The organism is Nonomuraea cavernae (assembly GCF_040655715.1).
Taxonomy (GTDB): Bacteria; Actinomycetota; Actinomycetes; order Streptosporangiales; family Streptosporangiaceae; genus Nonomuraea; species Nonomuraea cavernae_A.
Genome location: NZ_JBFAKL010000018.1, coordinates 1 through 56,776 on the forward strand (window position 1 = coordinate 1; position 56,776 = coordinate 56,776).

General features: G+C 71.6%; 53 protein-coding genes (1 of these 53 cut by a window edge). 37 read left to right on the plus strand and 16 right to left on the minus strand.

The features are described 5' to 3' along the window. The first annotated feature begins 214 nt into the window (after nt 1-214). Both AB0I38_RS24815 and AB0I38_RS24820 read left to right on the plus strand, forming a co-directional pair. Nucleotides 215-1,561: a S1 family peptidase gene (locus tag AB0I38_RS24815; RefSeq protein ID WP_358471936.1), complete on the plus strand. Its 1,347-nt coding sequence runs from the start codon at nt 215-217 to the stop codon at nt 1,559-1,561. Between the two features lie 137 nt (nt 1,562-1,698). Next, nucleotides 1,699-2,223 (plus strand): hypothetical protein, encoded by a 525-nt coding sequence (locus AB0I38_RS24820; protein WP_358471938.1) that lies wholly within the window; start codon nt 1,699-1,701, stop codon nt 2,221-2,223. Between the two features lie 566 nt (nt 2,224-2,789). Here AB0I38_RS24820 and AB0I38_RS24825 read toward each other — a convergent pair. From AB0I38_RS24825 to AB0I38_RS24835, 3 genes are all read right to left on the minus strand, one after another. Continuing rightward, nucleotides 2,790-3,557, minus strand: a complete 768-nt coding sequence (locus tag AB0I38_RS24825) for an SAM-dependent methyltransferase (protein ID WP_358471940.1) — start codon at nt 3,555-3,557, stop codon at nt 2,790-2,792. A gap of 199 nt (nt 3,558-3,756) precedes the next feature. Beyond that, a complete protein-coding gene (locus AB0I38_RS24830) occupies nt 3,757-4,542 on the minus strand; it encodes a ribosome hibernation promotion factor (RefSeq protein ID WP_358471942.1) in 786 nt (261 codons plus the stop codon). A gap of 167 nt (nt 4,543-4,709) precedes the next feature. Beyond that, nucleotides 4,710-5,783 carry an acyl-CoA dehydrogenase family protein gene (locus AB0I38_RS24835; RefSeq protein ID WP_358471944.1) on the minus strand — a complete coding sequence of 358 codons (1,074 nt, stop codon included), beginning with the start codon at nt 5,781-5,783 and terminating at the stop codon, nt 4,710-4,712. A gap of 63 nt (nt 5,784-5,846) precedes the next feature. On the opposite strand from AB0I38_RS24835, the gene AB0I38_RS24840 reads away from it, so the two are divergent. Then, a complete protein-coding gene (locus AB0I38_RS24840; protein ID WP_358471946.1) occupies nt 5,847-7,025 on the plus strand; it encodes an acyl-CoA dehydrogenase family protein in 1,179 nt (392 codons plus the stop codon). Nucleotides 7,026-7,038: 13 nt separating this feature from the next. Further along, nucleotides 7,039-7,938: an LLM class F420-dependent oxidoreductase gene (locus tag AB0I38_RS24845; RefSeq protein WP_358471947.1), complete on the plus strand. Its 900-nt coding sequence runs from the start codon at nt 7,039-7,041 to the stop codon at nt 7,936-7,938. Nucleotides 7,939-8,046: 108 nt separating this feature from the next. On the opposite strand, the gene AB0I38_RS24850 is transcribed toward AB0I38_RS24845, so the two are convergent. Together AB0I38_RS24850 and AB0I38_RS24855 are read right to left on the minus strand one after the other, a co-directional pair. Continuing rightward, a complete protein-coding gene (locus AB0I38_RS24850; RefSeq protein ID WP_358471949.1) occupies nt 8,047-8,541 on the minus strand; it encodes a nuclear transport factor 2 family protein in 495 nt (164 codons plus the stop codon). After that, complete coding sequence (locus AB0I38_RS24855; RefSeq protein WP_358471951.1) at nt 8,538-9,536, minus strand: LLM class F420-dependent oxidoreductase; 999 nt, start codon at nt 9,534-9,536, stop codon at nt 8,538-8,540. Before AB0I38_RS24855 ends, AB0I38_RS24850 begins: the two co-directional genes overlap by 4 nt. A gap of 193 nt (nt 9,537-9,729) precedes the next feature. Here AB0I38_RS24855 and AB0I38_RS24860 point away from each other — a divergent pair, with 193 nt between their 5' ends. Next, on the plus strand, nt 9,730-10,620 hold the full coding sequence (locus AB0I38_RS24860) for an IclR family transcriptional regulator (protein ID WP_358471953.1): 891 nt from the start codon (nt 9,730-9,732) through the stop codon (nt 10,618-10,620). A 13-nt stretch (nt 10,621-10,633) separates the two neighbouring features. On the opposite strand, the gene AB0I38_RS24865 is transcribed toward AB0I38_RS24860, so the two are convergent. Continuing rightward, nucleotides 10,634-11,212 (minus strand): flavin reductase family protein, encoded by a 579-nt coding sequence (locus AB0I38_RS24865; protein WP_358471954.1) that lies wholly within the window; start codon nt 11,210-11,212, stop codon nt 10,634-10,636. 217 nt (nt 11,213-11,429) lie between these two features. On the opposite strand from AB0I38_RS24865, the gene AB0I38_RS24870 reads away from it, so the two are divergent. The 9 genes from AB0I38_RS24870 (at nt 11,430) to AB0I38_RS24910 (ending at nt 20,431) form a co-directional block, all read left to right on the plus strand. Beyond that, complete coding sequence (locus tag AB0I38_RS24870) at nt 11,430-12,302, plus strand: alpha/beta fold hydrolase (RefSeq protein ID WP_358471956.1); 873 nt, start codon at nt 11,430-11,432, stop codon at nt 12,300-12,302. Further along, nucleotides 12,299-13,984: an FAD-binding protein gene (locus AB0I38_RS24875; RefSeq protein WP_358471958.1), complete on the plus strand. Its 1,686-nt coding sequence runs from the start codon at nt 12,299-12,301 to the stop codon at nt 13,982-13,984. Before AB0I38_RS24870 ends, AB0I38_RS24875 begins: the two co-directional genes overlap by 4 nt. Nucleotides 13,985-14,004: 20 nt before the next feature. After that, nucleotides 14,005-15,033: a ferredoxin--NADP reductase gene (locus AB0I38_RS24880; protein WP_358471960.1), complete on the plus strand. Its 1,029-nt coding sequence runs from the start codon at nt 14,005-14,007 to the stop codon at nt 15,031-15,033. 59 nt (nt 15,034-15,092) lie between these two features. Beyond that, on the plus strand, nt 15,093-15,923 hold the full coding sequence (locus AB0I38_RS24885; RefSeq protein WP_358471962.1) for a 2-keto-4-pentenoate hydratase: 831 nt from the start codon (nt 15,093-15,095) through the stop codon (nt 15,921-15,923). Between the two features lie 54 nt (nt 15,924-15,977). Then, nucleotides 15,978-16,880, plus strand: coding sequence for an acetaldehyde dehydrogenase (acetylating) (locus tag AB0I38_RS24890; protein WP_358471964.1), 903 nt, complete (start codon nt 15,978-15,980; stop codon nt 16,878-16,880). 16 nt (nt 16,881-16,896) lie between these two features. Beyond that, the gene (dmpG, locus tag AB0I38_RS24895; protein ID WP_358471965.1) at nt 16,897-17,919 is read left to right on the plus strand and encodes a 4-hydroxy-2-oxovalerate aldolase; all 1,023 of its coding nucleotides are present in this window, start codon (nt 16,897-16,899) and stop codon (nt 17,917-17,919) included. An 8-nt stretch (nt 17,920-17,927) separates the two neighbouring features. Further along, a complete protein-coding gene (locus AB0I38_RS24900) occupies nt 17,928-19,112 on the plus strand; it encodes an acyl-CoA dehydrogenase family protein (protein ID WP_358471967.1) in 1,185 nt (394 codons plus the stop codon). A 39-nt stretch (nt 19,113-19,151) separates the two neighbouring features. Then, the gene (locus AB0I38_RS24905) at nt 19,152-19,979 is read left to right on the plus strand and encodes a M55 family metallopeptidase (RefSeq protein ID WP_358471969.1); all 828 of its coding nucleotides are present in this window, start codon (nt 19,152-19,154) and stop codon (nt 19,977-19,979) included. A gap of 164 nt (nt 19,980-20,143) precedes the next feature. Then, complete coding sequence (locus tag AB0I38_RS24910) at nt 20,144-20,431, plus strand: hypothetical protein (protein ID WP_358471971.1); 288 nt, start codon at nt 20,144-20,146, stop codon at nt 20,429-20,431. A 69-nt stretch (nt 20,432-20,500) separates the two neighbouring features. Here the strand turns inward: AB0I38_RS24910 and AB0I38_RS24915 are convergent, their stop codons facing one another. Next, entirely contained in the window at nt 20,501-21,403 is a 903-nt protein-coding gene (locus AB0I38_RS24915; protein ID WP_358471973.1) for a helix-turn-helix transcriptional regulator, read from the minus strand. A 258-nt stretch (nt 21,404-21,661) separates the two neighbouring features. Here AB0I38_RS24915 and AB0I38_RS24920 point away from each other — a divergent pair, with 258 nt between their 5' ends. Further along, nucleotides 21,662-21,982, plus strand: a complete 321-nt coding sequence (locus AB0I38_RS24920; protein WP_358471975.1) for an Atu4866 domain-containing protein — start codon at nt 21,662-21,664, stop codon at nt 21,980-21,982. A gap of 78 nt (nt 21,983-22,060) precedes the next feature. Here the strand turns inward: AB0I38_RS24920 and AB0I38_RS24925 are convergent, their stop codons facing one another. Further along, the gene (locus AB0I38_RS24925; RefSeq protein WP_358471976.1) at nt 22,061-22,639 is read right to left on the minus strand and encodes a helix-turn-helix domain-containing protein; all 579 of its coding nucleotides are present in this window, start codon (nt 22,637-22,639) and stop codon (nt 22,061-22,063) included. A gap of 260 nt (nt 22,640-22,899) precedes the next feature. Between AB0I38_RS24925 and AB0I38_RS24930 the strand changes: the two genes are divergently transcribed. Beyond that, the gene (locus AB0I38_RS24930; RefSeq protein WP_436838779.1) at nt 22,900-23,409 is read left to right on the plus strand and encodes a DinB family protein; all 510 of its coding nucleotides are present in this window, start codon (nt 22,900-22,902) and stop codon (nt 23,407-23,409) included. Nucleotides 23,410-23,425: 16 nt separating this feature from the next. Here the strand turns inward: AB0I38_RS24930 and AB0I38_RS24935 are convergent, their stop codons facing one another. Further along, the gene (locus AB0I38_RS24935; protein WP_358471980.1) at nt 23,426-24,229 is read right to left on the minus strand and encodes an SDR family NAD(P)-dependent oxidoreductase; all 804 of its coding nucleotides are present in this window, start codon (nt 24,227-24,229) and stop codon (nt 23,426-23,428) included. Between the two features lie 274 nt (nt 24,230-24,503). Here AB0I38_RS24935 and bphC point away from each other — a divergent pair, with 274 nt between their 5' ends. Together bphC and AB0I38_RS24945 are read left to right on the plus strand one after the other, a co-directional pair. Next, entirely contained in the window at nt 24,504-25,433 is a 930-nt protein-coding gene (bphC, locus tag AB0I38_RS24940; protein ID WP_358471982.1) for a biphenyl-2,3-diol 1,2-dioxygenase, read from the plus strand. A gap of 43 nt (nt 25,434-25,476) precedes the next feature. Further along, nucleotides 25,477-26,955, plus strand: coding sequence for an FAD-dependent oxidoreductase (locus AB0I38_RS24945; RefSeq protein WP_358471984.1), 1,479 nt, complete (start codon nt 25,477-25,479; stop codon nt 26,953-26,955). A 128-nt stretch (nt 26,956-27,083) separates the two neighbouring features. Here the strand turns inward: AB0I38_RS24945 and AB0I38_RS24950 are convergent, their stop codons facing one another. The 3 genes from AB0I38_RS24950 to AB0I38_RS24960 are packed head-to-tail and all read right to left on the minus strand — an operon-like array spanning nt 27,084 to nt 29,319. Beyond that, a complete protein-coding gene (locus AB0I38_RS24950; RefSeq protein WP_358471986.1) occupies nt 27,084-27,878 on the minus strand; it encodes an SDR family NAD(P)-dependent oxidoreductase in 795 nt (264 codons plus the stop codon). Beyond that, nucleotides 27,875-28,168 carry a ferredoxin gene (locus tag AB0I38_RS24955; RefSeq protein WP_358471988.1) on the minus strand — a complete coding sequence of 98 codons (294 nt, stop codon included), beginning with the start codon at nt 28,166-28,168 and terminating at the stop codon, nt 27,875-27,877. The genes AB0I38_RS24950 and AB0I38_RS24955 overlap by 4 nt, the downstream gene beginning before the upstream one ends. After that, nucleotides 28,165-29,319, minus strand: a complete 1,155-nt coding sequence (locus AB0I38_RS24960) for a Rieske 2Fe-2S domain-containing protein (RefSeq protein ID WP_358471990.1) — start codon at nt 29,317-29,319, stop codon at nt 28,165-28,167. Before AB0I38_RS24960 ends, AB0I38_RS24955 begins: the two co-directional genes overlap by 4 nt. A 172-nt stretch (nt 29,320-29,491) precedes the next feature. On the opposite strand from AB0I38_RS24960, the gene hsaA reads away from it, so the two are divergent. Next, the gene (gene hsaA / locus AB0I38_RS24965) at nt 29,492-30,658 is read left to right on the plus strand and encodes a 3-hydroxy-9,10-secoandrosta-1,3,5(10)-triene-9,17-dione monooxygenase oxygenase subunit (RefSeq protein ID WP_358471992.1); all 1,167 of its coding nucleotides are present in this window, start codon (nt 29,492-29,494) and stop codon (nt 30,656-30,658) included. A gap of 99 nt (nt 30,659-30,757) precedes the next feature. Here the strand turns inward: hsaA and AB0I38_RS24970 are convergent, their stop codons facing one another. Beyond that, nucleotides 30,758-32,026, minus strand: a complete 1,269-nt coding sequence (locus AB0I38_RS24970; protein WP_358471994.1) for an alpha/beta hydrolase family protein — start codon at nt 32,024-32,026, stop codon at nt 30,758-30,760. Next, complete coding sequence (locus AB0I38_RS24975) at nt 32,023-33,582, minus strand: FAD-dependent oxidoreductase (protein ID WP_358471996.1); 1,560 nt, start codon at nt 33,580-33,582, stop codon at nt 32,023-32,025. The genes AB0I38_RS24970 and AB0I38_RS24975 overlap by 4 nt, the downstream gene beginning before the upstream one ends. Before the next feature lie 157 nt (nt 33,583-33,739). Here AB0I38_RS24975 and AB0I38_RS24980 point away from each other — a divergent pair, with 157 nt between their 5' ends. From AB0I38_RS24980 to AB0I38_RS24990, 3 genes are all read left to right on the plus strand, one after another. Beyond that, complete coding sequence (locus AB0I38_RS24980) at nt 33,740-34,363, plus strand: TetR family transcriptional regulator (protein WP_358471998.1); 624 nt, start codon at nt 33,740-33,742, stop codon at nt 34,361-34,363. 188 nt (nt 34,364-34,551) lie between these two features. Then, the gene (locus AB0I38_RS24985; RefSeq protein ID WP_358472000.1) at nt 34,552-35,298 is read left to right on the plus strand and encodes an SDR family NAD(P)-dependent oxidoreductase; all 747 of its coding nucleotides are present in this window, start codon (nt 34,552-34,554) and stop codon (nt 35,296-35,298) included. Nucleotides 35,299-35,379: 81 nt separating this feature from the next. Beyond that, nucleotides 35,380-36,156, plus strand: a complete 777-nt coding sequence (locus AB0I38_RS24990; protein WP_358472002.1) for an SDR family oxidoreductase — start codon at nt 35,380-35,382, stop codon at nt 36,154-36,156. A 142-nt stretch (nt 36,157-36,298) separates the two neighbouring features. Here the strand turns inward: AB0I38_RS24990 and AB0I38_RS24995 are convergent, their stop codons facing one another. Continuing rightward, nucleotides 36,299-37,216: a 3-oxoacyl-ACP reductase gene (locus AB0I38_RS24995; RefSeq protein WP_358472004.1), complete on the minus strand. Its 918-nt coding sequence runs from the start codon at nt 37,214-37,216 to the stop codon at nt 36,299-36,301. A gap of 244 nt (nt 37,217-37,460) precedes the next feature. On the opposite strand from AB0I38_RS24995, the gene AB0I38_RS25000 reads away from it, so the two are divergent. Genes AB0I38_RS25000 through AB0I38_RS25010 form a run of 3 tightly spaced genes read left to right on the plus strand, consistent with a single transcriptional unit; the run spans nt 37,461 to nt 41,634 of the window. Further along, on the plus strand, nt 37,461-38,621 hold the full coding sequence (locus AB0I38_RS25000; RefSeq protein ID WP_358472006.1) for a steroid 3-ketoacyl-CoA thiolase: 1,161 nt from the start codon (nt 37,461-37,463) through the stop codon (nt 38,619-38,621). 5 nt (nt 38,622-38,626) lie between these two features. Further along, nucleotides 38,627-41,005: an acyl-CoA dehydrogenase gene (locus tag AB0I38_RS25005; protein ID WP_358472007.1), complete on the plus strand. Its 2,379-nt coding sequence runs from the start codon at nt 38,627-38,629 to the stop codon at nt 41,003-41,005. Nucleotides 41,006-41,013: 8 nt separating this feature from the next. Further along, nucleotides 41,014-41,634, plus strand: coding sequence for a PaaI family thioesterase (locus tag AB0I38_RS25010; protein ID WP_358472009.1), 621 nt, complete (start codon nt 41,014-41,016; stop codon nt 41,632-41,634). Between the two features lie 97 nt (nt 41,635-41,731). On the opposite strand, the gene AB0I38_RS25015 is transcribed toward AB0I38_RS25010, so the two are convergent. Next, on the minus strand, nt 41,732-43,345 hold the full coding sequence (locus tag AB0I38_RS25015) for a class I adenylate-forming enzyme family protein (protein ID WP_358472011.1): 1,614 nt from the start codon (nt 43,343-43,345) through the stop codon (nt 41,732-41,734). A 279-nt stretch (nt 43,346-43,624) separates the two neighbouring features. Here AB0I38_RS25015 and AB0I38_RS25020 point away from each other — a divergent pair, with 279 nt between their 5' ends. The 12 genes from AB0I38_RS25020 to AB0I38_RS25075 all read left to right on the plus strand — a co-directional run. Next, on the plus strand, nt 43,625-44,386 hold the full coding sequence (locus AB0I38_RS25020; protein ID WP_358472013.1) for an SDR family NAD(P)-dependent oxidoreductase: 762 nt from the start codon (nt 43,625-43,627) through the stop codon (nt 44,384-44,386). A 57-nt stretch (nt 44,387-44,443) separates the two neighbouring features. Further along, nucleotides 44,444-45,847: an ABC transporter substrate-binding protein gene (locus AB0I38_RS25025; RefSeq protein ID WP_358472014.1), complete on the plus strand. Its 1,404-nt coding sequence runs from the start codon at nt 44,444-44,446 to the stop codon at nt 45,845-45,847. A 73-nt stretch (nt 45,848-45,920) separates the two neighbouring features. Next, on the plus strand, nt 45,921-48,206 hold the full coding sequence (locus AB0I38_RS25030) for an ABC transporter permease (RefSeq protein WP_358472016.1): 2,286 nt from the start codon (nt 45,921-45,923) through the stop codon (nt 48,204-48,206). Further along, on the plus strand, nt 48,193-48,924 hold the full coding sequence (locus AB0I38_RS25035) for an ABC transporter ATP-binding protein (protein WP_358472018.1): 732 nt from the start codon (nt 48,193-48,195) through the stop codon (nt 48,922-48,924). Before AB0I38_RS25030 ends, AB0I38_RS25035 begins: the two co-directional genes overlap by 14 nt. Then, nucleotides 48,921-49,631, plus strand: coding sequence for an ABC transporter ATP-binding protein (locus AB0I38_RS25040; protein WP_358472020.1), 711 nt, complete (start codon nt 48,921-48,923; stop codon nt 49,629-49,631). Before AB0I38_RS25035 ends, AB0I38_RS25040 begins: the two co-directional genes overlap by 4 nt. 52 nt (nt 49,632-49,683) lie before the next feature. Then, a complete protein-coding gene (locus tag AB0I38_RS25045; protein WP_358472022.1) occupies nt 49,684-49,992 on the plus strand; it encodes a hypothetical protein in 309 nt (102 codons plus the stop codon). Nucleotides 49,993-50,099: 107 nt separating this feature from the next. Further along, a complete protein-coding gene (locus AB0I38_RS25050; protein ID WP_358472024.1) occupies nt 50,100-51,317 on the plus strand; it encodes an NADH:flavin oxidoreductase in 1,218 nt (405 codons plus the stop codon). 14 nt (nt 51,318-51,331) lie between these two features. Further along, nucleotides 51,332-52,987 carry an AMP-binding protein gene (locus AB0I38_RS25055; RefSeq protein WP_358472025.1) on the plus strand — a complete coding sequence of 552 codons (1,656 nt, stop codon included), beginning with the start codon at nt 51,332-51,334 and terminating at the stop codon, nt 52,985-52,987. Nucleotides 52,988-53,026: 39 nt separating this feature from the next. Further along, the gene (locus AB0I38_RS25060; RefSeq protein ID WP_358472027.1) at nt 53,027-54,193 is read left to right on the plus strand and encodes an acyl-CoA dehydrogenase family protein; all 1,167 of its coding nucleotides are present in this window, start codon (nt 53,027-53,029) and stop codon (nt 54,191-54,193) included. After that, entirely contained in the window at nt 54,190-55,371 is a 1,182-nt protein-coding gene (locus AB0I38_RS25065; RefSeq protein ID WP_358472029.1) for a bifunctional MaoC family dehydratase N-terminal/OB-fold nucleic acid binding domain-containing protein, read from the plus strand. Before AB0I38_RS25060 ends, AB0I38_RS25065 begins: the two co-directional genes overlap by 4 nt. Then, nucleotides 55,371-56,516 (plus strand): acyl-CoA dehydrogenase family protein, encoded by a 1,146-nt coding sequence (locus AB0I38_RS25070; RefSeq protein ID WP_358472031.1) that lies wholly within the window; start codon nt 55,371-55,373, stop codon nt 56,514-56,516. The genes AB0I38_RS25065 and AB0I38_RS25070 overlap by 1 nt, the downstream gene beginning before the upstream one ends. After that, nucleotides 56,513-56,776: the 5' portion of a MaoC family dehydratase gene (locus tag AB0I38_RS25075; protein ID WP_358472033.1), read on the plus strand. Its footprint extends 222 nt past the window's final position; only the first 264 of its 486 coding nucleotides appear in the window; the start codon lies at nt 56,513-56,515; its stop codon lies off the right edge, out of view. Before AB0I38_RS25070 ends, AB0I38_RS25075 begins: the two co-directional genes overlap by 4 nt.

Here is a 56,776-nt window from a genome sequence, read left to right on the forward strand (position 1 = left end):
CGTGTCACTCGCCGGAGATGAACCGGACGATCAGGCGGAAATCTCCATCAGTCGAAACTGATCAGGAGGGACGACCACCTCGTGAGTCATCGAGGTCGAGGAGACCACCGTGGCCACATGACCGGCTCTACGAATTCAACCTGTGTAGCGATCCCGATAGCTGGCTTACCTTTACCTTCTGCCTCTGCCGACAGTCCCACCCCCAGAGCCGACCGTGAGCGCGGAGGCCGTCACACTCACGGCAGACACCCAGCCCACTCTAAAACGACCCACGCTGGAGATGCTGTCGAAGGAAGCGCAGAGTAAGGGAATCACGCTCAAGCAGGCTCTCGACAGATATGCAGTGGACGTCATCGCCAAAACCCCGTCCGCTCAACGCGCCATGCCAGACGGGCCTGTTCCTGATCCCACGATCGACGTCGATGGCATCCCCTTTGCCGAGCTCATCGACCTCAATCGCCTCGCGGCCGCGGAGGGGATCAGCTTCGAGGAATCGATCGATCGCTACGCCTGGACTCCGCGCATCAACCCCTTCGCCGCCTCGCTCCGATCCAAATTCCCTGACGACCTTGCAGGGCTGAAGATCGCCGACGATGGTCGCGGCGCTCTCATCGCCTTCAAAGGCCAGGTCCCATTGGAAGCTGTCAACCTCGCCAAGCAGCTTCCCGTAGAGGTCGTGCTTGTCGGCAACAAGGGATTCTCTGAAAAGGAGCTCGATCAGATCGCCCGGTCGCGTTACGACGCACTTAGCGCCCACCCGGAAGTGGCCCAGGCGCAGGCCACAACAGACTTCGAGACCGGGGCCGTCACCCTCACAGCCGAGCTCAAGAGGGGGCTTGCCACGGACGGGGCAACGCTGCAGGCCACCCTCCAGCCGGAACCTCCACCCAACGACAAGATCAATGTGAGTCTCAACATTGCGGACTCAATAGGGTTCCAGCCCATCGACGACTACCTCAGAGGCGGAGGATTCCTGGAGGAGGGTGCGCCCGGAACGACACAATGCACAGCCGCCTTCAATGCGATCTCCACTTCCGGCGAGAAGAACGCAGTAACCGCTCGGCACTGCGCAGGTCCTCTCTATTTCTGGTACCGGAATCACCCGGATTACTACACCCAGGGAACAACGTTAGGGCGGACGGGCAACGGCGACCCATATGACCTGGCTCGCTATGGAGGCGGCAGCCTTACATACACCCGGACCTTCTACTACGACCTGAATCTGCCCCGGTACGCCAGAGACGTCCTCAACACCGCGGAGATAAATCAGCCCATTTGCTCATTCGGGAGAGCAACCGCCGGAGCCGAACGGCCCGCCCAATGCGGAAAAATCACCAGGTTCATCGCCGTAGGTGCTGCTGGCCCTCGCGGCATCGTCACGAACTACCTCATGCGGTCGGGGGACAGTGGAGGCCCGGGGTATTGGGGGTCCACAGCGATCGGAGTATCAAGCGGAATACTTCAAAGCAGCGGCGAGACGGTCTTGGCTTCGGCCAAGGGCTACTCAGCCGCGGACGGCTTCGGGACCACATGGAAGGTATGGACCTGTCCTACCTGCTGAGCGGCCTGTTGCCTCCTGCTGTTGAAGCCGTTCACCTCGCGGTACTCAACAGCAGGAGTTTGCCCGGCAGCCTGGTCTTGATGCCCAGACTTGCGAAGAAGGTCCTCATCCTCATCTCCTGATGGTTGGATGAATCCATGAGACAGTTGCGCTGTCGTCCCCGATCTTTCGGCACAGTCATCCTGGCTCTGCTGATCCCGCTTGCTGCCTGCTCTCCATCGGACGGTGGGGTAACGGCAACAGCACGTCAGGCTGACCAACCATCTGACGCCGAAGGCGTTGACCATGTACGTACGGTTGGCCACGATCCGAAGATCGTCGTCCGCACCTCAACGCTTAACTTTCTCGTCGCAGTAAAAGGGGAACTGAGCTATAACTCCGCGAACAGGTGCTTGGAACTGATGATGGCTGGCTCGAGACCTGTTGGGCTTGTCTGGCCGAAGGGCACGATCCCAGCATGGATCAACAGCAAACGCGGGGTGACTGTCCCTAATGTCGGCAATATCCTTCAAGGCGCATCGTTAGACCTGGTGGGCGGGTATGAGAAATGGGGAAAAGATGTACCGTTCGGATACAGGGTAGACGGTGACATCGGCTGTCTCACTCATGCTCCGAATGGCGACGTCTTTGTCATTGGTTCTGTGGAAAGTGTCGGTGTCTAGACTAGCCGTCACAAGAGTCGATGGATGTTCCGGATCGCCTGCCGTCCGCGTTCTTGTCACAGGCTTCGATCGTGTAGCCAATCTCGTCATAGCAGCCTAGGGCCCATGTGTTGCTCACGCAGCGTTCTACGGCGTGGGCAGGAGTGGAGGTCACCATGATCGATGTGGCTGCGATCGAGATGGATAAGGCGCAGCTTTGCCAACGTCGCAACACCTTCTCCCTGGGGCGATGGGCGTATCGCTGACCGGCAGAGCTGCGCTGGTCTGAAATACGCGTGGATCATCGCAGCCTAACTTGGGCTCCAGGTCGCTGGAAGATCAAGTTGAGTTAGGGAGTGTGTGCGGACTGCATCTTTCCTGATATGGATTCTGAGGCTCTCCGGTACATGTTTCCATAACATGGAGGGGATCCTCGTGCGACGAATGGGATTTACGAAACAAACGGTGAGAGGTGGCGGAGTACTTTGTCCGCCGCATCCACGACCGCAGTTGCCGGTGGGCGCCCCCGTCCCGTCACCTGCCGCTTCCGTGAGTGAATCGGGGAGAACGCCGCGGCGTTCTCCTGGCTAGGGCTTGCGGCCCACGCCCGCGTAGTAGACGGCCTCGCGGTCGGCGTAGAGCGTCTCCGGCGTGGGCCGCCAGCGCGGCAGCGCCACCACGCCCGGCTCCAGCAGCTCCAGCCCATCGAAGAAGCCGGTCAGCTCCTCGTGGGTGCGCAGCGTGATCGGGACGGCGCCGCTCTCGTTCCAGCTGCGCACCCCCTCCTCCAGCTGCTTGCCGACCAGGCCGTGGGAGATGGCCAGGTGGCTGCCCGGGGCCATGGGCTCCATCAGCCGCTGGATGATCTCCTTGGGCCGGTCGCTGTCGGGCAGGAACTCCACCACGCCGAGCAGCACCAGCCCGATCGGCTGGGAGAAGTCCAGATGCTCGCCCGCCGCAGCGATGATCTTGTCGGGGTCGCGCAGGTCGCTGTCGATGAACCAGGTGTGGCTCTGCCCCGAGGTGCGCAGCAGCGCCCGCGCGTGGGCCAGCACCACTGGGTCGTTGTCCACGTACACGACCTTGCAGTCGGCCGAGACGGACTGGGCGACCTGGTGAGTGTTGTCCGCCGTGGGGATCCCGGTGCCGATGTCGAGGAACTGCCGGACCCCCGCCTCGGCGGCCATGTGGCGCACCGCCCGGCCGAGGAACTCGCGGTTCGTCCTGGCCAGGATGGGCAGCTCGGGAACCGCCTGGAGGATCTGCGCGCTCACGACGCGGTCGATCTCGTAGTTGTCCTTGCCGCCCAGCCACAGGTCATAGATCCGGGCCGGACTCGGGATCTCGGTGTTCACACGGCTGAGCGGACCGTCGGTCATCGTCGTGCCTTCCAGGAAGGGGCTGGGCACGACAGAGCCTAACGCGAGGAAGATCCCAAGTGTCGATCCTGCCCCGACTGTTCCTTTTGTACGGGAGTTCGTGCCCAGCGCGGAGCGGAGAAGGCGCCGGGACCTCGGGGCGGAGGTCCCGGCGCCGCCCGGCGCGCGGCCCCGGTCAGCCGATCGTGATCAGCCCGTAGCCGCCGTCGTACCGGTGGTAGATCAGCCGGCCGCGGCCGGTCTCCGCGTCGGCAAAGAACTCGAACGCCCGGCCGCCGGCCCCCAGCCGGTCCACCGCCTCGGCGGTGGTCAGCCGGGGCGCCGGGCCGGGATCGACCGTGAGCGGCATCATCACCTCGCCGAGCGCCTCCGGCCGCGGCTCCACCTGGGCCAGCAGGTAGCCGTCACCGGCACGGTACAGGACGCTGTCCTGACCGCTGCCGGCCTCGGTGAACAGGTAGAAGTCGAAGTCGAGCTGCTCCATGTCGAAGGCGGCCTCCTCCGGGGTGGCGCGGTAGGCGCCCAGCGTCTTGTGCCGGACGATCTCCCGCTCGACGTCCGGCTCGCGCCGCGGGCGCGGCAGGACCGGCAGCGAGGCTTCCCGCTCTGGCCAGTGGCGTCCGCGCAGCTCCCCCCAGTGCCTGGCGGTGCGCCGCAACCGGGTGCGTACCCGCTCCTCCAGCAGGTCGAGCGCCTGGTACATGGACGAGCCCGAGGCCTGGGCGCGGATGAGGCGTCCGCTGACGTCGAGGTTGGCCTGCGCCGTGTACGGCCGCTTCACGTCGGGGGCGGCCGGGGCCGTCAGCTTGATCCGCGCGTACAGTACGGGCTCGTGGGCCAGCCGGGCCAGCGCGGCGATGGCCTGCCGGGCGTGCTCGACGGCTCCCTGGCGGACCGGGCCGCGTGTCTCGACGCGAACGTCGGCGGGTTCTATGGCGACCGGCGCGTTCCGGCGTCTCATGTCGTGCCTCCTTCTGCCGTTCCCTGCGATCACAGCCAATCGTTGAACCGCAGGTCGCGGGTAGAGGAGAAAGACCATGTCCAAAGGACCTCCGGCCCTACGCGCTCCTCGGGTCCGCGCGGACCATGGAACGGGGCTGTACCGGTGGTGGCGTCCTCGGCGCAGGGTCAGCCGTCCAGGACGTGGGAGGCGAGGCGGGCGCGGTGCCAGGCGGCGTCGCCGAACAGCCTGGCGGCGGAGTGGGCCCGCTTGAAGTAGAGGTGGGCCTCGTGCTCCCAGGTGAAGCCGATGCCGCCGTGCAGCTGGATCGTCTCGGCGGTCACGGCGGAGAACGCCTCGGCGCAGTACGCCTGGGCGGTCGCGGCGCGTACGCCCAGGTCGGGAGCGTTCTCGGCGAGCGCCAGGGCGGCGTCGTGGCTGACGGAGCGGGCCGACTCGACCAGCACGTACAGGTCGGCCAGCCGGTGCTTGACCGCCTGGAACGAGCCGATCGGCCGGCCGAACTGCTCCCTGACCTTCACGTAGTCGAGCGTCATCTCCAGGCAGCGGGCGCTGCCGCCGAGCTGTTCGGCGCTGAGGGCGGTGGCGGCGACCGCGAGCAGCCGGTCGAGGACCCGGTGCCCGTCGGCGCCGATCAGCCGGGCGGGCGCCCCGTCGAACGTCACGCGTGCCTGCGGCCTGGTGCGGTCGAGCGTGGTCAGCGGCTCCACCTGCACGCCGGGAGCGGTGGGCTCGACGGTGTAGACGGCGAGGTCGCCGTCTGGCGTGAGCGCGGGCACGATGAGCAGGTCGGCGCGCGCGCCGTCGAGGACGTGCTCCTTCACCCCGGTGAGCAGGCCGTCGCGCGTCCGCGCCCGGATGGCCGCCGGGTCCCAGCTGCCGTTCTCGGCCCAGGCGACCGTGCCGACCCGGCTGCCGTCGGCGAGGCCGGGCAAGGGGTCGGTGGCCCCGCAGGCGAGCAGCGCCTCGGTCGCGAGCACGGCGGAGCCAAGGTAGGGGAGCGTGGCCAGGGTGCGGCCCAGCTCCTCGCACACCACCTGCGTCTCGGCCGCCGTGCAGCCCGCACCGCCGTGCTCCACGGGAACGGCCAGCCCGAAGGCGCCCACCTGGTCGGCGAGCAGCCGCCACACGGTCTCGTCGTAGCCCGCGTCGGCGTCCGGCTCGGGCCGGGACGGAGGGTTGCGCGCGAGAAGGGCGCGCACGGTGCGCCGCAGCTCTTCCTGCTCGTCGGTGGTGATCATGTTCGTCCCAGGGTCAACGGTCGGGGATCCTTATTCTAACAACTGTTTGGTAGAGTGCCACCTGTGAACCGGAGCGAAACCTTCAGAGCCGAGGTGCGCGCCTGGCTGGAGGACAACCTGTCGGGCGAGTTCGCCGGAGCCCGCGGGCTGGGCGGACCCGGCCGCGAGCACGAGGCGTTCGATGTCCGGCTGGCCTGGGAGCGGCACCTGGCGGCGGCCGGCTGGACCTGCCTGGGCTGGCCCGAGCAGTATGGCGGACGCGGCGCGAGCGTCGAGGACCAGGTCGCCTTCCACGAGGAGTACGCCCTGGCCCGCGCGCCCGCCCGGGTCGGCCACATCGGCGAGAACCTGCTCGGCCCGACCATCATCGCGTTCGGCACCGACGAGCAGCGGCGGCGGTTCCTGCCGCCGATCGTGGACGTCGAGGAGCTGTGGTGCCAGGGCTACTCCGAGCCCGGCGCCGGCTCCGACCTGGCCGGCGTGCAGACCCGCGCCGAGCTCGACGGCGACCGGTGGCGCGTCAGCGGGCAGAAGGTGTGGACCTCCCTCGCCCTGGAGGCCGACTGGTGCTTCGTGATCTGCCGCACCGAGCCTGGCTCCACCCGCCACCACGGGCTGTCGTACCTGCTGGTGCCGATGCGCCAGGACGGCGTGGAGATCAGGCCGATCGTGCAGATGACCGGCACCAGTGAGTTCAACGAGGTCTTCTTCGACGACGCGGTGACCGACGCCGCCAACCTCGTGGGCGCGCCCGGCGACGGCTGGAAGATCGCCATGGCCACGCTCGGCTTCGAGCGCGGCGTGGCCACGCTCGGCCAGCAGGTGGGATTCCGTCACGAGCTGGAGGCCGTCATCGAGGTCGCCCGGCGCACCGGCGCGATCGACGACCCGCTGCTGCGCGACCGGCTCGTCCGCTCCTGGATGGGCCTGCGGGTCATGCGGCTCAACGCGGTCCGCACCATGGCGGGCATCGCGGCGGGCGCGCCGGGGCCCGAGTCGTCCATCTCCAAGCTGGTCTGGGGGGTCTGGCACCGGGAGCTGGGCGAACTGGCCATGGACGTGCTCGGCGCCGCCGGGATGATCGCGGACGGGCCGCCGTACGACCTGAGCGACGCGCAGCGGCTCTACCTGTTCTCCCGGTCAGACACGATCTATGCCGGCTCGAACGAGATCCAGCGCAACATCATCGCCGAGCGCGTGCTCGGGCTGCCCCGCGAGGCGCGTCCCGGGAGCGGGCGATGAAGAGGAGTAGGCGATGCAGGGGGAGCGGGCGATGAAATACGCGGTGCTGGCGCCGGTCGCCGCGAACACCACAGCCGACCCCGAGTGGATCGGCGGCTTCGCCCGGCACGCCGAGGCGTGCGGGTTCGAGTCCATCGTGGTGGTCGAGCACACCGTGGTGATGAGCAGATACTCCAGCGTCTACCCGTACGACCGGTCGGGGCGGATGGAGCTCGCCGACGACTGCGCCATCCCCGACCCGCTCGACCTGCTCGGCTTCCTGGCCGGCCGGACGACCCGGATCGGGCTGGCCACGGGCGTCCTGGTCCTGCCCAACCACCACCCCGTCGTCCTGGCCAAGCGCGCCGCCACCCTCGACGCGCTCTCCGGCGGACGGCTGCGCCTGGGCGTCGGCATGGGGTGGATGAAGGAGGAGATCGAGGCCTGCGGCACCGACTTCGCCACGCGCGGGCGGCGGGCCGACGAGCAGATCCGGGTGATGCGCGCCCTGTGGTCCGGTGAGTCGCCGGACGGGGTCAGCCACCACGGGGAGTTCTTCGGTTTCGACGGGGCCATGACGTACCCCAAGCCGGTGCGCGGCGGTGTGCCGATCCACGTCGGCGGCCACAGCGTCGCGGCCGCGCGCCGCGCGGGCCGGCTCGGCGACGGCTTCCAGCCGCTCGGCGTCGCGGGGGAGGAGCTACGGCGGCTGCTCGGCGAGATGCGCGCCGCGGCCGATCGGGCGGGGCGCGATCCGCTCGCGCTCGAACTCACCCTCGGGCACCTCGTCTCCCGCGTCACGCCTGAGAAGGCCGATGCCCTGGCCGCCCTCGGCGCCGACCGGATCCTGCTGTCGGGGACGCCGACGGCCGACCTGGCGGCGGCCATGGACGAGCTCTCCGCCTGCGCCGCCCGCCTCGGGCTGACGCCCTGATGGACGCCGATCCCCGGCGGACGCCGCCGGTCCGAAGGAGAGCGAGGTCGGCCGGGCGTTCGATGATCTGGACGCGGTCGTCGGCGGCCGCCATGGCGACGCCCCCTTTCAGGACGGGGCCGGGAGATCGCCGGCCAGGAGTTCGGGCGACTCGGAGCGGCCGTCGAGGACGCGGTTGACGCGGGTGACGACGCGCCAGCCGTCCGGGCCCCGGCGCAGCGTCCAGTGGTTGGCGGTGGCGCGGCGGACCCTGAAACCGTCGCCGGAGCGGTCCCTGACGATCATCAGGGAGTAGCCGCGGGCGACCGCCTCGTCACCGGTCACCGTGACGTGCGGGGCGCCGATGACGTGGGCGCAGCCGCGGGCGATCCAGCCCTGGTGCGCGTCGGAGCGGACCATGGCGGCGATCTCGGCCCGGCCGTTCATCAGCAGCTCGTCCACGTCGTACACGCCGCCGGGCTCCCACAGCGCGGCGACGGCGTCGGCGCTGCCGCTGTCGACCAGCGGGCCGTAGGACAGGACGAGGCGGGTCACCTCCAGCTCGTCCTCCAGCCTGCGGGTGCGCTCCTCCAGCAGGGCGAGCCGCTCCTCGACGCCGGTCAACCGTCCTCCCCGAGACGAGCCAGCTCCGTGGCCGGTTTCGTGGCCGGTCTTTCGGCTGGTGCCACGGTTGGTCCTGTGCCGGGTCCCGTGGCCGGTTCCGCGCCTGGTCCCGTGGCCGGGGCCGGTGGGCTGAAGTCGAGGCCGATCTCGCCCCCGAGGGCGTGCAGCGCCTCCAGTTGGTCGCAGTAGTGGGCGGCCGAGGTGGCGGCCACGTAGACGGCCGCCACCGTGGCGCCCGCCTCGCGGACCCGTTCCAGGGCGCGCGTCGCGCTGTCGGGAGAGCCGGTCGGGTCCACCGGGCGGCTGATGCCGAGCACGACGTCGAAGGCGGCGGGCAGGTCGGTCTCGCGGAGCATCGTGGCGAGCGCGTCCAGCGGAAGCCCGAACGGCGCCCAGCCGTCGCCGTGGGTCGTCGCGCGGCGCAGCGAGCGCCGGGTCTGGCCGCCGATCCACAGCGGGACCCGCGGTTGCACCGCGTGCGGCTCCACCACGAATCCGGAGTAGTCGTAGTAGCGGCCGTGGAACTCCGGCTCCCGCCGCGAGAGGGAGGAGCGCAGCGCGGCGAGCGCCTCGTCGGCGCGCGGGCCGCGATCCTCGAACGGCACGCCGAGCAGCTCGAACTCCTCCTCCAGGCTGCCCACGCCCAGGCCGAGGGTGAGCCGCCCGCCGCTGATCAGGTCGAGCGTGCCGTACCTCTTGGCGATCTCCAGGGGGTGGTGGTAGCCGAGCACGAGCACGTGGGTGGCCAGCCGGATGCGGCGGGTGCGGGCGGCGAGATAGCCCAGCGTGGCGAGCGGATCCCAGTAGGCGCCGCCGCGCTGCCGGGCCGCCTCGGCAGGGACGGCGACGTGCTCGCTGCAGGTGAGGTGGTGGTAGCCCAGCCGGTCGGCGGTCTCGGCGACGCGGCCCAGGTCGTCGGCGCCCGCCGTGGCCTCCCATTCCGAGTGGGTGCCCGGAAAGCGCACCACGATGGGACTCACTATGCCGATCCGCACCGGCTTCACCTCACGTCGTCTCTGGACCCCGGTTCGCGGAATTCTTTCTACTCAACCGGTCGCTGGGCTGACCTGCCGGTCTCACTGAACGGAATCGGACAGGTCGGAGCGTACAGGTCGTTCGACGTCTTCCCACCGGCGCGGTGCGTTGCTATGGTCCAGACAAGAATTCATTTCAGTTTTGGGGGGTGTGATGACCGCTCTCAGCACTGAGCAGGCTTCGGCGGCAGCTCCGCGACGTGACCTGCCGCCGTCGATGGTCGAGCGGATGACGTTGATCATGGACGCGTTCACCGGCCGTTCCACCCGGCTCACTCTTGAGGACGTCGCCCGCCGTACCCATCTCCCACGCTCCACGGCACACCGGATCCTCGACCAGCTCGTCCAGCTGAACTGGCTCGACCACACGTCCTTCGGCTACCGCCTGGGCAAGCGCGCGCTCGGCCTCGGCGGTCGCGACGGGAGCCACGGCGAGATTCGCGAGGCGGCGGCGCCGCTGCTGCACGAGCTGCAGATCAAGACGGGGATGGTCGTCCACCTCGCGGTCCTCGACGGCGCGGAGGTCTTCTACCTGGACAAGGTCGGCGGCAGGTTCGCCCTGTCGGTGCCCTCGCGGGTGGGCGGCCGGGCGCCGGCCCACTGCACCGCGCTGGGCAAGGCGATCCTCGCCTGGCTGGAGCCGGAGCAGGTCGACGCGCTGATCGGCGGCCCCATCAGCCGGCTGACCAACCGGACGATCGGCGACATCGGCACCCTGCACCAGGAGCTCAACCGGATCCGGCAGCGCCACGGCCTGGCCTTCGAGCGAGGGGAGTGCTTCCCCCAGATCTCCTGCGTGGCGGCGGCGATCCGCGGCCACGAGGGGCCGGTGGCGAGCATCTCCCTGGTGGGCGAGAGCCGTACGCCGCTGGAGAAGGTCGCCCCGCTCGTGGTCGACGCCGCGCGGCAGGCCGCGCTGACGCTCTTCCCCGGCCTGGAGACTCCGAGGCGCGCCCGCGCCGCCGCGCGGACGCCCGATGCCACCTGGTCCGCCGAGACGATGAACCAGATGCTCGCCGTCGGCCAGAACGGCGACTGGCTGTGAGGCGCGAGGCCGATCACCCCCAGTGGTCGCCCCAGCCCCACAGGTTGGGCCCGGGCGGAGCCTGATCGGCGGGCAGCGGCTGCTCGACGCCGAACCTGCCGCGGAAGAACAGCATCGGGCGCTGCTCGCGGACCGGCTCCAGCTCCACGACCCGGCCGATCACCACGTCGTGGTCGCCCGCCACGTGCACGTCGTGCACCTCGGCGTGCACGCGCAGCAGTACGTCGCGCAGCGCCGGCGTGCCCCATCGGGACAGGTCCCAGTCGAGCCCGTCGTACTTCCTGCCCTTGCTGGAGCCGAACCGGCCGCAGATGTCGACCTGCTCCTCACCCAGCACGTTCACGCAGAAGCGGCCCGAGTCGCGGATCCGGGGCCAGGTGCGGCCGTTGTGGTCGGCGCAGAAGAGGATCAGCGGCGGCTCCAGCGACACCGAGGCGAACGACTGGCACGCGAAGCCCACCGGCTCCTCGCCGTCCAGGCCGCTGATCACCGTCACGCCGCTCGCGAACATCCCCATCGCCCGCCGGAACTCCGCCGGGGTCGGCGCGCCGGGGTCCGGCGGGAACGGCGAGTCGGGGGATGCGGCTGTCATCAATTCACCTCGCGTACCGGGGGGGCTCGGATGACGAACGTACAAAAGCCCGTACGGCGGCCAGACGGCGGGATCCCGTTGAGTGGAAGGGCTTTCCGCTCCGGCCCGCCCCGGACCCCGGCCGCCCGGCGTCCCGGTCCCGGTCTCGCTGATTGGGATGATCTCGGGGCGCGCCCGTTCTGTCCGATTACCTTCGACGAAGCCTACCTATGGACGGATGATGACCACGGAGCTGACCCACGAGTCGACCTTGCGCGAGCTCGCCACCGAGCAGGGGGTGCTGCGCTACCACGAGGCAGGTGAGGGCCCGCCGCTGCTGCTCCTGCACGGTTCGGGCCCCGGCGTCACGGGCTGGCGCAACTACCGCGACAACCTGACCGCCCTGTCCGAGCGGTTCCGCTGCCTGGTCCTGGAGTTCCCCGGGTTCGGGGTCAGCGACCCGACCGACCGGCACCCCATGGTGGCGGCGGGCGGCGCGGTGATCCGCTTCCTCGACGGCCTCGGGCTCCAGCAGGTGGACGTGATCGGCAACTCCATGGGCGGCATCGTGGCCACGCAGGTGGCCATCGCCAACCCCGACCGGGTGCGCCGGCTCGTCACCATCGGGGGCGTCGGCCGCAACCTGTTCAGCCCGGGCCCCGGCGAAGGCATCAACCTGCTCATGGAGTTCACCGAGAACCCCACCCGGCAGGCGCTGATCCAGTGGCTGCACTCCATGGTGTACGACCCGGCGCTCGTCACCGAGGAGCTCATCGAGGAGCGCTGGACCCAGGCCACCGACCCGGCCACGCTGGCCGCCGCCCGCCGGATGTACGGCAGGGCCGCGTTCGCCGCCCAGCGGGCCCACGCCGCAGCCTCCGACGCGCCGCCGTACTGGGCGATGCTGCACAAGCTGAAGGCCAGGACGCTGATCACGTGGGGCCGTGACGACCGGGTCAGCCCGCTCGACATGGCCCTCATCCCGATGCGCACCATCCCGGACGCCGAGCTGCACGTCTTCCCCGACTGCGGCCACTGGGTGATGATCGAGCAGAAGGCCGCCTGGGAGAGCGTCGTGCTGGCCTTCCTGACCAGGAAGGACGGCCGGTGACCGGCTGGGACCACGAGTTCGACCTCGTCATCGTCGGGAGCGGCGGCGGTGGCATGGCCGCCGCGCTGACCGCGCACGACAGCGGCCTGTCGGTGGTGGTGGTCGAGAAGGGCTCGAAGTACGGCGGCAGCACCGCGATCTCCGGCGGCGGCGTCTGGATCCCGAACAACCCCACCCTGCGCGCCAGGGGGCACGACGACAGCCGCGAGTCGATCCGCCGCTACCTCGACCTGCTGACCGGCGGGCGGGTCCCGGCCGCCCGGCTCGACGCGTACGTCGACCACGGCCCGGCCGTGATGGAGCTGCTCGGCACGAGCAGGTGGATGCGCTTCTTCTGGACCAAGGGCTACGCCGACTACCACCCCGAGCTCGACGGCGGCCGCCCGCTCGGCCGGTCGATCGAGGCGGTGCCGTTCGACACCCGCGCGCTCGGCGAGGACGAGAGGTACCAGCGGCCCAACAGCATGAAGGGCCCGCTGGGCCTGTGGATCACCGGCAAGGACTACCACGACCTGGCGATGGCCAAGCGCACCTGGCGCGGCCGGTGGGCCTCCGTCGTCGCCGCCTGGCGGGTCTCCTCGAACGTGGTCCGCCGCCGGCACATGGCCACCGGCGGGCGGGCGCTCGTCGCCCGGCTGCGGATGGCGCTCAAGGACGCGGGCGTCCCGCTCTGGCTGAAGACGCCCATGAAGGACCTCGTCACCGGCGACGACGGCGCCGTCACCGGGATCGTCGCCGAGCGCGACGGCGAGACCGTGCGGATCCGCGGCCGGCTCGGCGTGCTCCTGGCGACCGGCGGCTTCGACCACAACCCGGAGCTGCGGGCGAGGTACCTGCCCGAGGGCGGCCGGGCCGACTTCGGCATGGGCGCCCGGGAGAACACCGGCGACGGCATCCTGGCCGGCGAGCGGCTCGGCGCCGCGCTCGACCTGATGGACGACGCCTGGTGGATGCCCGCCGTGCGGCACCCCGCCGGGGCGACCATCCCGCTGGTGTCGGAGCGGTGCATCCCGCCGTCGATCATCGTGTCGGCCCAGGGCGCCCGGTTCACCAACGAATCGTCGCCGTACGTGAACTTCGTGCACGACCAGCTCGCGGGCGGGCACGTACCGGCCTGGTTCGTGATGGACGCCAAGGCCCGCACCCGCTACCCGTTCGCGCAGATCCTGCCCGGGATGCCGATCCCGAAGGAGTTCTACGAGCAGGGCATCGCGTTCACCGCCGCCACGCTCGACGAGCTGGCCGGGAAGATCGGCGTCCGGGCCGAGGCGCTGGCCGAGACCGTGGCCCGGTTCAACGGGTTCGCCGAGGCTGGCAGGGACGAGGACTTCGGCCGCGGCGACAGCGCCTACGACCGCTACTACGGCGACCCGACCCTGCCGAACCCGAACCTCGACGTCATCGACAGGGCCCCCTTCTACGCGTTCCGGATCGAGGTCGGCGACCTCGGCACCAAGGGCGGCCTGGTGTGTGACGAGCACAGCCGGGTGCTGCGCGGCGACGGCTCGGTGATCGACGGCCTCTACGCCACGGGCAACACCTCGGCGTCGGTCATGGGCAACGAGTACGCCGGACCCGGCGCGACGATCGGCCCGTCGATCGTCTTCGGGTACATCGCCGCGCGGCACGCCGCCGCCAGAGCGCGCTCGGGCGGGCAGGTCACCCTGCCCCACTCGGCGTGACGGCGGGGACGGGGACAGCCATGACGCGACCGGCATCGCTCAAGGTGCGAGTCGTCGAGGTGATCCGCGAGACACCGGACGCGCACTCGCTCGTGCTGGAGCCCGCCGACGGCGACGACTCCCGGCTCGGCTACCGGCCCGGCCAGTTCCTCACCGTACGGGTGCCGACCAGCCGGCCGGAGGGCGCGGCGCGCTGCTACTCGCTCAGCAGCTCGCCCGTCTGCGACGACAGGCTCAAGGTGACCGTCAAACGCACCCGCGACGGCTACGGGTCCAACTGGATCTGTGACAACGTCACCGAGGGCGACGTGCTGGAGGTGCTGCGGCCCTCCGGCACGTTCACGCCGTCCTCGCTCGACGACGACCTGCTGCTCTTCGCGGGCGGCAGCGGCATCACGCCGGTGATGTCGATTCTCAAGTCGTGCCTGCGCGGCGGGACGGGCGTCGTCACCCTCGTCTACGCCAACCGGGACGAACAGTCGGTGATCTTCCGTGACGAGCTGGTCGCGCTGGCCGCCGAGCACGGCGAGCGGCTGACGGTCGTGCACTGGCTGGAGTCGGTGCAGGGCCTGCCGACCGCGGCCGGGCTGGCCGCCCTGGCCAGGCCGTACGCGGGCCGGGAGGCGTTCGTGTGCGGGCCGGAGCCGTTCATGGACGTCGTCACGCGGATCCTCGCCGGGATGCACGTGCCCCGCGTCCACGTCGAGCGGTTCGAGTCGCTGGCGGGCGACCCGTTCGCCGAGTCCGGCGTCGTGATCGACGAGGCTGCCCCCGGCGGCACGGTCGAGGTCGAGCTGGACGGCCGGACGACGACGGTGGCCTGGCCGGGCGGCGCCAAGCTGCTCGACGTGCTGCTGGCCGCCGGTCTGGACGCGCCGTACTCGTGCCGCGAGGGATCGTGCAGCGCGTGCGCCTGCGTGCTGCTGGAAGGAGAGGTCACGCTGGAGCACAACACCGTGCTGGACGAACGCGACCTGGCCGACGGGCTGATCCTGTCCTGCCAGGCGATCCCGGTCAGCGAACGCGTCAAGGTCACCTACGACGGCTGAACCCGCCCGCGCCACCGGCCGCTCCCACTGAGCGGGAAGCGCGCGCCGGTGTGGCGGCCATGACTGGAACCCTTACCCCGACGTCGACATCTGCGGAGGACTGGATGCTGGAAGAGGCGCAGCGGGCCGCCGCGGCCGAGCGGCTGCGGGCGGCCGAGCGGGACCGGGCCCCGATCGGGCCGCTGACCGAGTCCTTCCCGGACATCGACGTGGTGGACGCGTACGAGATCCAGCTCGCCGGCATCCGCGGGCGGCTCGCCGCGGGCGCCCGGGTCTTCGGGCACAAGGTGGGGCTGTCCTCCCTGGTGATGCAGCAGATGATGGGCGTCGACGAGCCCGACTACGGGCACCTGCTCGACGACATGGTGCTGTCGGAGGACGTCCCGATCCAGGCGGATCGCTACTGCCATCCGCGGATCGAGGTCGAGATCGGCTACGTGCTCGGGGCGAGCCTGCCCGGCGAGGGGTGCACCGAGGCGGACGTGCTGGCCGCGACCGAGTACGTGGTGCCGAGCATCGAGCTGATCGACAGCCGGATCCGCGACTGGAAGATCGGCCTGGCCGACACGATCGCCGACAACGCGTCCTCGGCCGGCGTGCTCCTCGGCGCCGCCCGGCTGAGCCCGGCCGAGCTGAACCCGGCCGACGTCGAGGCCGTGCTCTACCAGGACGGTCAGGAGGTCGCCCGGGGCAACACCAGCGCCGTCCTGGGCAACCCGACCACCGCCGTGGCCTGGCTGGCCAGGAAGGTCGCCTCGTTCGGGGTGAAGCTCGAAGCCGGGCACGTCATCCTGCCCGGCTCCTGCACCAGGGCGATCGACGTACGCCCTGGCGACACCTTCCGCGCCGAGTTCGCCAGGCTCGGCTCCGTGACCGCTCGATTCGCATGAGTTCGCGTGAGTTCGCATGAGTTGGACTGAGTCAGACGAAATGAGGTTGGGACTGTGACCAAGGCGACCGCCGCGATCGTCGGCTCTGGCAACATCGGGACCGACCTGATGTACAAGCTGCTGCGCTCCGAGCTGATCGAGCCGCGCTGGATGATCGGCGTCGAGCCGGACAGCCCCGGGCTCAAGCGCGCGGGGGCGGAGGGCCTGACCGCCTCCGCCGAGGGGGCCGGCTGGCTGCTCGCCCAGGACGAGCGGCCCGACCTCGTCTTCGAGGCCACCTCGGCGTACGTGCACAAGGAGAACGCGCCGAAGTACGCGGCGCTCGGCATCCAGGCGGTCGACCTCACCCCGGCCGCGCTCGGCCCCGCCGTGGTGCCCGCCGTGAACCTCGGCGCGCACCTCGACGCGCCCAACGTCAGCCTGATCACCTGCGGCGGGCAGGCGACGATCCCGATCGTGCACGCCGTCTCGCGGATCACCGAGGTGGCCTACGCCGAGATCGTGGCCAGTGTGGCCTCGCCGTCGGCCGGTCCCGGCACGCGGGCCAACATCGACGAGTTCACCCGCACCACCGGCCGGGGCATCGAGACGATCGGCGGCGCCGCCAAGGGCAAGGCGATCATCATCCTGAACCCGGCCGAGCCGCCGATGCTCATGCAGGACACGATCTTCTGCTCGATCCCCGAGGACGCCGACCGCGAGGCCGTCGCCTCCTCCGTCAAGGAGATGGTGGCCGCCGTGGCGTCGTACGTGCCCGGCTACCGGCTGCGCGCCGAGCCGCAGTTCGACGACCCCACGCCGGTGAGCGGCGGGCTCGCCCGGGTCGCCGTGTTCGTCGAGGTCGAGGGCGCGGGCGACTACCTGCCGCCGTACTCCGGCAACCTCGACATCATGACCGCAGCCGCCACCAAGGTCGGTGAGGGCTTCGCGCAGCGGCTCCTCGCCGAGCGCTCCTAGCACAGGGAGATCATCCATGCCTTACAGCGCCGACCTCGACATCCGGGTCACCGACTCGTCGCTGCGCGACGGCTCGCACGCCAAGCAGCACCAGTTCACGGTCGAGCATGTGCGCTCCATCGTGGCCGCGCTCGACGAGGCGGGCGTGCCGGTCATCGAGGTCACGCACGGCGACGGCCTGGGCGGCTCGTCGTTCAACTACGGCTTCAGCCACACCCCCGAGCAGGAGCTGATCAAGGCCGCGGTGGCGACCGCGAAGCGGGCCCGGATCGCGTTCCTGATGCTGCCCGGCCTCGGCATCCAGGACGACATCCGCGAGGCGGCCGACAACGGCGCGAGCATCTGCCGGATCGCCACCCACTGCACCGAGGCCGACATCTCGGTCCAGCACTTCGGCCTGGCCAGAGAGCTGGGGCTGGAGACGGTCGGGTTCCTGATGATGGCGCACAGTCAGCCGCCGGAGGTGCTCGCCAAACAGGCCCGGATCATGGCCGACGCGGGCTGCCAGTGCGTGTACGTCGTCGACTCGGCCGGCGCGCTGATCATGGAGCAGACCGGCGACCGGATCGCCGCGCTGGTGACCGAGCTCGGATCCGACGCGCAGGTGGGCTTCCACGGGCACGAGAACCTCGGCCTCGGCGTCGCCAACTCGGTCATCGCCGTGCGCGCGGGCGCCCTGCAGATCGACGGCTCCACCCGCCGGTTCGGCGCGGGCGCGGGCAACACGCCCGTCGAGGCGTTCGCCGCCGTCACCGAGCGGCTCGGCATCCGCACCGGCATCGACACCCTCAAGATCATCGACGCCGCCGAGGACGTCGTACGCCCGATCATGGACGGCGAGTGCCAGCTCGACCGGCTGACGCTCACCATGGGCTACGCCGGCGTCTATTCCAGCTTCCTCAAGCACGCCGACCGCCAGGCCACCAAGTACGGCGTGTCCGGCGCCGAGATCCTCATCGAGGCCGGGCGCCGCAACCTCGTCGGCGGCCAGGAAGACCAGCTCATCGAAATCGCAGTCGCCCTCGCGGCGAAGAAGTGAGTGAAGCCATGGCCAATCCGGTACTCGAAGCGGTCACCCAGCGGGCCGAGGAGATCAGCGCGCTCGGCCCCGCGAACGAGGCACTGGGCAGACTGGACGACCAGGCGGCCAAGGTGCTGCGCGAATCGGGCGCCATCCGGATGCTGCAACCGGCCGGGCACGGCGGCCTCGAACTGCACCCGCGCGAGTTCGCCGAGACCGTCATGAAGATCGCCGGCCTGGACGGCTCGACCGGCTGGGTCACCGGCGTGGTCGGCGTGCACCCCTGGGAGATGGCGTTCGCCGACCCCAAGGTGCAGCAGGAGATCTGGGGCGAGAACCAGGACACCTGGATCGCCTCCCCGTACGCGCCGATGGGCATCGCCCGGCCGGTCGACGGCGGATACGTCTTCAACGGCCGCTGGCAGTTCTCCTCCGGCACCGACCACTGCGACTGGATCTTCCTCGGCGGCATGCTCGGCGACGCCGAGGGCAACATGGCCAAGCCCCCGACCTCGCTGCACCTGATCCTGCCGCGCTCCGACTACGAGATCGTCGACGACTCCTGGGACGTCGTCGGCCTGCGCGGCACCGGCAGCAAGGACATCATCGTCAAGGACGCGTTCGTCCCCGACTACCGGGTGATCCCGTTCTCTAAGGTGGTGGACGGCACCGCCGCCAGGGAGGCCGGGCTCACCAACCCGACCTACCACCTGCCGTTCTCCGCCGCGTTCCCGCTCGGCATCAGCGCCTCGGTGATCGGCATCGCCGAGGGCGCGCTCGCGCACCACCTGGCGTACCAGAAGGGCCGGGTGCAGATCACCGGCACCAAGATCAAGGACGACCCGTACGTGCTCTACGCGATCAGCGAGGCGGCGGCGGACATCGCGGCGGCGCGCTCGGCGCTGCTCGACAACGTCTCGCGCATGTACGACATCGTGGCCACCGGCCGCGAGGTCACCTTCGGCGAGCGGGCGGTGGGCCGCCGCACCCAGGTCCAGGCGGTTTGGCGGGCGGTCCGCGCGGTGGACGAGATCGTGGCGCGCTCCGGCGGCAACGCCATGCGCGTGGACAACCCGATCCAGCGCTTCTGGCGCGACGCGCACGTGGGCCTGACGCACGCCATCCACGTGCCCGGCTCGGTCTTCCACGTCTCCGCGCTGACCGAGCTCGACATCGAACCGCCGCAGGGGCCGATGCGCTCGATGATCTGACTCGGCGTGAGGCTCGGAAGAGCGCGCTAGGTTGTGGGCGTGGGGATCAAAGTGCTGATTTCGGTGGACATGGAGGGCATCGCCGGCATCGTTCATCCGGCGGAGATCAACCCGGAGCGGTACGAGTACGAGCGTGGCCGGAGGTTGATGACGGCGGCGGCCAACGCCGTGGTGGAGGGGACGTTCGAAGCCGAGCCGGCCGCCGAGGTGCTGGTGGCCGATTCCCACGGCCCCTACCGCAACCTTCTGCCCGAGGAACTCGACCGGCGAGCCCGGCTGATCCGCGGCAAACCCCGCGAACTGGGCATGCTGGGAGGCTTGCAGGCCGGTGCCCAGGTGGCGATGTTCGTGGGCTACCACGCCCGCGCGGGCGCGGGCGGCGCCGTGCTCGCGCACACCATCGCCGATGCCATCCTCGACGTCCGCGTCAACGGCTGTTCGCACGGCGAGATCGGGATCAACACGTTGCTGGCGGGCTCGTACGGAGTGCCTGTCGTGCTGGCCAGCGGAGACGTCGCCGCGTGCGACGAGTTCAGCGCACTGGTGCCCGAGGTCGTCACCGTGCCGGTCAAACGAGGACTCGGCCAGCTCGCGGCCGACACCCTGCACCCGGAGGAGGCGCGAGACCGCCTTCGGCAGGGCGCCGGCCAGGCGATCCGGCTGCACGCCGGCAATCCGCCGCTCTCAGTGCCCGACCCGCTCCACGTCGAGGTTGACCTGCACCAGCCGCGCTCGGCGGACCTCGCCGCCCTCATTCCCGGCGTCGTACGGAAGAACGGGCGCACCGTGGCGTTCGACACCGAGACGATGGCGGCCGCCTACGGCCTGCTTCAGCTCATCGTCCTGCTCACCCAGATCGGGCCGTGAGTACGACACGTCCGGGGATCAGCCGGCCCGACAGGCCCTGCCTCGCAGCCAGCCCACGGGGCGGCCGTCGTGGAGGTCGACGACGGCGCCGCCATCGGCGGCGGTTCACCCGCTAGATTCGCTCCATCCACACTTGATCTTCACTCATCATCTGGATGGACGGCATGCACCCCCTCATCGTGGCCGTGGTCCTCGTCGCCCCCGCCACCGCACACGCCCAAACCGCCGAACCCGACCCCATGGCGGGCGTGCGTTCGCTGCTCGCCCGCGGCGCCGGCGCGACGACCGAGTTCTACGGGCAGTTCTCCACGGACCTGACGCGGCAGGTGCAGCTCAGCAACGGCAGGCGCACCGTCATCGGGAGCGGCATGGGGTTGCGCGGAACCGGCAAGGTCAAGCTGGGGCGGGCCGGCGTGGCCGCCTCGGAGCACACGACCTCGCGGACGTCCTGAGCGCACCCGAGCGCCGGGAGTGAGGCCGCGCGGGTGCTGATTCACGTCCGGCGCGTCCCTGATCCTGCGTCATCTTGAGCGGGCTTCGGCCCTGTTCGCGGGGATGCGGTGATCGGCTGCCCGCTCGTTCCACTGAGCGAGCAGGTGCAGCGAGTTCTCCGACGGGCTGCCGGGCTCGGTGTCGTAGATGATCAGCGTCTGGTCGGGGTCGTCGGCGGGTGTGAGGGCCTGGTAGGTGAAGGTGAGGTCACCGACCAGGGGATGGTGGTAGTCCTTGCTGCCGGTGGTGCGCTGGTGGACCTTGTTGGCGGACCAGTAGCGGCGGAATTCCTCGCTGTGGATGGACAGGTCTCCGATGAGGGCGCTGAGGGCGGGATCGTCGGGGTGGCGGCCGGTGTCACGGCGAAGCATGTCGGCGGTGTCGGTGGCGACGGCGGTCCAGTTTCTGTACAACTCGCGGGCGTGCGGGTCGAGGAAGACGAAACGGGCCAGGTTGCGCTCGGCCGCGGGCTGAGCCAGGAAGTCGGTGATCAGGCGTCCGGCGAGCCGGTTGTGCGCCAGGACGTCAAGGCGGCGACCGAGGACGAAGGCGGGCCGGTGTGCCGTTTCCAGGATGTCCAGGAGTCGCCAGGTGGCCGGGTGGACCCGTTGCGGGCGCGGGCGGCGCCTGCGCTGAGCGGGCATGGGACGCGCGACGGTGTGCAAGTGCTCGCGTTCGGCGTCGTCGAGCCGGAGGGCGGTGGCGAGCGCGTCGAGGACCTCGGGTGAGGCGCTGCGGCTGCGGCCTTGTTCCAGGCGGGTGTAGTAATCCACGCTCACCCCGGCCAGCTGGGCCAGCTCTTCGCGTCGTAGTCCGGACACGCGGCGCCGGCCCAGGATCGGCTCGTCAAGTCCGGCCTCGTGCGGGCTGAGCCGGGCGCGGGCTGAGCGCAGGAACTCCGCCAGCGGAGTGCTGGTGTGGTCACGGTGCATGACATCCAGTGTCGCTCCTTCCCCCGGGGTGGCGTCTGGTGAGGGTGGCCCAGTTTGTCCCCCGATGGCTTGGGCCCTTTTGTCGCCTGTTTTCGCCGCTCAGGGCTGGTTCAGTGGAAGCCGGATCGGATGCGGGACACGCACGACGAACCCTCACGTCAAAGGAAGCATCATGAACGTCACCCTGGACGACTCCGCATTCGGCGGCCGCCGGTCATGACCGGCCGCACCATCGTCCTGATCGAAGGAACCTCGCCCATGTTCAGAAGCACTCTGCATCTCATCGGACTGTTCACCACGCTGCTCGCCTGCGCCGCCCCCGGCGGTGACCCATCGACCCCCGCTCCCCATCCGTACGTCGGCATGTGGGTCACCGCCGACGGCCGCATCCGCCAGGAACTTCTCGCCACCGCTCGTTACGAAGAGGAACGCGACGGCCGCAAACGCGCCTACACCGGCCGCTACACCGTGACGGGCACCCACATCGACTACTACGACGACCTGGGCTTCACCGCCACCGGCGACGTTCGAGACGGCGTGCTCTACCACGAGCACCTGGTGCTCTACCGCGAGAGCTGACCACACCCCGCAGCGGGTCACCGGGTGGCCGTCCAGGCTGAGCTGGGCGTTGACTCGGCCGGCGGCGGCCCGAGACGGTCAGTGCCTGGACGGTGTCAGATGGGCGCGCTCGCCCTGCGCGCCGAACAGGGTGAGCAGCTCCGCGGGCCGGCCGTCGGCGCTGCCGATCCAGTGCGGTATGCGGGTGTCGAACTCCGCGGCCTCGCCGACGCCGAGCCGGAACTCCTGCTCGCCGAGCACGAACCTGACGTGTCCGTTGAGAACGTAGAACCACTCGTATCCCTCGTGCGTCCACAGGCTCATCGTGGATGCTCGGCCGGCGGGGGGATAGATCACCTTGTAGGCCTGGACACCGCCGGCCCGCCGGGTCAGTGGCACCACCACCAGCCCGGCTCGCCGCACTGGTCGCAGGTGGATGCGCGGGTCGCCGGTGGGCGGCGCCGCGACGAGATCATCGAGCGGGACGCCGTGCGCCCGGGCCAGGGGCAGGAGCTGCTCCAGCGTGGGGCGAAGCTTGCCGTTCTCGAGGCGGGACAGGGTGCTCGCTGTGAGGCTGGTTTCGGTCGCCAGCGCCGCCAGCGTCGTGCCCCGCGCCCGGCGCAGGGCACGCAGGCGCGGCCCGACTCCGGCCAGAACGCCTCCTGCGGGGTGGTCCATGCCCTATTAATGCGGATCCGCAACTTTTCTTGCAACTCGGAAACGGTGGTGGCGATGCTGTCGGTACATCGCCGGCGTCGAAGGCACGGATCGGATCACGCTCGGCACGCCGGCCGACGAAAGGGCCCGCTCAGATGGATTCCACCCGAAGCCGGCGACCCGCAGCCGACGCCGCGGATGAGGACGCCGAACTGTTCTGGGAGCGGCACTACCGCACCCGGCGTACCTGGGACGCGCGCGTCAACCCGCTGCTCGCCGAGATGCCAGGAAACCGCGCGCGGCGATCCAGGACGCGGGCGACGGACAGCACGCCCCCGCGGACCGGCGCCGACGAGAAGGCCACCCTGCGGGGCATCCTCGACCATCTGCGGAACGCCGTCGCGGACAAGGTCACGGGCGTGCCGGAACCGCAGGTCCGAACGGGCGCAGTGCCCTCAGGCACCAACCTTCTCGGGCTGATCAGGCATCTGGCGTTCGTCGAACGGTTCTACTTCCTCGGCGAGGACGCCGGCGACTGGCGCGCGACCATGCGGCCGTCGGAGGAGGACACCATCGACGGCGTGCTCGCCGACTACCGCAAGAGCGTCGAGCGAGCGAACCAGGTCATCGACGCCTGCCCGGATCTGGCCCTTCCCGCCCCGCGACCGCCACGCCCAGGGCCGGCGCCATCGATGCGATGGGTCCTGGCGCACATGATCGAGGAGACCGGCCGGCACGCCGGCCACGCCGACATTCTCCGCGAACAGATCGACGGGTCCACCGGCCACTGACCAGCCGTGCTGGTCGTCAGGAGGCGTCCAGGTCGGGAGCCCAGGCGACGCCGTTGATGTGCGATCCGCCGTCCACGAACAGCGTGTTGCCGGTGAGGTAGCGGGCGTCCTCACTGGACAGGAACAGCACGACGGGCGCGATGTCCTGCTCCGGGTCGCCCATCCGCCCCATCGGGTTGGACCGGTCGGCCGCCGCGGCGAGCTCGGGGTTGGCCGCCATCCTCCGGTTGAACGCCGCGCTCTTGGCGCCGGGGCAGACCGCGTTGACCACGACCCCGGTGGGCGCCCACTCCCGGGCCGCGGTGCGGGTGAGCGCCCGCAGCGCCTCCTTGGCCGAGTTGTACTCCAGGGAGCCCATGTGGGCGTTGACGCCGTTGAGGGAGCACATGTTGACGACGCGGCCCCAGCCTTGCCTCTTCATGTGCGGGAACGCCGCCCGCATCGCCCAGAACGGCCCGTAGTAGCCCATGGCGAAGCCCCGGCCGAGTTGCTCGTCCGTCTTGTTCTCGACCCGGCCGAGCCCGCCCGCGCTGCCCCAGGCGTTGTTGACCAGGATGTCGACCCCGCCCCACGTCTCCACGGCGAAGTCCACCATGGCCTCCACCCGCGCCCGGTCGGTGACGTCCGTGGCCAGGAACCGGGCATCGGCCCCGAACTCATCGGTCAGCTCCAGGGCGGTGCGCCGTCCGGTCACCTCGTCGATCTCGGCCACGAGGATCCGCGCGCCCTCGGCGGCGAAGCGGCGGGCCACGCCCCTGCCGATCCCGTCGCCGCCACCGGTGATGATCGCCGTCCGCCCGTCCAGCCGCCCGGAGCCCATGAGCCCTGCCTCCCGCTCGTCGAAAACTCGGATCGGGTGGAACCTAGCGCCGCGCCGGGGGACGCCTCGCGTCGATTCCGATCAATGGGATTCCACTCAGGGGGCCTCGTGATCCCGTACTGGAGCCGGCCGGCCCGGCGGGCGGTGACTCTCACTCAGCGGGAGGCCGGGGGCGGTCCCGGGCGGTCTCTGCCACCTTGGGGTGGACATGAGGCCGCCACGGACCGGAGGGCTCGATGCTCGACCTCTACACCGGCAGATTGGATGGGGGAACGTGACGCAGATCCGAGGACTTGGCTATCTCAAGGTCCAGACGCGGGACATCGACCGCTGGCGCGAGCTCGTGATCGACGGGCTCGGATTCGCGGAGGGATCCGGGCCCGACCCGGACACCCTGTATCTCCGGATGGACGAGCGTCAGGCCCGCCTCATCGTGGTGCCCGGCGACACCGACCGGGTGCTCGCCGTCGGCTGGGAGGTGCGTGACCAGTTCGCGCTCGCCACCGTCGGCCGGGCCGTCGAGGCGTCCGGCACGCCGGTCAAGATGCTCGACGAGCAGCAGGCCGCCGAACGCGCGGTGGAGCAGGTCATCACGTTCACCGACCCGGCCGGCGTCCCGGTCGAGATCTTCTTCGGCCCCGTGCTCGACCACAGCCCCGTGGTCACCGGGATGGCGCAGAAGTTCGTCACCGGGCCGCAGGGGATGGGGCACGTCGTGCTGCCCACCACCGCCATGGACGAGACCGTCTCCTTCTACACCGAGGTGCTGGGCTTCCTGCCGCGCGGCGCCATGAAGGTCGGCGGCGGCCGGCCGCCCGTGCGGCGGGTCCGCTTCCTTGGGATCAACCAGCGCCACCACAGCCTGGCCATCTGCCCCGCGCCCTTCGCCGGCGACCCGGGGCTGGTGCACCTGATGGTCGAGGTCGACAGCCTCGACGCGGTCGGGATGGCGCTCGACCGGGTGGGCAAGAGCGGCTTCTCCATCTCCTCCACGCTGGGCCGGCACACCAACGACAAGATGGTCTCCTTCTATGTCCGCGCCCCCGGCGGCTGGGACATCGAGTACGGCACCGACGGCATGCTCGTCGACGAGCGCTACTACACGGCAGAGGAGATCACGGCCGACAGCTACTGGGGCCACGACTGGTCCGGGTCCGAGCCGCTCGCCGCCTTCGTCCCCAAGTCTGTCCCCACCACGTCCTGAACGGGATCCCCATGAAGCATGTGCCGCGAGGGAGGGGCGTCGCGTGACCGCCGCGCCCTCGGTCGAGCCCGTGAGCGCCGGCTCGCTGGCGGGTTTCGACCATGAATGTGACGTGCTCGTCGTCGGTTTCGGGTGCGCCGGGGCCGCCGCCGCCTTCGAGGCCGCGACGGCGGGCGCCGACGTGCTCGTGCTGGAGCGCGCGGGCGGGCCCGGCGGCTCGTCCGCGATGTCCGGCGGCGAGCTCTACCTCGGCGGCGGTACGGCGCTGCAGACGGCCTGCGGGTTCGACGACGACCCGGACAACATGTTCGCCTACCTCAGGGCGGCCCTCGGGCCGCACGCCGACGAGGAGAAGCTGCGGCTCTACTGCGACGGCAGCGTCGAGCACTTCGAGTGGTTCCGCGGCCGGGGCCTGACGTTCAACGAGTCGCTGTACGACGCGCCGAGCTGGATGCCGCCGACGACGGACGGCCTCATGTGGCTGGGGGAGAACGCCCACCCCTACAACACGCTCGCCCGCCCGGTGCCGCGCGGCCACCGGCCGGCGACCGAGTCCTTCGGCGGCTGGCTGATCATGGAGAGGCTGGTCGCCGCCGCCAGGGCGGCCGGCGTGGTCTCCCATGAGGACACGCGTGCCACCAACCTGGTCGTGGACGACGACGGCCGGGTCACCGGAGTCGTGGCGCAGCGCTACGGCGAGCCGGTCACCTACCGCGCCCGCAGGGCGGTCGTGCTCACCACCGGCGGCTTCGTCGACAACGAGGAGATGCTCGCCCACCACGCCCCGGTGCTCCTCGGCCACGGCAAGGTCAGCGCCGGCCTCGACGACGGGAGCGGCATCCGGATGGCCACGGCGCTCGGCGCGGCCACCCGGCGGATGGCCTCCGTGGAGGTCGCGCTGACGGCGCTGCCCGCGATGCTGGTGCGCGGCGTGCTCGTCAACGGGCTCGGCCAGCGCTTCATCAACGAGGACGTCTACCCCGGCCTGTTCAGCCACGCCGCCGTGGTGCACCAGCCAGGACCGTACTGGGCGATCATCGACGAGGAGGGCTTCGAGGACATCCCCGCACGCGACCTGTGGGGCGTGCGGCCGCGCTACGTCGTGGAGACCCTCGCCGAGCTGGAGGAGTCGCTCGGCATGCCGCCCGGCGCGCTGGAGGCCACCGTCGCCGCCTACAACCGCCACGCCGAGCACAAACAGGACCCGTACTTCCACAAGGACCTGAAGTGGCTCCGTCCGCTCCGTCCGCCGTTCGCCGCCGCCGACCCGCGCGGCGGCTTCGGCGCCGGTGGCGGGGAGGGGCAGGGGACCGGCGTCGCCGGTTTCACCCTCGGCGGGCTGCACACCACCGTCGACGGCGCCGTGCTGAACCACTCGGGCCTGCCCATCCCCGGCCTGTACGCGGCGGGCCGGGCCGGGGCCGGCATCCACGGCCAGGGGTACGTCAGCGGCACCTCACTCGGCGACGGCACCTTCTTCGGCCGCCGCGCGGGCCGGCACGCCGCGACGGCGTCCCAGTAGTCGCGGCGCCGAATAGCCACGGCGGAAGGCGCGACACACGAGAAGGCGGCCACCTATCCGGTGGCCGCCTTCTTCGCGTGGAAGGACCCGCCCGCGAGGCCCGGGGCGCGGGGCGCGGGGCGCGGGGCTCAGCTCGCGGGCGGGATGAGGCGCCTGGTGGCCTCGTACGCGCCGCGCACCAGGTCGGCGCGGGCCGGGCCGCTGCGCTTCACGGTGGCGGCGTGGTTGCCGCCCGCGACCCAGACCGGGCCGTCGGCGAGATGTTCCAGGCCCTCGCGTGCCACGTCGTCGGGGTCCGCGACGTTCAGCCCGGGGATGTCCATCCGCAGCCCGGCACGTTCCATGGCCGGGGTGCGGGTGATGCCGAGGACGAGTTCGAGCACGTGCACGCCGTGCTCGCCGAGCTCCTGCCAGAGCCCCTCGGCGAAGATCCGGCAGAACGCCTTGACCGCCGAGTAGACGCTGATCTGCGGCTGCCCCAGATAGCCGGCCATCGAGCCGACCAGCAGGACGCCGCCCCGGCCGCGTTCCCTCATCAGCGCGCCGAAGTGATGGACCAGGGCGAGCTGCGCCGTGATGTTGAGGTCGATCACGTCGCGGAACCGGTCCAGGTCGCCGGTCACGAACTCGTGGCCGTAGCTGTTGGCGCCCGCGTTGTAGATCAGCAGGCCGACCTCCAGCTCGTCGGTCACCGCGCGGAGCGTCTCCAGGGCGTCCGGGTCGAGCAGGTCGAGCTGGACGGTGCGGACCTCGACGCCCGTCGCCCGTACCTTCGCCGCGGTCTCGTCGAGCGGTCCGGGCTTGCGGGCGATCAGCACCAGATTGAACCCGGCCTCCGCCAGCAGGTGCGCGAACGACGCGCCCACCCCTTCGGAACCGCCGGCGATCACGGCCCACGGGCCGTACCCGTTCTTGTCGATCACTGTTCCCCGTTCTCCGTCCCGGCGTCGGGCACCGTGACCGCGCCGTCCAGCACCGCTCGCCTGATCGAGTCGGACAGCGCCGCGCACCCCGTGAACGCCTCGCCGTTCGGCCCGTCACCCGGAGCGACGGCACGCCGTTCCAGGCAGGCGTTCACGGACTCGGAGTCCCACTGGATGCTGGTCTGGTGCCAGCTCGCCTTCCGCACTCCCACGGTGGCGCCGCACTGGAGGCAGCTCAGCGGCTGCATGGGGGCGCCGTCGAGCAGCCTGTTGTCCGTGCGGATCGTCATGGTGTCCGGCTCTCCGCGGCCCGCCGCGCCAGGTTCGCCTCGACCTCCTGCTTCCACACCTCGGTCGGCCGGGTGGTGTCGAGCTCGAACTCGAAGCGCTCCACCATCTCCGGCCGGACGTCGGCCACGTCCACGTAGAACTGCTCGTACCAGCGGCGGAGCTGGTAGACCGGCCCGTCCTCCTCGCACAGCAGCGGGTTGTCGATGCGCGTCTTGTGCTTCCAGATCTGCACGTCCTGGTCGAAGCCCCGCAGGATGAAGTCGCCCAGTTTGACGGCCATGGCATCGGCCGCGCCCGCCGGGAGCTTGTCGCTGCGCCGCACGATGATGCCCGAGTGCAGGACGAACGAGTTGGCGTCGATCGGGTAGTGGGCGTTGATCAGGACGGAATGGAGGTCCATGTCGTCGTAGTGGTAGGTCAGGTCGTCGATCATGAACGACGGCCCGTGGTAGGACGCGACCGAGGTGTTGCCGCGCATCTGCGGCTCGCCGTTCTTGGCGGGCGGGCGCGCGTCGGGACGCCCCACGCCCTTCATGATCTGCGTGGCGACCGGGCCCTCGAAGATGTTCTTGAAGTACGTCGGGAACGAGTAGTGCACGTAGAAGAAGTGCGCCATGTCGACGATGTTGTCCACGACCTCGCGGCAGTTGGTGTCGACCACGATCTCTTTCCAGACCCACGTCGTCCACTCGTCGCTGGTGGCGCCCTCGATGCGGGGGATCGTCACCTCGGGCGGCGGCGGGTTGCCCTCCGGGTCGTTCCAGACGAACAGCATGCCGTCCTGGTCCATCGTGGTCCACGCGGAGGTGCGGGCGCGCAGCGGGACGCGGCGCGAGTAGGGGATCTTCTTGCAGCGGCCGTCGCCGCCCCAGCGCCAGTCGTGGAACGGGCAGGCGATCTCGTCACCCTTGATCGTGCCCTGGGACAGGTCGGCGCCCATGTGCCGGCAGTAGGCGTCGAGCACGTTGAGCCTGCCGTCGCCGCTCTGGAAGATCACGAGCTTCTGGCCGAAGGCGTTGACGGTGTGCGGTCTGCCGTCCTTGAACGTCTCCGACAGGCCGAGGCAGTGCCAGCCTCTGGCGAATCGCGTGGGCACCGCTTCCGCCTCGATCGCACGGACGCCGTCGGTGCCGGCTTCTGCTGCAGTCACGTCTATCCAACCCTTCAGGACGCACTTGTCTCCGTTCGTCAACGTAGGAGCTGGAAAGCGCGGCCGGACGATGAGTCCCATTGGGCGGGATGCCCCGGACACGCGGAGCCCGGCGCGACGCACCATCATGGACGTCACCTGGCCGACGAGCGCGACACGGAGCGTCAACACGATGAGTGACGAGGTCCTGGACTTGGTTCGCACGCTACTGCCGAGGTTCGCCGAGCGTGCCCGGTCCACCGACGAGGAGCGGCGGGTCCCGGAGGAGACGATCAGGGAGCTCGTCGACGCCGGGGTCTTCCGGATGCTGCAGCCCAAGCGTCACTCCGGCGCGGAGAGCGACCCGGTGGAGTTCTTCACGGTCGTCCGGGAGATCTCCGCGGTGTGCGGGTCCACCGGCTGGCTGGTCTCCGTGCTCGGGGTGCACGCCTGGCAGCTCGGCCTGTTCGCCGAGGCGGCGCAGGACGAGGTCTGGGGGGACGACCCGGACGTGCTGGTGTCGTCGTCGTACGCGCCCGTCGGCCGGTTGACGCCCGTGGAGGGCGGTTACCGGGTATCCGGCCGGTGGCGGTTCTCCTCCGGGTGCGAGCACGCCTCCTGGGCGCTGATCGGCGGCCTGGTCGTGGGCGAGCAGGGCAGGCCGGTGGACTTCATGACCGTGCTGGTGCCCCGTGCCGAATACGTGATCGAGGACGTCTGGGACGTCATCGGGCTGCGCGGGACGGCCAGCAACGACATCCTCGTGGAGGACGTGTTCGTGCCCGACCACCGCGCCATGCGCAACTACGAGCAGGCGCAGCTGCGCGGCCCCGGCCAGAAGGTCAACACCGGGCCGCTCTACCGGATGCCGTTCGGCAGCATGTTCACGACCACGATCACCGCCCCCGTGATCGGCATGGCGGCCGGCTGCTACCGGTCGTACGTCACCGCGATGCGCGACCGGGTCCGCCTCAGCCTGGGCGGCGGCCGGTTCGCCGAGGACCCGTTCGCGCAGGTCGCGGTGGCGCGGGCCGCGTCGGAGATCGACGCTGCCGTCCTGCAGACCGACCGCAACATCCGCGAGCTGTACGAGCACACCGTCAGGGGCGAGCCGATCCCCATGGAGCTGCGGCTGCGCGCGCGCAGGGACCAGGTCCGCGCCACCGAGCGGGCACTGGAGGCGATCGACATCCTGTTCAAGACCGCCGGCGGGAGCTCGCTCAGCCGCGGCAACCCCATCGAGCGCGCCTGGCGCGACGCGCACGCGGGCAGCGTGCACGTCGCCAACGACGTCGAGCGGGCCCTCGCGATGTACGGCAAGGGCGAGTTCGGCCTGTCCATCGAGGCCGACCTGGTCTGACGGGTTCGCCGGGGATCCGGTGGCCCGGGCAGCGGTCCGGCGCGACCCGGTCCCGCCTGGTGAGGCCGGACCGCGTCGCGCCGGGAGACCGGAGGAGAGTCAGCAGGTGGTGGGCGGGGTCTGTCCGGCGAGGATCGTCCTGGTGAAGGCCAGGGCGTCGTCGAAGGATCTCGGAACCGCGCCCCGGTGGTCGGCGCCGTCGTACACCCGGTAGGTGATCTTCGGTGCCCGCCCGCACAGGTCGGCCACGATCAGGTCCGTCGTCTGCTTGGGCACCAGGCCGTCGTGCGTGCCCTGGGCGACCAGGGTCGGCACCGCGACCCGGAGGCCGACGGGTTCCTGCGCCCGCAGATAGGCGGTGAGCGGGGCCAGGTCGGCGCCCGTCCTGATCACCTGGTCGACGGGGGTGACCGCGGCCACCTCGCGTACCTGGGCCACGCAGGCCGTGCGGGCGGCCGCGAGCAGGGGCCGCATCTCGTCCGTCAGGATCTCCTCGGGCTTGACGGCCGGCTCGGCGGCCGAGGCGCCGATGAGGATCGTGGGCAGGAAGGCCAGGGCGTCCACCGGCGCGGGCAGGTTGTCCCGGAAGTAGGGCACCGTCTGGCTGAGCCCCCACCCGCCCGGGGCGATCGACACCGCGCCGCGCAGCCGCGTCCCCTTGCCCGTGTCGTTCGCGGCGGCCGTGAACAGCGCGGCGTGCCCGCCCTGGCTGTGCCCCACCGTGAACCAGTCACGCCCGACCCGATGGTCCACCCCGCGCGCCGCGCGCACGATGTCGATCACGGTGTTGGCGGCGCTGCGGCTGTTCATGTACGGGTGCTCGCCCGGCGTGCCGAGCCCTTCGTAGTCGGTCTGCACCACGGCGAAGCCACGGGCGACCCAGGCGTCGAGCGTGGGCCGCATCGCGGACACGTAGGCGTGCGCCGGCCCGTTCTCGTCGTCCTTCGAGGGGGCGCAGACGTCGGCCGTCCCGGTCGTGCCGTGCGCCCAGCTGATCACCGGCCAGCCGCCGCGCGGCGGCGCCGTCTTCGGCACCGACACCGTGCCGGAGACCACGACGCGCCTGCCGGTGGCGCCCTCGGAGAGGTAGGTGACGGACCAGGTGCGCGCCGCGCTCGGCAGCGCCGCCCCGCCCTTCAGCGGGCGGGCGGTCAGCAGCTTGCCACGCGGGCCGGAGACCGCCGGGACCCGCGCGCCCTCGGCGGCGTTCCCGGCACCGCCGAGGGCGGTGGTCGCGCCGGTGGGGGCGGCTGCGGTGCCGGTCGACGTCGCCGAGGCCGCGGGTGTCGTGGCCGCCGCCACGGTCAGGGTGGCCAGGGCCACCGCCGTCGCGCGTCGCAGTAACGCGGTGGTACGGGGGGATTTCATTGATGATCCTTCCGAGGGGTGCCGGTCCCGGCCATGTCGTGCACCGCCCGATAGGCGAACACCATGGCCGAGCCGATGGGGATGCCCGGGCCGGGGTAGCAGCGGCCGGCGAACGACGCGCTGGTGTTGCCCGCGGCGTACAGGCCGGGGATCGGCCGGTCGTCCCGGTCGAGCACTCTGGCGTCCGGGTCGGTGCGCAGGCCGCCCTTGGTGCCGAGGTCGCTGAGGACCATGCGCGCGGCGTAGAAGGGCGGCCGGTCCACCGGGACCAGGCACGGGTTGGCGTCCGGCGAGGCGCCGGTGAAGAACCGGTCGTAGGGGTCCTCGCCCCGGTGGAAGTCCTCGTCGACGCCGGCGGCGGCGAAGCCGTTGAAGCGTCCGACGGTGGCCGTCAGGGCGTCGCCCGGCACGCCGATCAGCTCGGCCAGCTCGGCCAGGCTGCCGGCCCGCACCCAGGTGCCCGCCGCGAGGTGCTCCTCCGCCGGACGTCCGGGCACCGTGATGGCCGGCAGCCGCCCGCCGGCACGGGAGTCGAAGATCAGGTACGCGGGCACGCGGCCGGGCCCGGCGGCCATCTCGCGGCCCATCCGGTCGTACGGCAGTGACTCGTTGGCGAACCTTCGGCCCGACGCGTCCACCATGAGCCCGCCGTGGAAGCCCAGCGTGAAGGCGGCCCCGCCGTCCGGCTGGGCGACGCCGGGGCACCACCATGCCTCGTCCATCAGGCCGGTCGCGGCGCCGATCGCGGTGGCGGCCAGGAGCGGCTCGCCGGTGTTGGCGCCGCGCGGGGCCATCGTCCATCCGGCGGCGCCGGGGACGCCGTTCTTCTCGCGCATCGTGTCGTTGCCCTCGAAGCCGCCGGCGGCCAGCAGGACGCCCCGGGCGGCGCGCAGCCGTACCGGACCGTCGGCCGTGTCAGCCTCGACCCCGGTCACCCGGCCGTCCTCGACGATCAGGCGGGTGACGGAGGTGCCGGTGCGCACAATGCCGTTCCCCGTGGTGACCAGGGCGAGCAGCAGCCGGCCGATGAGTGCCCGGCCGGCCGACAGCGGCCCCTCGGGGTGGCCGAGGCCCGCGCGGTCGCGTTCCACCGGCGGGCGGACCAGCCCGGCGAGCTCGCCGATTTGCTCGGCGGGCAGGTCGAGCGGCACGAAGGAGCGTCCGGCGGCCGACCGGCCCGGCGCGGCGAAGTAGTCGGGGAACGGCCGGAACGCGAACTCGATGGCCGGGTCGCGCTCCAGGAACGCGACGACCTCCGGCGCGCTCTCCAGGAACGCCTCGCGCCGCTCGGCCTCCGCCTCGCCCAGCAGCGCCGTGAGGTAGGCGCGTGCCGAATCCGTCGAGTCGCCGATGCCGGCCCGCTCCTGCACCTGGCTGCCCGGCAGCCACACGGCCGCGCCCGCATAGGCGGACGTGCCGCCCACCAGCGCCGTCTTCTCCAGCACAGCCGTGCGCAGCCCACGCCCCGCCGCGGCGAGCGCGCCGGTCAGAGCCCCGGCGCCGGACCCGGCCACCACCACGTCGTACTCGTCATCCCACGGCTCGGCGCCCGTCATGACCGTCCTCCTGCCGATCGCTGATCACGCTGCCCCCAGGCAAGCGCAGCGCAGGGGGTGGCGGCGGCTCCGTCCCACTCACCGGTATGGACGATTGGCGGTGGGGCCGGTGGCCGTGTGTATCGTCGTTCCGACACCAGACGAACCAGGGGGAAATGTGCCACGAATCGCCGAGGTCAGAGCGCCGGCGGAGCCCAGCTCGCCGGAGCAGCGGGCCCGGCACGTGCGCATTCTGCGGGCCGCCGCCCACATCGGGGCCGAGAAGGGGCTCGACCGGGTTCAGATGCAGGAGGTGGCCAAGGCCGCCGGCGTGGCCATCGCCACGCTCTACCGCTACTTCCCCTCCAAGACCCACCTGTTCACCGCCGTCATGGCCGAGCACGTCGACCGGTTCGGCGACGCCGTGGGGCGCCCCAAGCCGGGCGCCAGCCCGGAGGACACCATCGGCGACGTGCTCGTGCTGGCCAGCAGGCAGTTCCTGCGCAGGCCCGCGCTCGCGCTCGCGATGCTCACCTCCGCCAACGTGGCCAACGCCGCCGCGGTCGCCGACGCCGGCCGGATCGACGCGAGCTTCCGCCAGATCGTGCTGCGCTCGCTCGGCATCGACGACCCGACCGTCATGGACATCACACTGGTGCGGTTGCTCATGCAGTGCTGGTACGGCGTGCTGCAGTCGACGCTCAACGGCCGGAACTCGATCCCCGACGCCGAGAGCGACATCCGGATCGCCTGCCGGCTGCTGCTCGCCTCGCGTTCGAACGCCGCCGCGCCTTCTCGCTGAACACGCCTTCTCGTTGAACGTGCCCTCCCACTGAACGTGCCCTCCCACTGAACGTGCCCTCCCACTGAACGTGCCCTCCCACTGAACGTGCCCTCCCGTTGAACGTGCCCTCCCGCTGAACGGGATGCCGCCGTCGTCGCGGTTCTCGCGCGGATAGCGTGCCGTGACGCGACGACGGAGGGCTGGTAGTGAACCGATTCGACGGGGTGAAGTTCCTGCTCACGGGCGCCGGATCGGGCATCGGGCGAGCCGCCGCGATCCGGCTCGCCGCGGAGGGCGCGTCGATCTTCGCGCTCGACCGGGGCAAGGAGGGCCTGGCGGAGACCGCGGGGCTGGTGGCCGGGCCTGGCCGGTTCGTCCCGTACGTCGCCGACGTGACCGACGAGCAGGCGGTCGTCGAGGCCGTGGCGGCGGCGTCCGCCGAGCTGGGCGGGATCGACGTCCTGGTCAACGTCGCGGGGATCCACCGGACGACGCCGATCGAGACGCTGACGGTCGCCGACCTCAATCTGCTGTTCTCGGTCAACCTGGTCGGCACCGCGCTGCTGTGCCGCGAGGCGCTGCGTCACCTGCCCGACCGGACCGGCGTCATCGTGAACGTCGCCTCGTCGGCCGCCACGCAGGGCACTCCGTACATGACGGCCTACTCGGCGTCCAAGGGCGCCGTGCTGAGCTTCTCGCTGAGCCTGGCGGCCGAGCTGGCAGGGCGCGGGATCCGGGTGGTCCCGATCTCGCCCGGCACCGTGGCGACCCCGCTGACCAGCGGTCTCGAGTTCCCCGAGGGGCTCGACCTCCGTTACTTCGGCAGGATCCGCTCGCTGTTCGGCAGCGCCGGCCCGGAGCAGATCGCGGGGGTCATCGCGTTCGCCGCCTCGACGGACGCCGGCTACCTGACCGGGGCCGAGATCCTGGTGGACGGCGGGTCCGGCACCTGAGGGCCTGACGAGCTCGTCCAAAACGTCCAGGAGTGACGTCAAGGAGTGACGTCAAGGAGTGAACATCAAGGAGTGAACGACGTGCGACGCAAGATCGTGGTGACGGGGTCGGCCTCGGGCATCGGCAAGGCGCTGGCCACCTCCCTGCGGGAGCGGGGCGACGAGGTGATCGGCGTCGATCTCAAGGACGCCGACGTGTGCGCCGACCTGTCCACCCCGGAAGGCCGCGGGAAGGCCGTCGAGTCCGTGCTGGGCCTGACCGGTGGCGTGCTGGACGGCGTGGCCGCCTGCGCCGGAGTGGCCGGGATGACCGTGCAGACGGTAAGGGTCAACTTCTTCGGCGTGACCGCGCTTCTGGAAGGTCTGCGCCCGGCGCTCGCCCAGGCCCCCAGGCCGCGGGCGGCGGTGGTCGCCTCCATCGCCGCCGTCCAGCCGGTCGATCCGGAGGTGGTGCGCGCCTGTCTCGACGACGCCGAGCCGGAGGCGGTGACGCTGGCCGAGCGCGCCATGGAGCGCGGCGACGGCTGGCGGCTGTATCCGTCGTCGAAGTCCGCGCTGGCCCGCTGGCTGCGCGGGCGGGCCGTCACCCCCGACTGGGCCGGGTGCGGCATCCCGCTCAACGCGGTGGCGCCCGGCATCGTGCTCACGCCGATGTCGGCGCCCCTGTTCGAGGACGAGGCGATGCGCAAGGTCATGGACGAGGCGGTGCCCATGCCGCTGAACGGCCACGCCGAGCCCGAGGTGATCGCCGACGCGCTGCGCTGGCTGATCGGCCCGGAGAACTCCCACATCACCGGGCAGATCATCTTCGTCGACGGCGGTGCGGAGGCGACCCTGCGCGGGCCGGATCAGTTCTGACCGTCCCGCTACGGCGCGGGGCGACCCTGCGCGGCCGGATCAGTTCTGACCGTCCCGCGAACGCGCGGGGGCGACCCCGCGCGGGCCGGATCAGGTCCGGCCGTCCCGCGACGGGCGCCCCCCGACAGGGGCGCCCGTCCGGTCAGCGCTGGGTCTCCGTGGTGTCCAGCGCGGCCACGCCGTAGGCGGCATAGGTCCGGTACGGGTCGCGCCCGCTGAAGTACGGCGTGAGCAGCGCGTCCAGCTCGCGCGTGGAGAAGACCCCGTCGGCCGCGGTGAACTTCTGCTCCACGACTGGGGCGGCCATCAGCGCGACCATGTCGCCGTACACGACGAAGACCTGGCCGTTGATCTCCTCGGCGGCGGGGGAGGCGAGGTAGCTCACGAACGTGCCCACCCGCTCGGGGGCGAGGATGTCCAGCGCGCCCGCCGCGCGGCCGTCGCCGAACACGTCCGCCGTCATGCCGGTGCGGGCCCGGGGGCAGATCGCGTTGGCCCGCACCCCGTACCTCGACAGGCCCTGGGCGGTCGACAGGGTCAGCGCGACGATGCCGGCCTTGGCGGCGGAGTAGTTGGGCTGTCCGGCGGAGCCGAAGAGGAACGCCTCGGAGGAGGTGTTGATCACCCGGCCGTAGACCGGGCCGCCCGCCGCCTTGCTCGCCGCCCGCCAGTGGACGGCCGCGGCCCGGGAGACCGAGGCGTGCCCCTTGAGGTGGACGCGGACGACGTCGTCCCAGTCGGACTCGGTCAGGTTGAACAGCATCTTGTCGCGGAGCACGCCCGCGTTGTTGACCAGGATGTCGAGGCCGCCGAAGGTCTCGACCGCCGTGCCGACCAGTTTGTCGCCCAGGGACCAGTCGCCGACGTCGCCGCGCACCGCGACGGCCTCCCTGCCGAGCGCCCTGATCTCGTCGGCGACCTCGTCGGCGGCCGGGCCCATGTCGTTGACGACGACGTTCGCGCCGTGCGCGGCGAGTGCCAGCGCCTCGCTGCGTCCCAGGCCCGCGCCCGCGCCGGTGACGACGGCGGTCCTGCCCTCCAGGCCGGTGTTCGAACTCATTCTGTGGCTCCTGCTCGGTCGGCTCGTCTGGCCAGGCGAAACTAGTATTCATTCTGTTTTTTCCCAAGTGGGCGTCCCGTTGAGTGGACGCGGGCGGTAGCACTCCAGACTCGCCGCCGGAGGGGCGGGCGTGGAGGTCGCGCGGACCACTCAGCGGGACTCGTGCAAGGGAAAAATAGAAATTTATTCTAGCCTCGGCCGCACCAAGGTTGATCGTGGCCACCCCCGCTAACGAGGAGAAACAATGGCTGAGGCCGTCATCGTCGACGCGGCACGGACGCCGGTGGGCAAGCGCTATGGCGTGCTGTCGGGGCTGCACCCCGCCGAACTGCTCGGCATCGCCCAGAAAGGGCTGCTGGCGCGCACCGGGATCGCGCCCGACGCGATCGGGCAGGTGATCGGCGGCTGCGTCACCCAGGCGGGCGAACAGTCGAACAACGTGACCCGGCAGGCCTGGTTGCACGCCGGCCTGCCGTACACGACCGCGTGCACCAGCGTCGACTGCGCCTGCGGATCCTCGCAGCAGGCGGTGCACCTCGTCGCGGGGCTGATCGCGTCCGGCGCCATCGACGCCGGCATCGGCTGCGGCGTCGAGTCGATGAGCCGGGTCTTCCTCGGTCAGGCGCTCACCCCCGAGACCGGCAGCCCCCGCCCGGACTCGTGGTCCATCGACCTGCCCGACCAGTTCACCGCGGCGGAGCGGATCGCCCGCAAGCGGGGCCTGACCCGCGCCGACGTCGACGCGCTGGGCCTGCGCTCGCAGCGGCTCGCCGCGCGGGCGTGGGCCGAGGGACGCTTCGACGGGCAGATCATCGAGGTCGAGGCGCCCGTGATGGGCGCCGAGGGCCCGACCGGCGAGACCGCCGTGATCACCCGCGACCAGGGGCTGCGCGAGACGACCGCCGAGGGCCTGGCCAAGCTCAACCCCGTCCTCCCCGACGGCATCCACACCCCCGGCAACACCTCGCAGATCAGCGACGGCGCGGCGGCCGTGCTGCTGATGTCGGCGGACCGGGCCCAGGCGCTCGGCCTGCGGCCGCGGGCCCGGATCGTGGCCTCCGGCATGGTCGGCTCCGACCCCTACTACCACCTCGACGGGCCGGTCGACGCGACCGAGCACGTGCTCCGCAAGGCCGGCATGTCGCTCGCCGACATCGACCTGGTCGAGATCAACGAGGCCTTCGCCTCGGTCGTGCTCTCCTGGGCGCAGGCGCACGACGCCGACCTGGACAAGGTCAACGTCAACGGCGGTGCCATCGCCCTCGGGCACGCGGTCGGCTCCACCGGCGCCCGCCTGATCACCCAGGCAGTGGACGAGCTCGAACGGTCCGGCAAGGCGACCGCCCTGATCACCATGTGCGCCGGCGGCGCCCACGCCACCGCCACCATCATCGAACGGATCTGACCCGCATGACCATCGGACTGACCGAGGAGCATCGCGACCTGCGCGACGCGGTGCGCGCCTTCGCCACCCGTGAGATCACACCGGAGGTGGTACGCGCGGCGGTCGACGCCAAGCGCGAGGAGCTCCCGGCCTTCTGGCCGGCGCTCGCCGAGCAGGGGCTGCTCGGCCTGCACCTGCCCGAGGCCGACGGGGGAGCGGGCTACGGCCTGCTCGAACTCGCCGTCGTCGCCGAGGAACTGGGCCGCTGGGTCGCCCCCGGGCCCTTCCTGCCCACCGCGCTGGCCGGAGCCGTGCTGTACCGCGCCGGACACCGGGCCCACCTGGCCGAGCTGGCCTCGGGCACCACGATCGGCGCGGTCGGCCTGCGGCCGGGCGGGCTCACGCTCAGCCGGGACGACACGGGGCGGCTGTCCCTCTCCGGCGGCTCCGAGCCCGTCATGGGCGGCCACGTCGCCGACCTGTTCGTGCTCCCCGCCAAGGACGCCCGGGACGCCCGGGACCGTCAGGAGGACCCGGACGCCCTGGACGGCCGGGATGCCTCGGGTGCCCTGGAGGCCCCGGGCGGCTCGGGTGACCTGGACCGCCCGGGCGGGTCGGGCGGTATCGCGACGGTGTGGGTGGTGGTGGCCCGTGCCTCGGTCGAGGTCGAGGATCTGCCCGGCCACGATCTGACCCGCAGGCTGTCGCGGGTCACCGCCGCGGACCTCACCGTCGCCCCCGGCGACGTGCTGACCGGCCTCACTCCCGACGACGTGTCCGACCTGGCAGCGGTTCTGTTCGCGGCCGAGGCCTCCGGCATCGCCGACCGGGCCACCGCGACCGCCGCCGACTACGCCAAGGTGCGCCACCAGTTCGGCCGCCCGATCGGCCAGTTCCAGGGCGTCAAGCACCGCTGCGCCCGGATGCTGGTGCGCGCCGAGCAGGCCAGGGTCTGCGCCTGGGACGCCGCCCGCGCCGCCGACCGCATCGGCCACGGGGAGGGCGCCGCGACCGGCACCGCTGACGCCGTTGACGGCACGGGCCGGGCGGAGGCTTCGCTAGCCGCCGCCGTCGCGGGCGCGACCAGCGTCGAGGCCGCCTTCGCCACCGCCAAGGACTGCATCCAGACGCTCGGTGGCATCGGCTTCACCTGGGAGCACGACGCGAGCCTCTACCTGCGGCGCGCCCAGACCCTGCGCATCCTGCTCGGCCCCACGCCGTGGTGGCTGCGCCGGGTGGCCCGCCTCACCCTGGACGGCGTGCGCCGCGGCCTCGGCGTCGAACTGCCGCCCGAGGCCGAGGACGTCCGCGCCCGGATCCGCGCCGAGCTGCGGCCCGCGCTGGACCTCACCGGCCAGGAGCGGCTGGCCTACCTCGGCGAGCACGGCTACGCGGCCCCGCACCTGCCCGCCCCCTGGGGCAAGGGCGCCGACGCGGTCACCCAGCTGGTGATCGCCGAGGAGATGCGCTCGGCCGGGCTCCAGGCCGCCGCCCTGATCATCGGCGCCTGGGTGGCGCCGACCCTGATCGCGCACGGGGACGCCGCGCAGCAGGAGAGGTTCCTGCCCGCGACGATGCGCGGTGACCTCGTCTGGTGCCAGCTGTTCAGCGAGCCGGGCGCCGGCTCCGACCTGGCCGCGCTCACCACCCGCGCCGAGAAGGTCGAAGGCGGCTGGAAGGTCACCGGCCAGAAGGTCTGGACCTCCATGGCCCGCGAGGCGCACTGGGGCATCCTGCTGGCCAGGACCGACCCGTCCGTGCCGAAGCACCGGGGCCTGTCGTACTTCCTGCTCGACATGCGCAGCCCCGGCCTCGACATCCGGCCGCTGCGCGAGCTGACCGGTGACACGCTGTTCAACGAGGTGTTCCTGGACGAGGTGTTCATCCCGGACGAGATGCTCGTCGCCCGGCCGGGCGACGGCTGGAAGCTGGCCCGCACCACCCTGGCCAATGAGCGGGTCTCCCTGTCGCACGACTCCTCGCTCGGCAGCGGGGGAGAGGCCCTGCTCGACCTCGCGGCGGCCGCGCCGCACGAGATGGACGACGAGCGGCTGACGCGACTCGGCGCCATCCTGTGCGACGCCCAGTCGGGCGGGCTCCTCGGCCTGCGCACCACGATGCGGTCGCTGACCGGGCAGCAGCCCGGCGCGGAGTCCAGCGTGGCCAAGTTCATCGGCGTCGAGCACGTACAGGAGGTCTGGGAGACCGCGATGGACTGGCTCGGCACGGCCTCCATCACGGGTGAGCGCGGTGAGCTCCCCGGCGCGGCCTGGCGGTTCCTCAACGCCCGGTGCATGTCGATCGCCGGTGGCACCACCGACGTGCAGCTGAACATCATCGGCGAACGGCTGCTCGGCCTGCCCCGAGACCCGGAGCCGGTCGCGCCGGCCGGGACCGCGTCATGAGCCGGGAAATGCCCCCCGAACGGCCCGAGCTCACCGCGACGCCGCGCAACAAGGGCGTGGACGAGGCGGTGGCCGCGGCCCGGCGGGTGATCGCCGCGCTGCTGCACGCGGGCGATCGCTCAGCCGCCGAGATGTCGACGATGGCGGAGCGGTTGAACGCCGTCGCCGACCATCTGGAGGAGCACGCGCCCGCCGTGGAGGAGCGGATGGTCGACATGTGGCGGGGCGAGGGCGTGACCCGGCACGACCCCGTGACCGGGCCGGAGAACGCGCTCGCCCCGCCGCTGCACCTGCACGGCAGGGAGGATGGCTCCATCGAGGGCGTCGTCGTCCTGGGCATGCCCTACCAGGGGCCGCCCGGCTACGTGCACGGCGGCGTCTCGGCGCTGCTGCTCGACCACACGCTGGGCGTGGCCAACCACTGGGCGGGGCCGTCCGGGATGACGGCGGAGCTGACGTTGCGCTACCACCGGCCGACCCCCCTGTTCGAGTCGCTGACCGTGACGGGACGGCAGGTCTCCGTGGACGGGCGCAAGATCAGGACCGCCGGCACGATCAGCGCGGGCGGGGAGGTCGTCGTCAGCGCCGAGGGCCTGTTCATCGACAAGCAGCTACCGCGTCCGCGCTGACGGACTCGCTGTCGGGCCCGCTGTCGGGCCCGCTGTCGGGCCCGGAAGAGCCCAGGCCGTCCCGGACGGCCTGGGCTCTTCGCGTGGCGGCGGCGGGTCAGTCCGACGCGACGGAGCGCTCGACCTCGCCCCGGATCACCTTGCCCGTCGGGTTGCGGGGGAGTGGTTCGGTGGTGATGCGCCACCGGGACGGGACCTTGAAGTAGGCCAGCCGCTCCCGCGTGTACGCGGCCAGCTCCTCCTCGCCGGTGGGCCGCCCGGCGGCGGTGACGACGACGGCCGTGACCTCCTGCCCCAGGTCGGCGTGGGGGGTGCCGATGACGACGCACTCCAGCACGCCGGGGTGCTCGGCCAGGACGTTCTCCACCTCGGCCGGGTAGACGTTCTCCCCGCCGCGCAGGATCAGGTCGGAGCGGCGGGTGGTGAGCCGCAACCGGCCCTGCTCGATCACGCCGATGTCGCCGGTGTGCAGCCAGCGGTCCTCGCGGATGGCCCGCGCCGTGGCCTCCGGATCCTCCCAGTAGCCGAGCATGACGAACGGGCTGCGGACGCAGATCTCGCCCTCCTCGCCCTCGGGCAGCGCCTTGCCCTCGGGGTCGCGGACCTCCACCCGTACGGTCGTGATCGGCCGGCCCAGCGTGCCCGGCGCCTCCGCCAGGTCCATGGGGCTCGCGGCGGCCACCGCGGTCGACGTCTCCGTCAGGCCGTAGCTGTCGACCAGGGCCTGCCGCGCCACCGGGAACGCCGCGCGCAGCCGCTCCTTGAAGGCGGGTGACGACGGCGCGGACGCCAGCGCGAAGGAGGTCAGCGAGGACAGGTCGTACGTGCTCAGGTCGCCGTGCTCGATCAGCCGCTTGGCCATCGTGGGCACCGCGCCCCAGTTGGTGACCCGCTCCTTCTCGATCAGGCGCAGCACCCGGTCCACGTCGAAGGCGCCCTCGTGCAGGATGACGGCGCTGCCGTTCGCCAGCCGCGGCACGGCCAGGTTGTGCAGGCTCGCGATGTGGAACAGCGGCAGGACCAGCAGGTAGCGCCGGTCCATCGGGTCGGTCGGGTCGCCGAACGCGCGGAGCAGCGCGTCGTTCATGCGGTGGTACTCGACGACCGACGTCAGGTTGCGATGCGAGTGCGTGGCGCCCTTCGGCCGGCCCGAGGTGCCGCTCGTGTAGAGGATGACCGCCGGGTCGTCGTCGCCGGCGTCGTACGGGGCCAGCGGCTCGTCCGGGTGCAGGCGGGCCAGCCGGGGGATGTCCTCCTCCAGCGTCAGGACCGTGGCGCGGTCGCCGACCGCCGCCGCCCGCTTGGCGTCGGCGATGACCAGCTTGGGCGTGGTGTGGCCCAGGGCGAACTCGGTCTCCCGGGGAGACCACCAGGCGTTGTAGCCCACCGCGATCGCGCCGACGGCCACCGTCGCCCAGAAGGACAGGATCCAGCCGGGGGAGTTGGCCGCGTCGATGGCGACCCGGTCACCCGGCCGGACGCCGTGGTCCTCGCGCAGCGCCCTGGCCAGCGAGGCGACCTGACGCGCGTGCCCGGCGAAGCTCAGCCGGCCGTCGGCGGTCACGATGTAGTCGCGCTCGCCGAACCGGACGGACTCCGCCAGCACCTCCCCGAGGTTGCGCCGGCGGTTCGCGAACACCGTCATGCGGGCGCCGAGCACCTCCTCCTCGGCGAGTTCGAACTCGCCGCCCGGTCCGGTGAGGCGTGTCATGATCTCCATCGCCGCGGTTCTCGGATCTGTCGGCGTGCCCATCAGCTCCCTCTCCCACCGGCGCGTCGCTACGCCGGTGTGCCTTCTGGCCGCTCATTCTGTCCACCCGCGGTCACTGCGGGGCGCGGCTCCCGCTCAGCGGGATCGTGTGACGGGGACCACATCGCACCGTGTCCTTTTCGTGATTGTCAAGGGACTCCCGGTGAGCGGGACAGCCCATCTCCGGGAGAGCGAGGTCACATCACTATGGCGGCCATCGCCGATGGAACGGGACACGCCATGGGAATTCTCGCCGCGAAAGTCGCGATCGTCACAGGAGCCGGCCAGGGAGTGGGACAGGGCATCGCCCTCGCTCTCGCCGGTGAGGGCGCGGCCGTCGCGGTGCTCGGACGCACGATGGACAAGCTCGAATCGACCTGCGCGCTCGTCCGCGAGCGGGGCGGGACGGCGGAGCCGTTCCTGTGCGACGTGACCGGCACCGAGGCGATCCCGGCCGTGGTCGACGACGTGGTGGCGCGGTTCGGCGGGGTGGACATCCTCGTCAACAACGCCTACTCCGGCTCCTACGGCCCGTTGCTGTCGATGAGCGACGACGCGTTCCAGAAGGGCTTTCGCAGCGGCCCGTTCGCCGCCTTCGCGTTCATGAAGGCGTGTCACCCGCACCTGAAGCGGCGCGGCGGCGGCAGCATCGTCAACCTGGTGACCTCGGCCATGGTCCGGTGGGACCCGTCCACCTACGGCGCCTACGCCGCGGCCAAGCAGGCGCTGCGCTCGCTGACCCGTACGGCTGCGGCCGAGTGGGGCCGCGACGGCATCCGCGCCAACAACATCGCCCCGCACGCCCTGTCCCCGGGCCTGAAGTGGTGGACGGAGACCAACCCCGAAGAGGCGGAGGAGTTCCGCAGCACGATCCCGCTCGGCCGCATCGGCGACTGCGAGGCCGACATCGGCCGGGCCGTGGTCGCGCTGGTGGGCCCGGACCTGCGATATCTGACCGGCGCGACCGTGCCGCTCGACGGTGGTCAGGCCAACTTCGGCTGACCCGCACATCCCCCAGACACCGCCGCGGTCGGGCGGTCATGAAAGGAGAGAGATCGCATGGAAGTGAAGGCGATCACCCGTTTGGCGGCCGGTGCCCTGGCACTGGTGACGCTCGCGGCCTGCGCGAGCGAACGCGGGGCCGCGCCGGAGGCCACGGCCGCCGCCGGGCAGCCGTCGGCCGCCGCGAGCCAGGAGACGTTCGGCACGCTGCAGTCACCCTGCGGGCCGGGCAGCGCCAAGGGGGCGACCGACCAGGGCGTCACCGACACCGGCATCACCATCGGCTTCGGCGACGACCGGGGCTTCCCCAAGGCGCCCGGCCTGTCCAAGGAGATGGGCGACGCGGTCGGTGCCATGATCAAGTGGTGCAACGGCCAGGGCGGCATCAACGGCCGTAAGATCACCGGCAACCAGTACGACGCCGCCTACATGCAGGCCGCCACCGTCATGCAGAAGGCCTGCAAGCAGGACTTCATGCTGGTCGGGCACGGCTTCGCGCTGGACGAGGCGGCCGAGCAGTATCGCGTCGGCTGCAAGCTGCCCATGGTCGCCGGCTACACCGTCGGCCCGAACGCCGCCATGGGCCCGATGAAGTTCGAGCCCGTCCCCTACCCGGTGGACCACTTCAACGCCGCGCCGCTGCGCGTGGCCGCCAAGACGTTCCCCGGCTTCTCCAGCGACGTCGACCTGATCACCTCCACCTCGCCGGCGGTCATGGCGGGCAGCAAGAAGATCGAAGCCGCCATGAAGAGCATCGGCGTCACGCCCAAGAAGTGCGGCGTCCAGCTCAACAACGAGGGCGACCCCAGCTACGTGCCGTTCGCCGAGAAGTTCAAGTCGTGCGGCGTCAAGGCGCTGTGGACCTCCAAGTCGCCCGACCCCGCCTCCTTCAGCCTGCTGGAGGCGCTGGACCGGGTCGGCGCAGACCCGACGCTGGTCTTCGAGGCGACCTGGTACAGCCAGACCGTCGCCAAGTGGAACGCCGCCGGCCAGGGCGACAACCTGCACGCCGGCCTGATCTTCCAGCCGTTCGAGAACGCCGGCCAGGTGCCGGCGGTCAAGAAGTATCTCGACCTGGTCAACGCCGAGAGCGGCAAGACCGCGCTGCTCGGCATGCAGGCGACCTCGGCGTTCCTGCTCTGGGCCACGGCGGCCAAGGACTGCGGCTCCGACCTGACCCGCCAGTGCATGGTCAACAAGCTCAGCCAGGTGCACGAGTGGACCGGCGGCGGCCTGCACGCCCCGACCGACCCGGGCGGCAACCTGCCGGCCTCCTGCTCGCTGATGGTGAAGCTCACCGGCTCGACGTACAAGCAGGTCGCCCCGGCGACCGTCGGCGAGTTCGACTGTGACCCGAGCAACGTGATCAAGACGGACCCGTCCACGTGGGGCACCAAGCTCGGTGAGGACCGGATCGCCACCACCTTCCTGACCGCCGACGTGATCAAGCCGCAGGGCTGATCACCTCCCCGCGCCGCGGACCGGCCCGCCCGCCGGTCCGCGGCCTTCCAGCCGTCCAGAGCAAGGGCAGCGCATGACCACGTTCCTGACCTTCACCCTCCTGGGGCTCGTCCTCGGGGCGGTGTACGCCATCGCGGCCTCCGGGCTGGTCCTGACGTACAACACCTCCGGGATCTTCAACTTCGCCCATGGCGCCCAGGCCATGCTCGGCACGTTCCTCTACTGGCAGCTCGCCCACGGCTGGGGCTGGCCGGTCTGGCTGGCGCTGATCGTCGTGGTGGGCGTCGTCGGGCCCCTCATGGGCGCCGCGCTCCATGCCGTGATCATGAAGGGACTGCGGGACACCGCGGACGTGACCAGGATCGTGGTCACCGTCGCGATCATGCTCGGCATGGTGTTCCTGTCGCAGTGGCTCTGGCACCCGGAGGAGGCCAGGGTCGTCGAGATGTTCTTCGGCGCCAACGCCAAGGTCGAGTTCCTCGGCGTCGTCGTCCGGGTCCACGAGATCATCTGCCTGCTCGTGGCGGCCGCCATCGCCGTGGGCCTGCGCATGCTCTTCACCCGCAGCCGTGTCGGCCTCGTCATGCGGGGCACCGTCGACGACCCCGACCTGATCCGGCTCAACGGGCACAACCCCGACCGGGTGGCCGCGCTCTCCTGGGCGATGGGCTCGACCCTCGCCGTGCTGGCGGGCATCCTCATCACGCCGATCGGCGGCGGCGCGCTGGAGGCCAACGCGCTCACGCTGCTCGTCATCGACGCGTTCGCCGCCGCGATGTTCGGCCGGCTGCGCAGCATCCCGCGCACCTTCGTCGGCGCGATGGTGCTCGGCCTGGCCGCGACGTACGTCACCGCCTACTTCCCGACCGACTGGACCTGGGCCGGCAACCTCCGCGTCTCACTCCCGATGATCATCCTGTTCGTGGTGCTCGTCCTGCTGCCCCAGGACCGGCTGCGCGGCGCCGCCATCCGGACCCGCGAACGCTACCGGGTCCCGACCGTGCGCCGGGCCGTGGTCTGGGGCGCCGTCCTGGTGGCGGCCGTCGTCCTCCTCATGCCGCTCATGGAGGACACCTCGATCACCACGTTCGGGCTGGGCATGACGTTCGCGATCATCGCGCTCTCGCTCACCCTGCTGACCGGCTACGCGGGAGAGCTGAACCTCGCGCCGCTCGCCTTCGGCGCGGTCGCCACCATCGTCGCCTTCCACTTCGGCATCACCGGCACCGGGCTGGCCGCCCGCCTCACCCTGTGGGGCATCCTGCTCGCGGTGCTCGTCGCCGCCGTCGTGGGCGGCCTGGTCGCGCTGCCCGCGCTCCGGCTGCGCGGGCTCTACCTGGCGCTCGCCACGATGGCCTTCGGTGTGTTCCTGTCGAACATGGTGCTGCGCGACACCGTCGAGCACACCCTCTTCGGCGTCACGTTCTCGCTCTTCCCGAACGGCACGCTGATCGTCCCACCGCTCCAGATCGGCCCGCTCGACCTGCGCGACCCCGGCACGCTGCTGATCACCGCCACCGCGCTGTTCGCGGCGATCGCCGTCGGCCTGGTCGCCCTGCGCGGCAGCGGGTACGGCAGGCGCCTGGCGGCCATGAAGGACAGCCCCGCCGCCACGGCGATGCTGGGCCAGGACCTGGTAAGGCTGAAGTTCGGCGTCTTCATGCTGTCGGCCGCCATCGCCGGGCTCGGCGGCGTCCTGATGTCGACCGCCTCCGGATCGGTCGCGGGCGAGAACTTCGCCATCACGGCCGGCCTGTCCCTGGTGATGCTCACCGTCGTCGGCGGCATCGGATACGTCAGCGGTGCCCTGTTCGGCGGCCTGATGTCCGGCGTCGGCTTCGTCATCATCATCGGCACCTTCAACGACCTGGCGATGGCCACCCCCGAGATGGCGGGCATCTACAAGACGCTCGGCCAGGTCGTGCTCGTCGCCACCGCGCTGATCGGCATGGGCGTGGGCAAGAACCCCAGCGGCCTCGTCCACGACCTGTTCGACGGCTACCGGACGCTGCGCGGCGCCCGGCCCGTGCTGGCCGGGGGCGCCGCCGCCGGAGCCGTGCTCTACCTGCTCGCGCTGACCGGCGTCATCGGCAACTGGTGGTTCGCCATCCTGACCGTCCTGCTGGTCACGACGCTCCCGGCGTTCGGCAGGGCGCTCATGCCGCGGGCCGTGCTCAGCGAGGAGGAGTTCGCCCGGCGCCGGACCGTCCCGCCCGAGCTCGCGGGCATCGACGAGCCGTACACCGACGACTTGCGCGACCGGCTCGACCGGGAGCTCGGCCTGCCCGTCCGCGAGGGCCGCGGCGGGCCGCGCGCCAGGCCGGCCGTCGAGGAGGGAGACGTCCATGCCATTGCTTGAGACCCGGGGCATCACCGTCCGCTTCGGCGGCAACATCGCCGTCGACGAGGTGAGCGTCGGCATCGAGCCGGGCCGGATCACCGGGCTGATCGGGCCGAACGGCGCCGGGAAGACCACGCTGTTCAACACGGTCACCGGCCTGCTGCGGCCCGACTCGGGACAGGTGCTGCTCGACGGCGCCGACATCACCCGGCTGCCACCGGCCAGACGGGCCCGGCTCGGCCTGGCCCGCACGTTCCAGCGGCTCGAACTGTTCCTGTCGCTGTCGGTGCGCGACAACGTCAGGGTCGCCGGAGACATCCGGCGGGCCGGCGGGCATCGCGCCGACGTCGGCAAGGAGACCGACCGCGTCCTGGAGCTGACCGGCCTGAGCGACATCGCCGACCTCGACGTCTCCGGCATCCCGACCGGCCGGGCCCGCGTCGTCGAGGTCGCCCGCGCCCTGATGACCTCGCCCCGGGTGCTGCTGCTGGACGAGCCCGCCTCCGGCCAGACCGAGGCCGAGACCGACGCCTTCGCCCGGCTGCTGACCGGCCTCGCCGCCGACGGGCTGGCGATCTGCCTGGTCGAGCACGACCTGCCGCTGGTGATGCGGCTCTGCTCCACCATCCACGTCCTCGACTACGGCGCGGTCATCGCCTCGGGCACGCCCCGCGAGATCCAGGAGTCGCCCGAGGTCATCGCCGCCTACATCGGCACCGAGGAGGTCTCGGCATGAAGGACGTACCGGCGCCGCTGCTGGAACTGGCCGGCGCCCGCGCCGCCTACGGCCCGATCGAGGTGCTGCGCGGGGTGGACCTCACGGTCGAGGCCGGTTCCGTGGTCGCGCTGCTCGGCCCCAACGGCGGCGGCAAGTCGACCACCATGAAGGTCTGCGCGGGCCTGCTGCCGCTCACCGGAGGCGAGCTCAGGCTGGCCGGCCGGCGGGTCAACGGCCTGGCCGCCGAGGACGCGGCGCGGCTCGGGGTCTGCTCCATCCCCGAGGGCCGGGGCATCTTCCCCAACCTGACCGTCCGCGAGAACCTGTGGGTCGCCACCGGCACCGGCACCCGGCTGCGGGACATGGAGGAGGCCGCCTACACCCGCTTCCCGATGCTCGGCGAGCGGCGCGACCAGCTCGCCGGGTCGCTGTCCGGCGGCCAGCAGCAGATGCTCGCGCTGTCGCGCGCCCTCGGCACCGCTCCCGCGATCCTGCTGCTCGACGAGCTGTCCATGGGCCTCGCCCCCATGATCGTGACGCAGATGTACGACACCGTGGCGCAGCTCGTCGCCGAGGGACTGTCCGTCCTCGTGGCCGAGCAGTTCGCCCGCGCCGTGCTGCCCATCGCCGACACCGCGGCCCTGATGCTGAACGGACGCGTCGTCTCGGTCGGCACACCCGGCGAGATCGAGGACCACCTGTCCAGCGGCTACCTAGGAGGTTGAACCCATGCTGACCGAGGAACGACGTGAGCAGTTCAGGTCGGAGGTGGCACGGATGAGACTCAAGACCGACCGCTCCCGCCACGACGGCAAGGCACGCCTGCTGGGCGCGCTGCTGATGATCGCCGGAGTGGCCGGCGCCCTCATCGCCTACAACAACTCCCTCAGCCAGGACGACGCGCGCGACATCGCCTCCTTCCAGATCCTCGCCACGGCGTGCGTCTCCGTCACCGTGCTGGGCGCCGCCCTCTACCTCGCCGCGTCCGTGGCCGGAGTGCTGCGGCTGTGGCTGCTCCGCCAGCTCGTGGAAGGGCAGGCACAGGCGGACCAACTCGCCGAGGCCCTGCGCGAGCGCCGGGACTGACCCGCGCGCCGCACGCCCTCCCGGTCAGCGGGATTCGCCGATCCCCGGCGGATCCCGCTGACTAACGTCAACCTTGCTCCAATCCGGAGTCCGGACGGAGGATCCCCTTGACTCAGACGACACCCCCGGCCAAGGACGTGCCGGACGTGCTCGCCCCGGCGAAGCTCGGCCCGGTGACCCTGCGCAACCGTGTCATCAAGGCGGCCACCTACGAAGGGCTGAGCCGCAAGAGCCTCGTCACCGACGAGCTCATCGAGTTCCACGTGCGCCACGCGGCGGGCGGCGTCGGCATGACCACCGTGGCCTACTGCGCCGTCGCCCCCGAGGGGCGTACGAGCTCGCGGCAGCTCCTGTGGACGCCCGAGGCCCTGCCGGGCATGCGTAAGCTGACCGACGCCGTGCACGCCGAGGGCGCGGCCGTCGCCGCGCAGATCGGCCACGCCGGCCCGGTCGCCAACCCCAAGTCCAACCGGCTGCCCGCGCTGGCGCCGAACCGGCACTTCCACGCCACGACGACCAGCTTCACCCGCGCGGCCAGCCGCGCCGACCTGCGGCGGATCGTCCAGGCCCACGGGCACGCCGGCACGATGGCGATCGAGGCCGGCTTCGACGCCGTCGAGATCCACCTCGGGCACAACTACCTCGCCAGCTCGTTCCTCAGCCCCAGGCTCAACCACCGCAAGGACGAGTACGGCGGCAGCCTGGAGAACCGGGCCCGCCTGTCCAGGGACATCGCCCGCGCGGTCCGCGACGCCGTCGGCGACCGGATCGCGATCACCGCCAAGTTCAACATGGACGACGGCGTGCCCGGCGGCTTCTGGCTCGACGAGTCGATCCAGGTCGCCCAGTGGCTGGAGCAGGACGGCTCCGTCGACGCCCTGGAGCTCACCGCGGGCAGCTCGCTGCTCAACCCCATGTACCTGTTCAAGGGGGAGGCGCCGCTGCGTGAGTTCGCGGCGGCCATGCCCCAGCCGATCAGGCTCGGGATCAAGCTCGTCGGCAAGCGGCTGCTGCACTCCTACCCCTACCAGGACGCCTACCTGCTCAAGGACGCCCGGCAGATCCGCGCCGCGGTCAAGATGCCGCTCATCCTGCTCGGCGGGATCACCGACAAGAAGGTGATGGACCAGGCGATGAGCGAGGGCTTCGAGTTCGTCGCGATGGCCCGGGCGCTGCTGCGCGAGCCCGACCTGATCAACCGGATGCGGGCCGACGCGGACGTGAAGTCCCTGTGCATCCACTGCAACAAGTGCATGACCGCGATCTACGGCGGCACCCACTGCGTGCTGACCGGGCCGCTGATCAGGCAGGCCGAGCGGGCCTGAGGAGAGCCACCACCGTGCGACGAGACACCATCGCCGACCTGCTGCTCGATCGGGCCGGAGACGACCACCCCGGGCTGCGGACCCGCGAGCGCACCTGGACCTGGGACGAGGTGGTGCGCGAGAGCGCGGCCCGGGCCCGCCTGGCGCGCGACCTGCGCGCCGACGGGCCGTTCCACATCGGGGTCCTGCTCGACAACGTGCCCGAGTACGTCTTCTGGCTCGGCGCGGCGGCCCTCGGCGGCGCCACGATCATCGGCATCAACCCCACCCGGCGCGGCTCCACCCTGGAGCGGGAGGTCAGGCACACCGACCCGATGCTCGTCGTCACCGACGAGGCCGGCCTGAAACTGCTCGACGGTCTCGACCTCGGCGTCCCCCGAGACCGGTTCCTGATCGTCGACGGCGACGACTACGCGGCGCGGCTCGCCGCCCAGCCCCGCGAGCCGTACCGCGAGCCGGACATCACGCCCGAGACCCAGTTGCTGCTGCTGTTCACCTCCGGCACCACCGGGGCCTCCAAGGCGGCCCGATGCTCCCAGGGCCGGCTCGCCAGGCTCGGACACGCCAACTCCGGCAAGTACGACGTCCGGCGGCACGACGTGACCTACTGCTGCATGCCGCTCTTCCACGGCAACGCGGTGATGGGCCTGTGGGCGCCGTCGCTCGTCGCGGGCGCGACCGTCACCCTCGCGCCGAAGTTCTCCGCCTCCCGGTTCCTGCCCGACGTCCGCTTCTACGGCGCCACGTTCTTCACCTACGTCGGCAAGGCCGTCGCGTACGTCCTGGCCACGCCGGAGACCCCCGGCGACGCCGCCAACGCGCTCACCCACGCCTTCGGCACCGAGGCGTCGCCGGAGGACCAGGCCGAGTTCCTGCGCCGCTTCGGCTGCCGGCTCATCGAGGCCTACGGGTCGAGCGAGGGCTCCGGCATGATCAAGCTGGCGCCGGAGGGGCCGCCGGGCGCGCTGGGCAGGCCCGCGCACGCCGGGGTCAACGTGGTCTGCCCGGAGACCCGGGAGATCTGCCCGCCCGCGCTGCTCGACGAGCACGGCTGGGTGACCAACGCCGAAGCGGCCATCGGCGAGATCGTGGACGTCGACGGCGCGGCCAGGTTCGAGGGCTACTACAAGAACGCCGCCGCCGACGCCGAACGGGTCCGCCACGGCTGGTACTGGACCGGCGACCTCGGCTACCTCGACGAGGCCGGCTACCTCCACTTCGCCGGGCGGTCCGGCGACTGGATCCGGGTGGACGGCGAGAACATCTCCGCCCTGCTCACCGAACGCGTCCTGCGCCGGCACCCGCGGATCGTGGCGGCGGCCGCCTTCGCCGTGCCCGACCCGCGCTCCGGCGACCAGGTGATGGCCGCGATCGAGATCCCCGAAGGCACCGCCTTCGAGGACCTCGCCCTGCCCGCCTTCCTGGCGGAGCAGGCAGACCTCGGCACCAAGGGGGCGCCGCGCTTCGTCCGGGTCTCCCACGCGCTGCCGGCCACCGGCTCCGGCAAGCTGCGCAAGAAGGAGATCCAGCACGACGGCTGGCGGACCGGCGACCAGGTCCACCGCTGGACCGGGCGCGGCGCTCCCGACTATGTCCCGATGACCGGCGAGGACAAGGCCGCGCTGCGCGCCGAGTTCGCGGCCAACGGACGACAGCGGTTCCTGCCCTAGCCACCCACGGCCTTGGCGAACTCAGGAGGAGAACAGAACATGGATCTGCGCGAGACCCCCGCGCAACGGCGGCTGCGCACCGAGCTGCGGGAGTACTTCGCGGGCCTGCTGACCGAGGACGAGCGGCGCCGGGCCGGTGAGGAGGGCGTGGGAGGTCCCCGCTTCCGCGAGGTGGCCAGCCGCCTCGGTGCCGACGGCTGGCTCGGCATCGGCTGGCCGGCCGAGTACGGCGGGCAGGGCCGCTCGATCGAGGATCAGTACGTCTTCTTCGACGAGGTCCAGCGGGCCGGGCTGCCCTTTCCGTTCGTCACCGTCAACACCGTAGGCCCGACCCTGATGAGCCACGGCTCGGCCGAGCAGCGCGACAGGTTCCTGCCCGGCATGCTGTCCGGCGACATCGTCTTCGCCATCGGCTACACCGAGCCGGACGCCGGGACCGACCTGGCCTCCCTCACCACCCGCGCGGTCAGGGACGGCGACGAGTGGGTCATCGACGGCAGCAAGATCTTCACCAGCGGCGCCAACACCGCCGACTACGTGTGGCTGGCCTGCCGTACCGACCAGGACGCGCCCAAGCACCGGGGCATCTCGATCCTGATCGTCCCCACCGACGCCCCCGGATTCTCCTGGAGCCCCATCCAGTGCGTCGGCGGCATGGTCGTCACGGCCACCTACTACGGCGGCGTACGGGTGCCGGCGGGCAACCTCGTCGGCGAGGTGAACGGCGGCTGGAAACTCATCACCCACCAGCTCAACCACGAGCGGGTCGGCCTGGCCGCGCTCGGCGGCCGGATGATCCAGCTCTGGGAGCAGGTTCTCGACTGGGCCCGCGACAACGGCGCCCTCGAGCTGCCCTGGGTGCGGCGCGATCTCGCGCGCACGTACGCGCGGCTGGAGGCGATGCGGCTGATGAACTGGAAGATGACCGCGGCCGTCGCGCGCGACGCGCTGTCCGGCGCCGACGCGGGCGCGGCCAAGGTCTACGGCACCGAGACGCACATCGACGTGCAGCGGACGCTGTCGCAGATCCTCGGCGCGGCCGGCCGGATCCGGCCCGGCTCGCCGGGCGCCGTGCTCGCCGGCCAGATCGAGCAGTTGTCCCGGCAGGGGATCGTCAACACCTTCGGCGGCGGCGTGAACGAGGTCCTGCGCGACATGGTCGCCACCCAGGGGCTCGGCCTGCCCCGGATGGGACGTGGCGTATGAGCGCGCCCCAGCCGGTGAGCGACGACCGCGGCACGCCCGGGGCGGCGGCCGGTGGCGGCAGCGCGTCCGAGCAGGTGGTCGACGACGTCAGCTCGTCCGGGCCGGTGGCCGTTGACGGGTACGAGGAGCGGCTGCTGGCCTTCGCCGGCCGCGAGATCGTGCCGCCCAGGCCCGGTCCCGACCCGGTCAACGCGCCGATGATCCGGCACTGGGCCGAGGCCATGGGCGACGGCAACCCCGTCTACCGGGACGAGACGGCCGCGCGCGCGACCGGCCGGCCGGGGATCGTCGCGCCCGCGTCGATGACGCAGGCATGGACGATGCGCGGGTACGCCGCCACCGTGGCGGGCCGGAGCGGCGGCCCGGGCTCCGAGGAACTCGGCGCCCTGCTCGGCGAGGGCGGCTACACCTCGGTCGTGGCGACCGACTCGGAGTTCGAGTTCCACCGCGAGCTGGTGCCCGGCGACCACGTCAGCGTGCGGGAGATCGTCGAGTCGATCTCCCCCGAGAAGGTCACCGCCCTCGGCCCCGGCCGGTTCGTGACCACCGTACGGACCTATACGGACCAGAACGGCGAGACGGTCGCGGTGCAACGCTGGCGCACCCTGCGCTTCCGCCCCCTAAAGCGCCCCACGCCGCCACCTCCGGCGGACACCCCGGAGACAGCGCAGGCCACGCCCTCGGACACGGCCACCTCACGGGCGGCCACCACACAGGCGGGCGCGTCTTCGGACACGGGCGGTTCGCGGGCGGACGAGCCGGAGGTGCTCAGGCCGCGGCCGGCGGTGAACCGGGACAACGCGTTCTGGTTCGAGGCGGCGCGCGAGCACCGGCTGGTCATCCAGCGCTGCGCCGGATGCGGGGCGCTGCGCCATCCACCCGGACCCTGCTGCCCGGAGTGCGGCTCGTTCGACTGGGACACCGTGGAGGCGTCCGGCCACGGGCACGTCCACAGCTTCGTGGTCAGCCACCACCCACGCCATCCGGCGTTCGAGTACCCGCTGGTCGTCGCGGTCGTGGAGCTCGCGGAAGGCACCCGGCTCATCACCAACCTGGCCGGCGTCACCCCGGACGAGGTCGAGATCGACATGCCGGTCACGCTCGACTGGCTCGACGCGGACCCTGGCCTCTCACTTCCCGTGTTCCGGCCGTTCGCGCAGGAGGAGCAACAACACTGATGGACTTCACCCTGGACGAAGAGCTCGAAGAGGTTCGCGCTCTGGCGCACGAGATCTTCACCGACCGCGCCACCACCGATCGGGTCCGTGCCGCCGAGAGCTCCGAGAGCCACCTCGACGAGGCGCTGTGGACGGAACTGGGCAAGGCGGGCCTGCTCGGCATCGCGGCGCCGGAGGAGGCGGGCGGGGCCGGGCTCGGCCTGGCCGGGCTCTGCGTCCTGCTGGAGGAGCAGGGCCGGTTCGTGGCGCCGGTCCCGCTATGGTCGGCCGCCGTCGCGGCCCTCGCGATCGCCGGGCACGGCACGCCCGCGCAGCGCGCGACCCTGCTGCCCGGTGCGGTGGACGGCGCCTTCCGGCTCACTCTCGCGCTGGAGGAGTTCGGCCCCGCCGACCCGGCCCACCCCACCTGCGCCGCCCACCGGGACGACGCCGGTCAGGCCGACCGGGACGCCGCCGGTCAAGGCGGTGGTGGGTGGCGGCTGACCGGGACGAAGGCCGTGGTCCCGTCGCCGTTCGGCGCGAGCCACGTGCTGGTCTCGGCCGCCACCGAGCACGGGCCGGGGCTGTTCCTGGTCGACTCCGGCGCCGAGGGCGTCGTCTGGGAACAGGCCGAGACCACCACGCATGACCTGGCCGGCAACCTCACCCTGACCGGCGCGCCCGCGCAGGCGGTCGGGACGCCCGGCGGCGGAGCCCTCGCCTGGACCCTCGAACACGCCGCCGTCGCCCTGGCGGCCCTCCAACTCGGCGTCACTCAGGGCGCGCTACGGCACGCCGTGACCTACCTCACCGAACGCAGGCAGTTCGGCCGCCCGCTGGGCGGCTTCCAGGCGGTGCAGCACCAACTCGCCGACTGCTACATCGACATCGACGCCCTGCGGGTGTGCCTCTGGCAGGCCGTGACCGCGCTGGAGGAGGGCCCCGCGCCGGCCGCCGTGCTGGTCGCGAAGTGGTGGGCCGGCGACGCCGGGCTGACCGTGGCCCACCGGGTGCAGCACGTGCACGGCGGCATCGGCGTCGACGTCGAGTACCCCGTGCACCGGCACTTCCTGTGGGCCAGGCAGATCGCCGGGACCCTGGGCGGGCCGAGCGCCGACCTGGCCCGCCTCGGCGGCGTACTCGCCACCGGTCCGGTGACGCCGTGAACCCGACCTCCAGGACGTACGGGGAGGTGGCGGTGGGCGACCCGCTCCCGGAGCTGGCGATCCCGCTGACCCGCACCCTGATCGTCGCTACCGCCATCGCCAGCCGCGACTACCAGGACGTCCACCACGACCCCGGCCTGGCCGTCGAGCGGGGCTCCGAGGACGTCTTCATGAACATCCTGACCACCAACGGCCTGGTCGACCGCTATGTCACCGAATGGGCGGGTCCCGCCGCCACCGTCAAGGCGATCAGGATCAGG

Coding starts and splice junctions, on each gene's coding strand:
- AB0I38_RS24820 (WP_358471938.1), top strand. CDS start 1,699: ATGAGACAGTTGCGCTGTCGTCCCCGATCTTTCGGCACAGTCATCCTG.
- AB0I38_RS24830 (WP_358471942.1), bottom strand. CDS start 4,542: ATGAGACGCCGGAACGCGCCGGTCGCCATAGAACCCGCCGACGTTCGC.
- AB0I38_RS24835 (WP_358471944.1), bottom strand. CDS start 5,783: ATGATCACCACCGACGAGCAGGAAGAGCTGCGGCGCACCGTGCGCGCC.
- AB0I38_RS24845 (WP_358471947.1), top strand. CDS start 7,039: ATGCAGGGGGAGCGGGCGATGAAATACGCGGTGCTGGCGCCGGTCGCC.
- AB0I38_RS24860 (WP_358471953.1), top strand. CDS start 9,730: ATGACCGCTCTCAGCACTGAGCAGGCTTCGGCGGCAGCTCCGCGACGT.
- AB0I38_RS24865 (WP_358471954.1), bottom strand. CDS start 11,212: ATGACAGCCGCATCCCCCGACTCGCCGTTCCCGCCGGACCCCGGCGCG.
- AB0I38_RS24870 (WP_358471956.1), top strand. CDS start 11,430: ATGATGACCACGGAGCTGACCCACGAGTCGACCTTGCGCGAGCTCGCC.
- AB0I38_RS24880 (WP_358471960.1), top strand. CDS start 14,005: ATGACGCGACCGGCATCGCTCAAGGTGCGAGTCGTCGAGGTGATCCGC.
- AB0I38_RS24885 (WP_358471962.1), top strand. CDS start 15,093: ATGACTGGAACCCTTACCCCGACGTCGACATCTGCGGAGGACTGGATG.
- dmpG (WP_358471965.1), top strand. CDS start 16,897: ATGCCTTACAGCGCCGACCTCGACATCCGGGTCACCGACTCGTCGCTG.
- AB0I38_RS24900 (WP_358471967.1), top strand. CDS start 17,928: ATGGCCAATCCGGTACTCGAAGCGGTCACCCAGCGGGCCGAGGAGATC.
- AB0I38_RS24910 (WP_358471971.1), top strand. CDS start 20,144: ATGCACCCCCTCATCGTGGCCGTGGTCCTCGTCGCCCCCGCCACCGCA.
- AB0I38_RS24915 (WP_358471973.1), bottom strand. CDS start 21,403: ATGCACCGTGACCACACCAGCACTCCGCTGGCGGAGTTCCTGCGCTCA.
- AB0I38_RS24920 (WP_358471975.1), top strand. CDS start 21,662: ATGTTCAGAAGCACTCTGCATCTCATCGGACTGTTCACCACGCTGCTC.
- AB0I38_RS24925 (WP_358471976.1), bottom strand. CDS start 22,639: ATGGACCACCCCGCAGGAGGCGTTCTGGCCGGAGTCGGGCCGCGCCTG.
- AB0I38_RS24930 (WP_436838779.1), top strand. CDS start 22,900: ATGCCAGGAAACCGCGCGCGGCGATCCAGGACGCGGGCGACGGACAGC.
- AB0I38_RS24935 (WP_358471980.1), bottom strand. CDS start 24,229: ATGGGCTCCGGGCGGCTGGACGGGCGGACGGCGATCATCACCGGTGGC.
- AB0I38_RS24955 (WP_358471988.1), bottom strand. CDS start 28,168: ATGACGATCCGCACGGACAACAGGCTGCTCGACGGCGCCCCCATGCAG.
- hsaA (WP_358471992.1), top strand. CDS start 29,492: ATGAGTGACGAGGTCCTGGACTTGGTTCGCACGCTACTGCCGAGGTTC.
- AB0I38_RS24970 (WP_358471994.1), bottom strand. CDS start 32,026: ATGAAATCCCCCCGTACCACCGCGTTACTGCGACGCGCGACGGCGGTG.
- AB0I38_RS24975 (WP_358471996.1), bottom strand. CDS start 33,582: ATGACGGGCGCCGAGCCGTGGGATGACGAGTACGACGTGGTGGTGGCC.
- AB0I38_RS24995 (WP_358472004.1), bottom strand. CDS start 37,216: ATGAGTTCGAACACCGGCCTGGAGGGCAGGACCGCCGTCGTCACCGGC.
- AB0I38_RS25000 (WP_358472006.1), top strand. CDS start 37,461: ATGGCTGAGGCCGTCATCGTCGACGCGGCACGGACGCCGGTGGGCAAG.
- AB0I38_RS25005 (WP_358472007.1), top strand. CDS start 38,627: ATGACCATCGGACTGACCGAGGAGCATCGCGACCTGCGCGACGCGGTG.
- AB0I38_RS25010 (WP_358472009.1), top strand. CDS start 41,014: ATGCCCCCCGAACGGCCCGAGCTCACCGCGACGCCGCGCAACAAGGGC.
- AB0I38_RS25015 (WP_358472011.1), bottom strand. CDS start 43,345: ATGACACGCCTCACCGGACCGGGCGGCGAGTTCGAACTCGCCGAGGAG.
- AB0I38_RS25020 (WP_358472013.1), top strand. CDS start 43,625: ATGGGAATTCTCGCCGCGAAAGTCGCGATCGTCACAGGAGCCGGCCAG.
- AB0I38_RS25025 (WP_358472014.1), top strand. CDS start 44,444: ATGGAAGTGAAGGCGATCACCCGTTTGGCGGCCGGTGCCCTGGCACTG.
- AB0I38_RS25030 (WP_358472016.1), top strand. CDS start 45,921: ATGACCACGTTCCTGACCTTCACCCTCCTGGGGCTCGTCCTCGGGGCG.
- AB0I38_RS25035 (WP_358472018.1), top strand. CDS start 48,193: ATGCCATTGCTTGAGACCCGGGGCATCACCGTCCGCTTCGGCGGCAAC.
- AB0I38_RS25040 (WP_358472020.1), top strand. CDS start 48,921: ATGAAGGACGTACCGGCGCCGCTGCTGGAACTGGCCGGCGCCCGCGCC.
- AB0I38_RS25045 (WP_358472022.1), top strand. CDS start 49,684: ATGAGACTCAAGACCGACCGCTCCCGCCACGACGGCAAGGCACGCCTG.
- AB0I38_RS25060 (WP_358472027.1), top strand. CDS start 53,027: ATGGATCTGCGCGAGACCCCCGCGCAACGGCGGCTGCGCACCGAGCTG.
- AB0I38_RS25065 (WP_358472029.1), top strand. CDS start 54,190: ATGAGCGCGCCCCAGCCGGTGAGCGACGACCGCGGCACGCCCGGGGCG.
- AB0I38_RS25070 (WP_358472031.1), top strand. CDS start 55,371: ATGGACTTCACCCTGGACGAAGAGCTCGAAGAGGTTCGCGCTCTGGCG.